Source organism: Micromonospora sp. C28ISP2-4 (assembly GCF_030519385.1).
Taxonomy (GTDB): domain Bacteria; phylum Actinomycetota; class Actinomycetes; order Mycobacteriales; family Micromonosporaceae; genus Micromonospora; species Micromonospora tulbaghiae.
Window position 1 is genome coordinate 229,369 of record NZ_JAUMKG010000006.1, and the last position, 57,671, is coordinate 287,039.

The window sequence follows — 57,671 nt, forward strand, 5'->3', positions numbered from 1 at the left end:
GAGGATGACATGGAGGACGACTACACCCTCACCGACGAGGAGCTGGCCGACTTCCACCGCAACGGGTACTTCGGCCCGTTCCCGGTGTACGAGGTCGAGGAGATGCAGCGTCGGTGGCGGCGGGAACGGCTGCGCCTGCTGGACCGCTCGCACGCGGTCTACCAGGACGAGGCCGCGCTCTCCGGCAACACCAACATCTCCAACTACGACCGGCACCTGGACAACGAGTTCCTGGCCGACCACGTCTGCCACCCGCGCATCGTCGACCGCGTCGTCAGCGTGCTCGGCCCGGACGTGCAGTGCTGGCGGTCGGAGTTCTTCCCCAAGTACCCCGGCGACGAGGGCACCGACTGGCACCAGGCCGACACGTTCGCCAACGCCTCCGGCAAGCCGCAGATCCTCTGGCCCGGCGACGCGAAGGACTTCGGCGGCACGATCACCGTCTGGACGGCCTTCACCGAGGCCAACGAGGAGACCGGGTGCCTCCAGTTCATCCCGGGCACCCACCGGACGATGTTCTACGACGAGACCAAGCGCATGCACTACGACCCGTCCTCCATCAACAGCACCGACAAGGACGGCGTACGCCGCGGCTTCTTCGGCTACGACTACCGCGAGCTGCAGATCGACCCGGACTGGAAGCCCGACGAGTCCAAGGCGGTGTCGATGGTGATGCGGCCCGGCGAGGCGATCATGTTCTGGTCCACGCTGATGCACGCGTCGCTGCCGCACGCCGGGCGGACCGAGGAGATGCGGCTCGGCTTCGCCGGCCGGTACGTGCCGGTGTCGGTGGACGTCTACCCGGACACCGATGTCATCGAGGAGTACGGCGGCGCCGTGTCGCTGGACCGCTGGGGCTCGGTGCTCGTCGCGGGAGACAACGGCAACCCGCACAACCGGATGGCGACCGAGACCACTCGGGGTCACCGGTTCACCCGGCGGGACCGCTCCGGGGCGCGGGTGTCACCGGCATGACCGTCTTCGAGGTCGTGAAGGCGAGCCTCGTCGAGGTCGTCCCGGACGTCGACCCGGCGAGTGTCACCGCCGGGCGCACGCTGAGCGACCTCGGCTGCACGAGCATCGACCGGGCCGAGGTCGTGACGCTGGCCATGGAGCGGCTCGGCATCGTGGTGCCGATTTCCGAGTTCCGCGACGTCAACGACCTCGACCGGATCGTCGAGCTGCTGCGGACACACATGTGAGCACGGTCGCGGTGACCGGCACCGGGATCGTCTGCGCGATCGGGGCGGACGTCCCGTCGTTCACCACGGCGCTGCGGGCGGGCCGCAGCGGTGTCGTCGGCACCGCTGACGGCCTGGCCGCGCCGATCACCGGGTGGTCGTTCGAGGACGCGGTGGCCGGCGCACCCGAGCCGCTGCGCCGCCGGGCGGTCCGGGCCGCGGCCCGGGCGCCGCGGCCGGTGCGGGCCGCCGTCGCGGCGGCGCTCCAGGCGTGGACCGGGGCCGGCCTGCCCGGTGCCCGGATCCCCGGCGACCGGGTCGGCATCGTGGTGGCCGGGCACAACCTGACCGCGCGCTACACGCACGATCTGTACCGGACGTGGCAGGAACGGCCGGCGTACCTGCCGGCCCGGTTCGCCCTGCACGTCCAGGACACCGACCACGTCGGCACGCTCAGCGAGGTGCTGTCCGCGACCGGCGAGGGGTTCACCGTCGGCGGGGCGTCGGCCAGCGGCAACGTCGGCATCGTGCACGCCGCCCGGCTGGTCGCCGCCGGCGCGGTGGACTGCTGCGTCCTGGTCGGCGCGGTCACCGAGCTGACACCGATGCACCACCGGGGCTTCGCCGTGCTCGGCGCGCTCGCCGAGCCGGGCGGCGACCCGGCCGCCGCCTGCCGGCCGTTCGACCGGGACCGGCACGGTTTCGTACCCGGCGAGGCCGCCGCGGCGCTGGTGCTGGAACGCCCGGCTGCCGCGGCCCGGCGCGGTGCGGAGGTCCTGGCGACGGTGCCCGGGTACGCGCTCGGCCTGGACGCCAACCGGCTCGCCGACCCCGACGCGGCCGGGCAGGCCCGCGTGATCCGGGCCGCCCTGGCCGCCGCGGGGCTGGCCCCGCACGAGGTGGACTACGTCAACGCCCACGCCACCGGTTCCCGGCTGGGCGACGAGACGGAACTCGCGTCGCTGCACGACGTGCTCGGCGCCGCCGCCGGCCGGCCGTGGGTGAACGCCACCAAGGCGCTGACCGGTCACTGCCTCGGCTCGGCCGGGGTGGTCGAGGCTGTCGCCACGGTCGCGCAGCTCACCGGCGGCTTCGTGCACCCCAACCCGAACCTGGCCCGACCGATCGACGCCCGGATCCGGTTCGCCGGCGCCGGGCCCGAGCCCGCCCGGCTGCGGTACGCGCTGTCCACCGGCTTCGGCTTCGGGGGCGTCAACACAGCCGTGGTCCTCGCCCGTACCGCCGATGGAGGTTGAACGATCATGTACGACGTCGTCGTCGTCGGGGCCCGCTGTGCGGGCGCGCCGACCGCCATGCTCCTGGCCCGCCAGGGCCACCGGGTGCTGCTGCTGGACCGCAGCGGCTTCCCGGCCGACAAGCTCTCCACGCTCTACATCCAGCAGCCGGGCGTCGCACGGCTGGCCCGCTGGGGCCTGCTGGACGCGCTGCGGGCCACCGGTTGCCCGCCGCTGGACCACGTCGTCTACGAGCTGGGTGACGTACGCGTCGAGGGCTGCTGCAGCGGCATCGACGGCATCCGCGCGGCGTACGCGCCCCGCCGCTCGATCCTGGACCCGCTGCTGGCCGGTGCCGCGGTCGACGCGGGCGCCGAGTTCCGCGACGACTGCCGGGTCACCGGCCTGCTGTGGGAGGACGACCGGGTCGTCGGGGTGCGCACCGACCGCGGGGACGAGCGGGCCGCGCTGGTCGTCGGCGCCGACGGGATGCGCTCCACGGTCGCCGGGCTCGTCAACGCGCCGACGACGACCGCCCACCCGCCGCTGACCTGCGCGTACTACGCGTTCTGGGACGGGCCGAAGACGCACTTCGAGATGTACGAGGGCGACACCGGCTGGGTGTCGGCGGTGCCGACGAACGACGGCGCGGTGCTCATCGCCGCCTACTACCCGCAGCAGCGCTTCGACGAGGTCCGGCACGACGCGCGCGCGGCCTACCTCGACAACGTGCGGACCAACGCGCCGCGGCTGTACGAGCAGATGGAGCGCGGCCGGCAGATCGGGGCCGTGCACGGCACCGGCGACCAGCAGAACTTCTTCCGCCGTGCGCACGGCCCCGGCTGGGCGCTCGCCGGCGACGCCGGCCACCACAAGGACTCGCTGACCGCGCGCGGCATCTCCGACGCGTTCATGCAGGCCGACCTGCTCGCCGAGACGGTGGGCGAGTACCTGGGGGACCGGACACGGCTCGACGCCGCGCTGGCCGACTACGACCGGGAACGCGAGCAGCGGCTGATGGAGAACTACCAGGCGACCCTGCTGGTGGCCCAGGCCGAGGCGCGGGACAAGCGCCGGGCGCTGCTGCGCGCCGTCGGCAGCAGTCCCGAGCTGACCACCCGCTACTTCGACGCGGTGGCCGGGATCGTCTCGCTGCGGGAGCTGTACACCCCGGAACTGATGGCGCTGATGTCCGCCCCGACGGCCACCTGACACCGCGCCCTATTGAGCAGACACCCGTGCCGATGATCGGCGACCGTCAGATCCGCAGACGTCTTGCGATCCGATTTCACCGGCACGACTTTTTGTGGAGGAACCATGTCGCCCACCCCGTACGACTCGCCGTTCAATCGCCGCGCGCTGCTCCGGATGGGCCTCGTCGCGGGCGCCGCGGTGGCCGGCGTGCCGCTGCTGTCGGCCTGCGGCGACGACGAGGAGCCGTCGCCGGCGGCGGCCGGCGGGGGGTCGCTGGCGGTGCTGAAGGTGGGCGCGCCGAACGCGGTCACCGACGCCGAGGCCGGCAACCCGCTGCTGACCAGCATCGGCGCGACGCTCATCGTCATGCGGCACGTGTACGACTCGCTGATGGTGCTCGACAACGGCGAGTACAAGTACCAGCTCGCCGAGTCGGTGCAGCCCAACGCCGACGGCAGCGTGTGGACGATCAACCTGCGTTCCGGGGTGACGTTCCACGACGGCAAGCCGGTCACCGCCGCCGACGTGGTGCACAGCATCCGTACGCTCGGCGCCAAGCCCAGCAACCGGGCCTCCGTCTACGCCAACGTCGACCTCGCCAAGGTGACGGCCGTCGACGACCGCACGGTCACCGTGCCGCTGCTCACCGCGCGCGGTGACTTCAAGGAAGCCGTCCTCGTCGTCTTCTCGCCGGTCTTCCCGGCCGGTATGACCGAGTTCAGCAAGCCGATCGGGTCGGGCCCGTACCGGCTGGCCGAGCGTAACGGCACCACGACCCGGCTGGTCGCCAACGAGCAGTACTGGGGTGGCAAGCCGAGCGTCGCCGAACTCCAGGTGGTCGGCATCCTCGACGCCGGCGCCCGGCTGTCGGCGCTGAAGGCGGGGCAGGTCGACTACGCCGTCAGCATCAGCTCCACCGGCGCGAAGACCGAGGCGGCGAACAGCGAGCTGACAGTCGTCCGCGGCGGCCCGGCGAACGCCAACGCGCTGTCGTTCGCGATGAACCAGAAGCTCGCGCCGTTCGACGACGCCCGGGTCCGCCAGGCGGTCCGGCTCGCGGTGGACCGGCAGGCGCTGGTCGACAACGCGCTGCTCGGGCTCGGCTCGACCGCCGACGACGTGGTCGGCAAGAGCCTGCCCGGCTACGCCGACCTGCCGGCGCGCGCCCGCGACGTGGAGCAGGCGAAGCGGCTGTTCGCCGAGGCCGGGATCACGAAGCTGACGCTGCGGACCGGCGAGCTCGTCCCCGGCATGCTCAACGCCAGCCGGCTGCTGGCCCAGCAGCTCAAGGAGGCGGGCGTCGAGCTGACCCTCCAGGAGATCTCGCCCGACGCCTACTACGCCGACCTCACCACGCTGGCCACGCACCCGTTCCAGGCGTTCTACTACGTCAACCGGCCGGCCGCCGTGCACCTGTCGGCGGTCACCCACGGCAAGGCGCCGTTCAACGTCACCGGCACGTCGGCCGCCTACCAGGAGCGGCTGGCGAAGGCCCAGGCGACAGTCGACGACAACGCCCGCGCGGAGGCGTTCAAGGCGTTGCAGGAGGAGTTCTACAAGGAGGGCGGCGACCTGCTGTGGGGCTTCCAGGAGCAGCTCGACGCCGCCCGTAAGGGGATCAGCGGGGTCCGCACGATGCAGTCGATCCAGCTGTTCGACCGGGCGACCGGGCCGGCGTGACCGCGCTCGGGTTCCTGGCCCGACGGCTGCTGGCGACGGTGGCCACGCTGTTCGCGGTGGCGGTGGTGCTCTTCGCCGGCTCGGAGGTGCTCCCGGGTGACGCCGCGTCGGCGTCACTCGGGCCCGACGCCACCATCGAGGAGGTCGCGCAGCGCCGTGCCGAACTCGGCGTCGACCGGCCCTGGCCGGTGCGGTTCGTCGAGTGGGGGACCGCGGCGCTGCGCCTCGACCTGGGCACCAGCACCTCGATGCACCGGCCGGTGGTGGACGTCGTGGCCGAGCCGCTGGCCGCCACCGGCCTCCTGGTCGGCCTCACCGCGGCGGTGACGGTGCCGCTGGCGATGGGACTGGGGCTGCTCACCGGGCTGCGGCCGGGCGGCCGGGTGGACCGGGCGGTGTCGGCGGTCGCGGTGGTGGCGGTGTCGATCCCGCAGTTCGTCACCGCCGGCCTGCTCGTGCTGGTCTTCGCCGACCTGTGGCCGCTGCTGCCGGCGATCTCGCTCCCGCCGCTGGGCGGCGGACCGCTGGACCGGCCGGAGATCCTGGTGCTGCCGGTGGCCGCGCTGACGCTGTTCGGCGCGGCGTGGGCGAGCCGGATCGTGCGGGCCACGGTCATCGACGCGGACGCGATGCCCCACGTCGAGGCGGCCCGGCTGGCCGGGCTGCCCGAGCGGGTGGTCGTGGCGCGGCACCTGCTGCCCGCGGCGGCGCCGCCGTGCGCGCAGACGTTCGCGTGGCTCCTGTCCGGGCTGTTCGGCGGCACCACAGTGGTCGAGGTGGTCTTCAACTACCCGGGCCTGTCGCAGACGCTGGTGGCGGCGGTCCGCAACCACGACACCGCCGTCCTGGAGGGGGTCGGGCTGCTCCTCGCCGCGATCATCCTCGTCTCGTTCGTCGTGGCCGACCTGCTCGTCCTCGCGGTCGACCCCCGGCTGCGGGTGGCCGCCCGATGAGGGCCGCGCGGTGGCTGCTCGCCGGAACGGCCGCAGCCGTGGTGCTGCTCGTGCTGGGCGTCGCGTTGTTCGGCCCGCTGTTCGCCGGCGAGCCGGAGCGGATCGTCGGGCTGCCCTACAGCGCGCCGACGGCGGGCAGCCCGCTGGGCACCGACAGCGCCGGACGGGACGTGCTGGACCGGGTGCTGGCCGGCGGCCGGCCGCTGGTGGCCGTGCCGGTGGTGGCGACGATCCTGGCAACCGTGCTCGGCCTGGTGCTGGGCCTGCTCGGCGGCTACTTCGCCGGGATCACCGACGCCGTGGTGTCCCGGCTGGACTACCTGCTGCTGGGCCTGCCGCCGGTGCTGATCCTGCTGGTGCTGCTGCACGGCTGGGGGTACAGCGCCACGACGATGACCATCGTGGTGGTGCTGACCGGCACGCCGTTCGTCTCCCGCGTGACCCGGGCCGAGACGCTCCGCGCGGTCGAGGACGGCTACGTGGTGGCCGCCTACGCCGGCGGCGACTCGCACCTGTCGGTGATCGTCCGGGAGATCCTGCCGAACATCGTCCGGCCGGTGCTCGCCGACTTCGGCACCCGCCTCGCCATCGCGGTCACGCTGACAGCGGCGGCGGCGTTCCTCGGCTTCGGCTCCAGCGGCCCGAACTGGGGGGCCATGATCAGCCAGAACGTCGAGGGCATCCAGCTCACCCCGTGGGGCGTGGCGGTGCCGGCGGTCCTGCTCGGTGTGCTCACCGTCGCCGCGAACCTCGGCATCGACCGGATCGTCGGGCGGGTGCTGCGATGATCGAGATCAGTGGGCTGCGGGTCGAGGACACCGCCGGGCGGGCCGTCCTGGAGAACCTGTCGTTGCGCGTCGCCGAGGGCGAGCGGGTCGCCGTCGTCGGCGAGTCCGGGGCGGGCAAGACGACGCTGGCGATGGCCCTCGTCGGGGCGGTACGGCGCGGGCTGCGGGTGGCCGCAGGCACGGTCGTGGTCGACGGGCACGACGTGCTGACGGCCTCCGGCGCCGAGGTGCGCCGGGTCCGGCGGCGGGTGCTGGCGTACCTCCCGCAGGATCCGCCGTCGGCGCTGAGCCCGACGTTGCGGGTGCGGGCGCAGATCCGCGAGCTGGCCGCGGACCGGTCCGACGCGGCCGTGAGCCGTGGGCTGGTCGAGGTGGGCCTGCCCGGCGACCGGGCCTTCCTGCGCCGGTACCCGCACCAGCTCTCGGGCGGTCAGCAGCAACGCCTGGCGCTGGCCCGGCTGCTGGCCGGCGACCCGCGCGGCCTGGTGCTCGACGAGCCGACCACGGGCCTGGACGGGCTGGTGCGCAAACAGGTGCTCGACCAGTTGGACCGGCTCTCCGCCGACCGCGGGCTGGCGGTCGTGTTCGTCACCCACGACCTCGCGGCGGCGGCCCGGATGACCGATCGCCTGATCGTGCTGCGGGGCGGTGTCGTGGTGGAGCAGGGACCGACCGCGCAGGTGCTCACCCGACCGGCCGCCGCGTACACCCGGGACCTGCTCGCCGCGGTGCCGGACCTGCCGGCGGAGATGCGCCGTCGCGCCGCCACTCCGGAGCGGGGCGCGGAGGTCCTGACCGTGTCCGGGCTGACGGTGCCGCGGGGTGGCCGGGTCGTCCTGGACGACGTGTCCCTGCGGTTGCGTGCCGGCGAGGCGCTGGCCCTGCTGGGCACGTCGGGCTGCGGCAAGACGACGCTCGCCCGGGCCGTCGTCGGAACGCTGCGCCCCAGCTCGGGCCGGGTGACGCTGTCCGGCGAGGTCCTGGAGCCGACGCTCGGGCGCCGGCCGGTGCAGCAGCGACGCCGCTTGCAGCTCATCCCGCAGGACTCCGGCGGGTCGCTGAACCCGCGGCGGCCGGTGGGCGCGGCGATCGGCCGGGTGGTCCGCCTGGCCGGTGGGCTGACGGCCGAGGCGGCCGCGGCGGAGACCCGCCGGCTGATGGGGCTCGTCGGCCTGCCGGGGGAGCTGGCGTCGCGGCTGCCGCGGGAGCTGTCCGGCGGGCAGCGGCAACGCGTCGCGATCGCCCGCGCGCTCGCCGCCGGGGCCGACGTGCTCGTCTGCGACGAGATCACGTCGAACCTCGACGCCCAGGTGGCGGCCTCGGTCCTGGCGCTGCTCGACTCGCTGCGGCGGACCCTGGGCCTGGCGGTGCTCATCGTGACGCACGACCTCGGTGTGATCGCCCGCAACGCGGACCGGGTCGCCGTGCTCAGCGGGGGGCGGATCGTCGAGGAGGGGACTGTCGAGCAGGTGTTCGGCAACCCGCGCCACGAGGCGAGCAGGATGCTGCTGGACGCCGCGCGGCCTGTCACGGCGGCGGCGGCGGACGTGCCGTGAGCGCCCGAGACGAAGGGCCGCTACCGGGGAAACCGGGAGCGGCCCTCCGTCTCGGTCTCAGGACGTCAGACGAGTTCGTCGAGGAGCTCGTAGTTCAGCGTGAAGGTGTGGCTGCCGTCCTCCAGCTTGCGCATGGTGGCGGTGCCCTGAATGCCGGCGAGCCCTTCGGTGCCGGTCCCCGGCACGATGTGCCACTCGGCGCCGCCCTCCTCGTCGCTCATCAATCCGACGGCCTGGTGCTGGAGCATGAAACTGCCCTTGGAACCGCCGATCGACACTTCGATCACCTCGTGACCGACGTATCCGGCGCCGCCCTTGCCATAGGCGAACAGGAACTGCGCGCGGCTGGTGCCCTCGAGTTCACCGGAATACGTCTTGGTGACCGAGGCCCGCGAGAATTTCATGCCGTCGGGGGTCTCCTGCCACTCGTCTTCGTCCCAGGAGTCGAGCGTAAATGAAGCGGTCGCGGTGCTCACCTTGTCTCATTCCTTCCGTGGTTCTTTTTCAGTCCCAAACCGAGGCGCAGAACGGGTGACCGGCCGGGTCGAGGAAGACCCGCCACTTCGCGTCGCCGGGCTGGTCGGCGGGTTTCGTCGCACCCAGGCGCAGTAACTCGGTCTCGGCCGTCTCGATGTCGTCGACGGCCAGGTCGAGGTGCAGTTGCTGGGGAACCGTCTGCCCGGGCCACTCCGGAGGCCGGTAGTTCTCCACCCGCTGCAACGCCACGGCGACGCCGTCACCGTTGCGGAGGAACGCGCCCGACTCCGACTCGTGCACCGGCTCCAGGCCGGCCGCTTCCCGGTAGAAGGCCACCAGCGGGGCTATTTCGGAACAATCCAGTGTTACCGCCGCCAAGCGACCGACAGCCATTCACGTCTCCTGGAGATTGTCGTCCGATCGAAAGCGTGGCCCGAGCCTAGCAATCCGCCGTCGTCCACGCCACGGTTACCGGGTGTGTCGCGGCCGCCCTGCTCATTAGACGGTTGCGAATGGACGGCGCACGCCGAAGGTTCCGCAGCATACCGGCCGAACCGTCGGCGGCGCCACCGTCACGCCAATCGAGTTGCTCTCACTTCGTGCTCAGAACAGCGCAGCGTCAAGCGCACTCGTCCGCCACGATTCGCCGGTACCCCAATGACCGGCGTGGAGGAGAACACGGTGGAAGGCTTCGAGATCTTCACCTACGGGGACGCCGTCGCCGACGTCTTCGACGGGACGGGATGGGCCGGCGACCCGGGTGACACCGAGGAGACGATCGAGTGGCTCGCCGAGAACTCCGGCGGCGGGCCCGTTCTCGAACTCGGTGTCGGCACCGGCCGGGTCGCCGTTCCGCTGGCCCGCAGGGGCATCGAGGTACACGGCATCGACGCGTCGGAGGGGATGCTGGCGCAGTTGCGCGACAAACCCGGCGGCGAGCTGGTGCACGTGCACGTCCAGGACTTCACCGACTTCACGCTGCCGTACAAGTTCTCCCTGGCGTACGCGGTCTTCGACACGCTGCCGTTCATCACCGACCAGGAGGAGCAGATCCGCTGCTTCCAGAAGGTCGCCGACGTCCTGGAGCCGGGTGGGCGGTTCGTGATCCAGACGTCCATCCCCGACCCGGCGCGGTACGACCGCAACCAGCGCACCCAGACCGTACGGGTGGAGAAGGACCACGTCGTGATGACGTTCACCCGGCGGGAGCGGATCTCCCAGTGCTCGTCGATCCAGTTCGCGGTCCTGCGGCCCGACGGCATCCGGTTCTTCCCGATGCGCATCCGCACCGTCATGCCGTCCGAGATGGACCTGATGGCCCGCCTCGGCGGACTCACCATGGAGTCGCGCTGGGGCCACTGGGACGGACGACCACTGCGCGACTCCGACGAGCGGCACATCACCGTCTACCGCAAGTAGGGCGGCGGATCGGTGGAGCACAGCCAGACGAGCGCCGGCGGTGCGGACCGGCGCCTTCGGGTGGTCCTGGTGCAGCAGGGCGTCTGGGACATGCCGCTGGAGTCGCTGCCGCTCGCCTCGGCGTACCTCAAGGCGATGGTGTCCGGCGACGCCGAGCTGGACGCCCGGGTGTCGGTGGAGATCTGCAACTTCCGAGGGCGGGTGACGCACGGGGAGATGGCCGCCCGGCTGTTCGCCGGCCCGCTGCCCGACGTGATCGGGTTCTCCGTCTTCGGCTGGAACCAGCGCGCCTTCGGCGCGCTCGCCGCCACCTACAAGCAGCTCAACCCGCAGGGGTGGGTCCTCTTCGGCGGCACCCACGTCAGCGCGCAGGCCGATCGCGTGTTCCGGCTCTACCCGGAGATCGACGTCGTGGTCAACGGCGAGGGTGAGCTGACCTTCCTCGACCTGCTCCGCGCCCGGCTGGCCGGCGTGCCCGCGGACGACCTCGGCGAGGTGCTGGGCATCTCCTGGCACCGCGCCGACGGCAGCGTGGTCACCAACCCGGACCGGCCCCGGATCGAGGACCTCGACGTCATCCCGTCGCCGTTCCTCACCGGAGCCGTCGAACTGCTCGACGCCGACGGCCGGTTCCGCTACGACGTCGCACTGTTCGAGACCAACCGCGGCTGCCCGTACAAGTGCTCGTTCTGCTACTGGGGCGGCGCGGTCGGCCAGCGGGTACGCGCGTTCTCCCGGGAACGGCTGCGCGCCGAGCTGGAACTGTTCGCCCGGTGCGGCGTACACACGGTGGTCGCCTGCGACGCCAACTTCGGCATGCTGCCGATCGACCTGGAACTCGTCGACGACCTCATCGACATCAAACGGCGTCACGGCTTCCCGCTGGCCTTCGAGAGCTCGTGGGCCAAGAACAAGTCGAAGGTGTTCTACGAGATCGTGCGGCGGATGAAGGAGGCCGGGCTGCGCAGCTCCTTCACCCTGGCCCTCCAGTCGCTCAACCCGGACGCCCTGACGCTGATGCGCCGGCGGAACATGAAGGTCAACGACTGGCGTGACCTGGTGCGGTGGCTCAACCGGGAAGGGCTGGACTGCTACGCCGAGCTGATCTGGGGCGCGCCGGGCGACACCGTCGAGTCGTTCCTGGCCGGGTACGACGAACTCGCCCAGCACGTGTCCCGCATCGCCGTCTACCCGATCATGCTGTTGCCGAACACCGAGTACGCGGAGAACAAGGAGTTGTACGGCATCGTCGCGCTGCGCGGCGACAACGACGACTTCGAGTACGTGCTCGCCCACCGCACCATGACGTTCGAGGACAACGCGGTGATGCAGCGGTTCCTGTTCTGGGCCCGCGTGATGGCCGAGAACGCCGTCCTGCGTCACTGCTGGCTGCCGCTGCGGCGGCTGGCCGGATGGGAGCAGTCCCGGGTCCTCAACAGCCTCGCCGACTGGGCGGACACCACCTCGGCGCGGGAGGCGATCCCGTTGCGGGAGGCCGCGATGCGGGGGCACGGCGGCGGCGCGCCGGCGTACGCGGCCGCCATCGGCTACCTCTTCACCGAGGCGGACGGGCGGCGGGCGCTGGAGCTGTGGTGGCAGGAGGTGGTCTCGCGGCAGCTCGCGGCCGACGTCCGCCCGTTCCTCGACGAGGTGTACCGCTACGACCTGCTGACCCAGCCGGTCTGCGAGCCGGACGGGCTCCCTGTCGTCGAGATCGGCGGTGTCGAGTACTTCCACCGCCCGGACGTGACCCTGGCGTACGACGTGCCGGACGTACTCGCGCGGATGCGCGCCGACGAGCCGGTCTCGCTGGAGCCGAAACCGGTGCGGGTCGACATCTACTACCGCACCGGCGCCATGACCGCTGTCATGTCGACGAACCACGAGGAGATCCTGCACTTCATGGGGGAGGTGCGGAGGGCGGGCACCCCGCTGACCGTGCCCTGACCGATCGTCGGTGTCCGGAGTGGATCGGGCGCTGCCATACTCGGCACGATGGGGTCGTCGTCGACGTGACTGTGCAGTTCCGTGTGCTGGGTCCGCCGGAGGTCGTCCGGAACGGGCGGGTGGTGCCCCTCGGCGGGCCGAAGCAGCAGGCGCTGCTGGCCCTGTTCCTGCTGCGGCCGAACCGCTTCGTCGCCGCCGACTGGCTGGTCGACGCGCTCTGGGACTCCCGGCCGCCGGCCAGCGCCCAGACGACGCTGCGCACGTACGTCGCCGGGCTGCGCCGGGCCGTGGAGCCGCAACGGTCCCACCGCGAGCCGGCGCGCGTCCTGCGCAGCCACCCCCGGGGGTACGAGCTGCGGGTCGACGCCGACGCCGTGGACGCGATCCGGTTCGCCGGCCTGGTGGACCGGGCGGCGGACGCGCTCGCGGCCGGGCGGGCGGCGGACGCCGAGCGGACGTACACCGAGGCGCTGGCGTTGTGGCGCGGCGAGCCGCTGGCGGGCGTGGCCGACCTGGCCGCGGTGCGTCCGGAGGCGGCCCGGCTGGCCGAGCTGCGGTTGAGCGCCGAGGAGGGGCGGTTGTCCGCGGCGGTCGCCGCGGGCCGGCACGCGACGCTGCTGCCGGAGCTGCGCCGGTTCGTGTCGGCGCACCCGCTGCGCGAGGGCGCCCGGGCGCAGTTGATGCTGGCGCTGTACCGCTCGGGGCGGCAGACCGAGGCGCTCGCCGTCTTCGACGAGGGGCGCCGGATCCTGGCCGGCGAGTACGGGCTCGACCCGGGGGAGCAGATCCGGGCGGCGCACCGGCTGATCCTGGAGCAGGCCGTACCGCCGGACCGGAGCAGCCCGGCGGAGCCCGGCGGCCCGGCGGCCGGCCGTCCGGCCCCGCCGGAGTGCGACGGCGGACCGCTCGTGGGCCGGGACGCGGAACTGGAGCGGCTGCGGGAGACGCTGGACGCGGCGACCCGGCACGGCGGACGGGTGCTGACCCTGGTGGGGGAGGCCGGCATCGGCAAGACCAGCCTCGCCGCGGCGCTCGGCGCGCGGGCCGCCGCGACCGGCGTGCCGGTGGTCTGGGGTCGGTGCCCGGACGTCGGGCAGGCGCCGCCGTTCTGGCTGTGGAGCCAGGTGGTACGCGCGCTGGTGGCGATGCCGCAGCCGGGCGCCACCGGCCCGGCGAGCCGGCTGGACGGGTTCGCCGCCGGTGCGCCGAGCGGGCCGGCGGACGGTCGCAACCTCGACCCCACGGCGCGGTTCCAGGTGTACGAGGCGGTGTCGGAGCTGGTGCACGCGGCGGCTCGGGATCGTGGCCTGCTAGTGGTCCTCGACGACCTGCACGCCGCCGACCCGGACTCGCTGCTGTTGCTGCGGTTCCTCGCCGCCGCACTGCCGACGTCCCGGGCGCTGGTGGTCGCCACGCTGCGGCCGTACGGCGACGATCCGGCCCTGGTGGCGACCGTCGCCGAGCTGGCGCGCGGACGTGGCTCCGGCCAGGTCCGGCTCGCCGGGCTGGACGCCTCGGCGGTCGCCGACCTGGTCCGGGACCGCACCGGCGAGGCGGCGCCGGAGCCGGTGGTGACCCGGCTGGTCACCCGGACCGGCGGGAACCCGTTCTTCCTCACCGAGCTGCTGCGGTCCCGGGCCGACCCGGGCGCAGACGAGGTGCTGCCGCCGAGCATCCGGGACACCGTGCGGCTGCGGCTCGCCGGACTGCCCGGCCCGACCCGGCGCTGCCTCGACCTGCTCAGCGTGGCCGGACACGACCTGGACCTGGCGGTGCTGGCGGCGGCACTGGACAGCACGGCCGAGGTGATCGCCGAGGACCTCGCCCCGGCCTATCCGGCCGCGCTGGTGGTCGAGACCGGGCCGGGCGCGCTCGCGTTCCGCCATCCGCTGATCGCCGAGGTCACCTACGCCGAGCTGGCCCCGCCGCGCCGGGCCGCGCTGCACGCCCGGCTGGCCGCCGCGTACGAGCAGTCGGCCGGCACCTCCCCGGCGGAGCTGGCCCACCACTACGGCCAGGCGGTCGGGCTGGGCCACGGCGAGGATCACCTGCGGTGGTCGCTGCGCGCCGCCGACGACGCCACCCGCCGGGTCGCCTACGAGGACGCCCTCGGTCACCTGGAACGCGCCGCGCTGCGGCTGGCCCCGGCCGCGCGGACCACGCCCGAGGCGGCGGTCACCGAGCTGACCGTCCAGTTGCACCGCGCGTCCCTGCTCCAGATGACCGTGGGCGTCGGCAGCGACGCGGTCGACCGGGTCTGCGCCCGGGCCCGCGAGCTGCTGACGCTGGTGGGGCCGGACGCCGACGTCCGCCACGCGCTCTGGGCGCTCGGCGAACTCGCCGCCAACCGGGCCGAGTTCGCCATCTGCGCCGACCTCGCCGGGCAGCTCGTACGGGCGCCCGACGACGGCAGCGGGCTGATCGCCGTGGCCGGCGAGTACCTGCTCGGCGCGATCGGCTACTTCACCGGACGGCAGGCCGAGGGCGAGCGGCGGCTCACCGCGGGGATCGAACGGCTGCGTACCGTCGACCGGGCGCTGCTGCGCCGCGAGGTCGGGCGGCGTCCGGTGCTGGCCTGCCACAACTTCCGGGCGCTCGTGCGCTCGATGCGCGGCGACCCGGCCGGCGCGTGGGCGGACATCGCCGCCGCCGAGGCCCTCGCCGAGGAACTCGACGACCCGTACGGCCGGGCCAACGCGGCGCTCTACGCCGCCTGGCTGGCGATGCAGGAACACGACGTCGCCGCGGCCGACGCGGCGGGGCGGCGGTGCCGGGACGTCGGCCGGGCCACCGACCTGCCGCACATGACCGCGGCCGGCGTGTACTTCCTGGAGTGGGCCGCCGCGCGCGGCGGCGACCACGGCCGGCTCGACGCGATGCGCGCCGCCGCCGAGGAGTTCTACCGCCCCGGACTGCGGTCCACCCGGACCATCACGCTCTGCGCGATGGCCGAGGCGTACCTCACCGGCGGCCGTCCGGACACCGCGGCGACGCTGGCCGGGGAGGCGCTGGAGCTGGCGGACCGGGTGGGCGAGCGCGTCTTCGTGGCGGAGCTGCACCGGATCCGCGGCGCGGCCCGGCGCGACCGCGCGGAGTGGGACCTCGGCGCGCGGATCGCCGCCGACCAGGGAGCGGCGCTGCTGCTGCCCCGGTTCGCCGCTTTCTGACCGCTGTGGAGGCCCGCCTCCACGCCGTCTCCACACCCCTTCCACGCCCGGCTGGTGCCCTGGGCGGTGTCGGGTAGGACGGCCGGAGCCGTCCGGGACCACGTTCCGAAGGGGCACCACCATGGAATCAGTTCAGCCGCCGGCTCACCAGGAGGTCGAGGTCGCCGTGATCGGCTGCGGGCCGGTGGGCGCGCTCACCGCCAACCTGCTCGGCGCCCGCGGCGTCAGCACGCTCGTCGTGGAGCGCAGCGCCACGCCGCACGGTCAGCCGCGGGCCTTCTCCTGCGACGACGAGGCGTTGCGCGTCTACCAGCAGGCCGGCCTTCTCGACGAGGTACGCGACTCCACGATCGCGCCGCCGCTGGTGGAGTACGTGAACGGCGCGGGCCGGGTGTTCGCCCGGATGAAGCTGTCCGAGACGGACTTCGGGTACGGGCACGCGCCGCTGCGCTTCTTCGACCAGCCGCGGCTGGAAGGCACGCTGCGCGCCGGGCTGGACCGCTTCCCGCACGTCCGGCTCGCGCTCGGCACCGAGCTGGTCGGGCTGACCCAGGACGAGGACGGCGTGACGGTGCTGCTGTCCGACCCGGCCACCGGGCAGCGGCGCGCGGTCCGCGCCCGGTACGTGCTCGGCTGCGACGGCGCCCGCAGCGCCACCCGCGCCGCCGTCCGGATCCCGCTGTCCGGGGCGAGCTACGCCGAACCGTGGCTGGCCGTCTCCGGCGACGTGCCGTCCGGCGCGGTACGGGTGCCCGACACCACGTTCGTCTGCGACTGGCGGCGCCCGGCGTTCGTCTCTCCCGGTGCGGCCGGCAGCTACCGGATGGAGTTCATGCTGCGCCCGGGCGAGACCGAGGACGAGATGCAGCGGCCGGAGACCATCGCCGCGCTCGTCTCGCCGTACGTCGACCCGGACCGGTTCGCCGTCACCCGGGCGGTGGTCTACACCTTCCACCACCTCGTCGCGCAGCGGTGGCGGGAGGGACGGGTCTTCCTGCTCGGCGACGCGGCCCACCAGATGCCGCCGTTCATGGGCCAGGGACTGTGCAGCGGCCTGCGTGACGCGGCGAACCTGTCGTGGAAGCTGTCGCTCGTGCTGTCCGGCGCCGCCGACCCCGCCGTGCTCGACACGTACGAGACCGAGCGGCGCCCGCACACGGTGGAGATGGCGCGGACGAGCGTTCGGCTGGGGCACGTCTTCCTGGCCCGCAACCGGGTCACCGCCGCGCTGCGCGACACCGCGCTGCGGGCGGTCCAGACGATTCCCCGGGTACGGCGGTTCGTGGAGCGTTTCGAGTTCAAGCCGGTCCCGGCGTACCGGCGGGGCCTGATGGCCGGGGGACGGCGCGACGGCGTGGTCGGCACGATGTTCCCGCAGCCGCGGGTCCTCGTCCCGGGTGCGCCCGGCGAACGCCTGCTCGACGAGGTGCTCGGCGACGGTTTCGTCGTGCTCGGCGCCGTCGGCGTGGACGGTCCGTCCCTACCGTCGCGGCAGGGGCTGCCGGTGCGGTTCGTCGCGGTCCACCCGTCCGGTACGCCGCTCACCGCGCTGCCGGACGAGTCGGGGGACGGCGGGTACGACCGGGTCGACGTCGTCGACGCCGAGGGGGTGCTCGGCGGGTGGCTGCGGCGGCACGGCGCCGAGCTGGTGGTGCTGCGGCCGGACCGGTTCGTGTTCTCGCTGGTCAGGGCCGGTGGCGCCGAGCGGGCCGCGCGGGACCTGTCGGCCGCCCTCGGTGCACTGTCCGATGCGCCGGGCGAGCCGAAGAGCCCAGAGGCGGCGGCACCGGCCCGGTGAGCGGCTCACCGTCCGGACACGGGCGGCACGACCAGCGACGGCGCAATCGGCTTCCCGACCCGTACGCCCGATCTGGACGCACGGGCAGGGGGTTGCCTCGCGTCCGGGCAGAAAGCTCGGGCACGGCGTCGCGCTGTCGTGGACCGCCGACCCTGCCTCAGGACGTGCCGGGCGGACGAGACTCGTACCGGGCGGCCGGTGCGCGCGGCGCCCGGTCCGGGTCGCTGCCGGCCCCGTGGACCTCATCGAGACCCCTCATCTCCTCCAACGACTGTGCGCAGCCGTGCCCTGCGGCCGGTGCGCACGGAAAGGTGACAGTGATGCGATCAGGAAGATTCGGCCCGTGGGCCGGCGCGACCGCGGCCGCTCTGGCCGTGGCGTTGCTCGGTCCCGGGACGGGCATGCCCGGCGCGGCCGCGGCGGGCCGGGCCCAGGGCCCGCCGGGAGCGGGCCTCGCCGCCGGCTGCGAGACGTTCGGGTTCACGGCGATGCCGGCGGTCGCCGGGATCGCCGCTCCTCGTGACGTCGAGGCGGTCGACACCGACCAGAACGGCTTCGACGACCTGCTCGTCGCGTCGGCGAGCGGTGACGGCGACGTGCACCAGCTCATCGCCGTCGGCAACGGGACGTTCCGTACGTCGACGACGCCCGGTGGTCCGCCCGAGGTCTATCCCACCTCGGGCACGCCACGCGCCATCACGGTGGGCTACTTCAACCGGGACGCCAAACCGGACTACGCCGTCGCCACCACCGACGGGGTGGGCGTCTGGTTCGGGGCCGCCGGTGGCGACCCGAGGTTCGGTCCCGGAGGGCGGGTGCTGGCCGGGCGCAGTGTGGCGGACGTGGCGGTGGCCGACTTCGACCGCGACCTGCTGCCCGACCTCGCCGCCGTCGACCCCGCCGTGCAGAGCGATCCGGACGACGACCGGGTACAGGTGTTCCGCAACCTCAACGGCGGCGCCTTCGACGCGAGGTTCCTCCTCGGCGACCAGGCGGCGTACGTCCGGCCCGACTTCCTCGCCGCCGGCGACCTGACCGGCAACGGCGTGCCCGATGTGCTGTTCAGCAGCCGCGTGCAGAGCACCGTGTCGGTGATCCGCGACGGCAGCAACAGCCCCGCGCCCCGGGTCGAAGAGCTGGGCGAGGCGTGGAAGCCCGTGATCGCCGACTTCGACCTCGACGGGCGGCTCGACGCGGCCGTCGCGATCCTCGGCGAGGACCGGATCCGGTTGTGGAGCGACTTCCGCGACCCGCCGGCCGGCGGCTTCCCGCCGGCGCCCCGGGAGCTGCCGTCGCTGGACCTGGGGCCGCTGACCCCGGGACGCGAGGGCCCGCACGACGTGGACGTCGCCGACGTCAACCGGGACGGCCGTCCGGATCTGGTGGTGGTCGGCTACGCCAGCCGCGCCGTCTACGTCTTCCCCGGCAACGGTGACGGCACGTTCGGCAGCCCGGCGGTGCTCGCGGCGGGCAGCCGGCCGGTGCAGGCGGCGGTGGGCCGGTTCGACAACAACCAGTCCCTCGACGTGGCGGTCCTGGACGAGGTCGACAACACCCTGCGCGTCTACCTGAACACCTGCACCGCACCCGGTCCGAACCTCAGGGTGAGCGGGGTGGAGGCCACCCAGGTGATCCAGGACCTGGGCAACTCCGTGGACCTGGTCGCCGACCGCCGCACCGTCGTGCGGGCGTACGTGGGCACCGACGCACAGACGCCCGCGGTGACGGCCGCTCTGCACGGGTTCCGGCCCGACGGCACGTCGCTGGGCCTGCCGGTCGCCCCGGCCAACCCGGGCCGCCTGCTGGTGCCGGACCGGACGGTACGGCGCGGACAGCTGGGCGGCGGGTTCCTGTTCGAGCTGCCCACCCAGTGGACGAGCGAGGGAGAGGTCAGACTGCGGGTCGAGATCAACCCGGACCGCCGCGTCACCGAGCCCGACTACCTGGACAACGTCGTCGAACGCACGGTGCGCTTCCAGGCGTCCAAGCCGGTGCGCGTCAAGCTGATCCGGTTCGGCTACCAGCGCGACGGACAGACCGTGCTGCCTCCCGAGTCCGACCTGGACCGGGCCGAGTCTCTGCTGCGGCGCACGCTGCCGACGAGCCGGCTGGAGGTCACCCGGGCCGACTACCGCGACGACACCCCGTTCTTCTGGATCGGCGACGACAGCTTCTATCTCGACGCGCAGGACGCGCGTTCGGTGCTCGACAGCTACCGGCGGGCGACGGCAGGGACGCGGGAACCCGGCGTCTACCACCTGGTCATGGTGAACCGGGACCGGATGGGCGGCGTCGCCGAGAACATCCCCGGGTGGGTGGCGGTCGGCGGCTCGCACAACCCCACGACCATCCAGCACGAGCTGGGGCACCTGCTCGGCGCGCAGCACGTGGAGTGCACGGACAATCCCGGCGACGAGACCGGGCCCCGGTCCTACCCGTACCCGCGCGGCACCATCGGCGGGCCCGACCCGGCGAACCCCAGCTTCGCCGGCTACGACATCGGCGACTACTCGGTCGGCGCTCCGCGCCGGGTCGTCTGGGCGCCGGACACCAGCCCGCCGGTCGCCGACCTGATGAGCTACTGCCCGCGCACGTGGGTCTCCGACGACCTGTGGCGGCTGTGGCGCAACCGCGTCCAGAACCCGCCCGCCCAGCAGGGCGCGACCGGTGACCTGCTGGCGCTGTCCGGCGCCGTCGGCGACGGCGCCGCCACCCTCACCGGGCAGCGCCTGACCCGCACCACCCAGCGCCCCGCCACGACGCCCGGCCCGTACGCGCTGCGGCTGCTCGACGCCGCCGGGGCGACACTCGCCGAGCACCCGTTCACCCCGGCGGCGGCCACCGAGCACGCCGCGACCCGCCCGTTCCACGAGGTCGTCGACTTCGCCCCCGGCACCCGCCGGGTGACGCTCGTGGACACCCGCGCCGGGCGGAACCTCGCCACGCTCCCGGTGTCGGCGAACCCGCCAGTCGTGGCGCTGGCGGGCGAGGCGCCGCCCGCGTCCGTGCCGGCGACCGGGCCCGTCACGGTGGGCTGGACGGCCGGCGACGCCGACGGCGGTCCGGTCACCGCGAGCGTCCTGTACAGCCCGGACGGCGCCGACGACTGGCGGGTGCTGGCCGCCGGGCTCACCGGGACGTCGTACACACTGGACGCCGCGCAGCTCGCGGGCACCGGCGGCGCGGCGACCGGCCGGTTGCGGGTGCGGGTGACCGACGGGGTGAACACCGCCGACGCGACGAGCGGCCCGCTCACCGTCGCCGGCAAGAACCCTTCGGTACGGATCACCGCCCCGATCGGTGGCACGTTCTTCGCCACCGGGCAGACCGTCACGCTCGCCGCGACCGTCACCGACCCGGAGCAGGGCGACCTGGACGGATCGGCCGTGCGTTGGACCTCCGACCGCGACGGTGACCTCGGCACCGGCGCCACCCGTACCCCGGGGCAGCTCAGCGAGGGACGGCACGTCGTCACGGTCACCGCCACCGACGCCGACGGCCTCCGGGCCACCGCGCGTACCGAGGTGACGGTGGGCCGGGTCCTGCCGGCCGGCGGACCGCCGACCGCGGACGCCGGGCCGGACCGGACCGCCGTCGAGGGCGACACCGTCACCCTCGACGCGACCGGCACCACCGACCCGGACGGCGACCCGGTGACCCTGTCCTGGACCGTGCTCGCCCAGCCCGACGGTGGCGGGCTCGGCGGCGGCCCGCAGCTGGAGGGCCCGGCCCGCACGCCGTCGTTCCGAGCCGACCGGGCCGGCACGTACCGGCTGGAACTCACCGCCACCGACGCCCGACACGGCACCACCACCGACACGGTGACCGTCACCGTGGCGAACCGGCCGATCGAGGTGAGCCCGATCGCGCTCGACGAGGAGCTGCGGGTGGCCGGACCGGTCACGGTGCGGGCCACGTTCACCGACCCGGGCGTGCCGGACACGCACCGGTGCGCGGTCGACTGGGACGGCGACGGTCCGGCCCCGGCCACGCCCGGTGTGGTCACCGGGGAGCGCAACGAGGGCGGCTGCGTCGCCACCGGCGATCTCCGGCCCGGTGTGCACGTCGCGCGGCTCACCGTGACCGGCGACGACGGCGGAACCGGGCAGCAGCAGGTACGGATCGTGGTCTACGACCCGTCGGACGTCACCGTGGCCGGCTCGGGCGCGATCGTCTCACCGGCGGGTGCGCTCAGCGCGGACGTGGCCGCCACCGGGCCGGGGGAGTTCGCCTTCGTCGCGGGCCTGGTGAAGGGCTCGCCCACGCCGTTCGGCGCGACCACCTTCCGGCTGCCGGGAAGCGAGTTCACCTTCGCCGGTACGACACACGAGCGCCTGACCGTCGCCGGGCCGGTCGGCCGGTACCAGGGCGAGGGCACGGTGAACGGCCGGCCGGGGTACGCGTACCAGCTCACGGTCGCCGACGCCCCGGACGGACGTGACGTGGACCGGTTCCGGATCAGGATCTGGGAGAGCGACGGAGGGCGTGTCGTCTACGACAGCGGCCGGGGCGCACCGGACGATCTCGACCCGGCGCACCTGCAACCGCTGAACCAGGGCCGCGTCGTGGTCGTCGGCTAGCCGGCCCTCCCGCCGTCCGCCCCTCCTCGGTGGCGGACGGCGGGAGGCGGCGCCGCTCACACCACGTCGGACACCCGGGTCAGGTTGGTGCGCTGCCAGTCGTGGTCGCCCAGCGAACGGGACAGCAGCTGGATGTTGCCGTTCGCCGCCGTGTACGTGATCTGGAGCCGGCCGCCGCCCAGCCACACCGACAGCAGGGTGTTCCCCACCGGCGGCATCCCGTCGATCTGCACCCGCTCGGCCTGCCACGTGTCACCGTCGCCGGTCAGCTCCCACAGCCCGCCGTCGAAGTCGGCGAAGACCAGCAGCCAGCCGTCGGGTGCGCCGTCCGTGCCGGGCAGCCGCTGCACCGCCGACGCGCTGCACTCCGGCAGGCCGAGTTCGGCGGTCAGCGAACGCGTGTGCCAGGCGCCGTCGTCGCCGACGGCGTACATCCGGATGTCCTGCCGGTGGTCGAGGCCGAACACCCGGTGCCGTTCGCCGGCCCGGTGTTCGCCCCAGACCGGCATCATGGTCAGCGGTAGCGGGTTCTCCGCCTGGGTGGCCCAGGTCAGCGAGATCTGCCCCCAGCCCTCCGGGCCCTCCCACAGCATCCGCAGGTGCTCCTCGGCGTCCCGGTAGACGATCACGTCCAGGCCGGTGACGCCGTCGACGTACCCGTAGGGCGTGCCGTCGGCGGCGACCGCGCCCTCCACCGACACGTCCTGCCAGACCCAGCCCTCGCCGGGCGCCTGGGACAGCCGGATCGTCCGGCCGTCCGTGGCGCTGTACACGACCCGCTGGGTGTCGCCGTTGCGGTAGGCGTGCGGGCCGTACCGCACGGCGGGCGGGTCGCCGCTGTCCTGCGTCAGGTCACCCCACCACCACTGGCCCTGGTCGTACCAGATCTGGTAGACGTGGCCGCCGTCCCCGGCGTAGACGTACGACGGCACGCCGTCGTGGGCGAAGAACGGCGACGGGGAACTGCCGCGGGCCATCCGGGGCGCGCCCACGTCCGCGGTGAGCCTCGTCCACGTCCACCCGTCGCCTTCGGGGTAGTGCACCACCAGGTGCCGCTCGCAGTCGGAGTAGGCGACGTGGTCGACGTCCGGCAGCACCCGGATGCCGACGCCGTCGGTGAACGGCAGCCGCCCGTACATGGCGAAGAAGCCGTTGCGGTCGTCGGACTTCGGCACCCGGTACCAGCTCGCGTTGCGGTGCATCACGTTGCCGCTCTTGCCGTGGTTGAGCCCGAACGCGTGGCCGATCTCGTGCGTGGCGACGTGCCGGAAGTCGGGGCCGTGGAGGTCGACGTCGAAGTACCCGTGCGCGTCCCAGTTGATCTTCCGGTTGAAGATGACCGGAAGCTGGCCGCCGGCATCCGGCCAGCCGGGGGCGGCGGACCACTTGGTCACCGCGTAGACGGTCCGGAACCAGCCGGTGTCGTGGAAGACCGGGTCGTCGCCGACGGAGAGGACGATGTCCGCCTGCGCGGGGTCGAAGACGCGGGTGAACTCGAACGGCCCGTGCCAGTTCTCGCCCAGCACCTCGCGCCACACGTCGAACGACACCTGGATCAGCTCGTGCTTCAGTGCGTCGGTGAACTCGTCCCGCGCGTACGGCATCGTCATGTCACCGAGGTGGTAGGTCAGGTTCGTGTGCCGGAAGTGCCCGCCCTGGAGGACGAAACCGGTGGTGGTCGTCCGGTCCGGGGTGCCGCACCCCGGTGCGGTCAGGTGGGCGGCGGTGACGGCGTCGGGCCGCCCGGTCACCGGCAGCTCGTGGAACGTCTGGTACGCCCGGATCGCCGCGCCGAGCCCGGTGGCGGGGGCGAAGCCCGCCTCGGTGAGCAGTGTGGCGACCGCGTCCAGGGGCAGGTCGGCCACGTCCGGCCGGATCAGCGACACGGTGCCGTCCACCACGTCGCCCACGTACGCCGTGCCGTCTGCGGTGACCGCCACCGCGTACGGAGCGTGGCCGGTGGTGATCGGATCGAGCGTGCGCGGCGCGTACGGGTTGGTGGTGTCGACGAGCTGGACCCCCTTGTCGGTGGCCAGCCAGGCCCGGGACAGTCCCGGTACGGCCGCGAGGTCGCGGACGCCGGCCGCGCACGGCACCGCGCCGAGCCGCTGGCCGGTGTCCGGGTCGTGCACGCCGAACAGCGGGTGCACGGTCCCGCCGCCGAGCGAGCCGACGTAGATCATCCCGTCGTGCGCGACAGCCACCCCGCCCGGCTGGAGGTGGGCGGGCTCGATCGGCGCCACGGTGAGCGTCCCGTCCGGACGCAGCACGGCGAGCGCGTCGTCGGCCGGCACGAGGCCCTTGACGTACAGCGACGCGTAGACGGTGCCGTCCGGGGCCACCGCGAGCCGGATCGGCGCCGACGGCAGCGGCACTGTGCTCCGCTGCGTGGTGTCGGCCAGCTCGATGACGTGCAGCCGCTTGTGTGCCCAGTCGGCGGTGTAGAGCAGGTCGGCCACCGGATCCACGGCGATCGCGATCAGCCCGAAGCCGATCGGGATGTCGGTGACGGTGCCGGTGGCCAGGTCGCACCGGGAGACGCTGTAGCTCTGCACCCCCCGGTTCATCACGTACGCCTGCCCGCGGCCGGGGTGCCAGGCCACCGCGCGGGGCTCGTGACCGACCGGCAGGGACGGGCGGACCGGGGTGAGGGTACGCGGGTCGAGCACGTGCAGCCGGCCGGCGCCGGACGCGGGGTAGTGGGTGACGAGCAGCGCCGTGCCGGTGCCCGTGATGGCGTGCACGGAACCGGGATCGGCGGCGGTGCCGAGGGCGACCTGGAGCTGAGGCGGTGGGGTGGGAGCGGGAGTGGTCATGACGTCCTCCACTGGACGTGAATGCTTCGCGACCCACCGTAGGGCCATGCGCCTGACCTGCGGATTCTTCGTCGTTGATCCGGCAGTGTCGATGTGCGGGGCCTTGCCGAGATCCGTTCACGAGCGTAGGAAGAACACCACCGTCCGATGTCGAAGGAGACACGCGTGCCCACCACCAGACGGCTCCGTCTCGCCGTGTCCGCGTTGGTGACCGCATCGGTCGTGCTGCTCGGCTCCGGCGCCACCGCGGCGCCGTCCGCGCCGCCCGCGCCGGCCGGGCAGCGGTCCTGCGACCCGATCGACCCGGCGGCCTGCCTGCTGCCGTTCCCCAACGACTACTTCACCGTCCCGGACCGCAGCACCCCGACCGGCAAGCGGGTCCGGTTCGCGGCCTCCGCGATGCCCGCCAACGTGCTCGGCGTACCGATCGACCCGGCCGAGTGGAACCGGCAGGACGGATTCAGCCCCGGCTCGCCGATCCTGGCCCGCGTACCCGGCCTCGACGCCGCGCGGACGCGGATCGCGCCGGTCACCGACGTCGGCCGCTCGCTGGCGCCGGACGCGCCGATCGTGCTGCTCGACGCCCGCACCGGCCGGCGTACGCCGTACTGGGCGGAACTGGACGCGCACGCGACCGGCAGCCCGGACCGGCAGGCGCTGATCATCCGGCCGGCGGTGGCGCTGACCGAGGGCGCCCGGTACGTCGTCGGCCTGCGCGGCATGCGCGACGGCGACGGCGCGCTGATCCCGGCGCCGAAGGCGTTCCGCGCGTACGTCACCGGCGCCGGCCTGGACCGGCGGGACCCGCGCGCGCCGCAGATGAAGCGGATCCTCGCCGACCTGAGCCGGGCCGGGGTCAAGCGGCACAGCCTCTACCTCGCGTGGGACTTCACGGTCGCCAGCCGGCAGGGCCTGACCGGGCGGATGCTGGCGGTCCGGGACGGCGCGTTCGCCGCGCTCGGCCGCCGCGCGCCCTCGTTCACCGTCAGCCAGGTCACCGACTACACGCCGGAGCAGGATCCGCTGATCGCCCGGCAGGTGACCGGTACCGTCGCCGTACCGTCCTACCTGACCGGTGACGGCGGACCGGGTTCCCGCCTGCACTACGGGCCGCCCGGCGGCGACGGCACCCCGCCGACGCCGAGCGCCCTGCCCACACCCTCCGGCACGACCGTGGCGGCCGACTTCGTCTGCAACATCCCGCGCAGCGCGTCCGCCGCGCGACCGGCCCACCTCTCGCTCTACGGCCACGGCCTGCTCGGCCGGCCGACCGAGATCAACGCCGGCAACGTCAAGACCATGTCGCAGACGTACGACTTCACGTTCTGCGCGACGAGCTGGATCGGCATGGCCGCGGCCGACGTGCCGTACGTGGCGGGCGCCTTCACCGACCTCAGCGCCTTCCCGGCGGTGGCCGACCGGCTCCAGCAGAGCTTCCTGAACTTCCTGTTCCTGGGCCGGACGATGATCCACCGCAACGGCTTCGCCGCCCACCCGGCGTTCCGCGACGCCGCCGGGCGGCCGCTGATCGACGTGGCCGGCGGGCTGCACTACGACGGCAACAGCCAGGGCGGCATCAACGGCGGCGCGCTCACCGCCATCGCCCAGGACTGGACCCGGTCGGTGCTCGGGGTGCCCGGGATGAACTACTCCACGCTGCTGCAACGCAGTGTCGACTTCGCCCCGTTCCAGACCGTCATGGACGGCTACTACCCGGACAAGATCGACCAGCAGATCGTCTTCGGTCTGCTCCAGATGCTGTGGGACCGTTCCGAGGCCAACGGGTACGCCCAGCACATGACCGACCGGCCGCTACCGCGTACCCCGGCGCACCGGGTGCTGATGCACGTGGCGTTCGCCGACCAGCAGGTCTCGACCGCCGCGGCGGAGGTCCAGGCGCGCACCATCGGCGCCCGCCTGCACACCCCGGCGCTCGCCCCCGGGTGGTCGCCGGACGTGCGGCCGTTCTGGGGCATCGCGCCGATCCGCAGGTACCCGTACGCCGGCTCGGCCATCGTGGTGTGGAACAGCGGTGCGGCGTACGCGCCGCCGCCGACGAACCTCGCACCGGCCGGACCGGAGTACGGCGAGGACTCGCACGAGTTCCCGCGTGCCCAGCCCGGCGCCCAGCGGCAGAAGGCGGTGTTCCTGCTCACCGGCAAGGTGATCGACGTCTGCGCGGGCGGTCCCTGCCCGTGACGTAGCCGCCGTTCGCCTGCGCGGCACCAGGCCCGGCCGGCTGCTGTTCGCCACCAGAGGTAGAACGATCGGTCTTGACGTTGGGGCGGCGCACCGTCATGCTGGTGGAAGACAGAACGTTCGTTCTACTTGCGGCCCCGACGGCCGCCGGGCGTTCGCGCGCTCAGGAACCACCGAGAGGACGTCCATGACCACCTCCGTCACCACCCCTCACGTCCCGGCCACCGCGGCCGGACTGCGGCGGCTGTACTTCGTCCGCTTCGTCTTCGCCGCCGTGTGGGCCGCCGTGACGCTCCCGCTCGCCGGGCACCTCGACCCGGTGACCGTGACGCTGCTCGTGATCTACCCGCTGTTCGACGTGGCCGCCGCCGTGGCCGACATCCGCGCCTCGCGGACCACCGGAACGCCGGCCCTGCTCTACGTGAACGTCGCGGTGAGCCTGCTGGCCGCCGTCGGCCTGGCCGTCGCCGGTACGTCCGGCGTCCCGGCCGTGCTGCGGGTGTGGGGCGCCTGGGCGATCGTGGCCGGACTCGTCCAGCTGGTCGTGGCCGTGCCCCGCCGCCGGCTGGGCGGTCAGTGGCCGATGATCCTCAGTGGCGGCATCTCCGTCCTCGCCGGAGCGTCGTTCGTCGCGGCCGCGTCGGCTGACGATCCGGCGCTGACCGGCGCGATCGGCTACGCCGTTCCCGGCGCCGTGTTCTTCCTCGTCTCGGCCGTCCGGCTCGGCCGCGCGGCGCGCGTGGGCGCCTCGCCCGAGGTGGCCTGAGCACCGGATCAGCCGGTGGATCCGGCCGTCCCGCGCTCGCTGTTGACCCGCAGAAGCCCTTCGGCCCCGTGCAGGAACGTCTCCGCCACCAGCGCGGGGTCGAAGAGGCAGCCGGCCGCCATGGCACCGTCGCGGAGCATGACGAAGTGGCGGGCGGCGGCGTCGGCCGTCGGCTCGTGGACCTGCGCCATCTGGGCGGTGAGCGTGTCCAGGAACCATTGGCGGTGGGCGATGATCTCCCGGTGCACCGGATGCTCGTCGTCCGGATATTCCGCCGCCGCGTTCAGGAATGCGCAGCCGCGGAATCCGGGGGACCGGATGCCCTGGGCGACGGAGTCGGCGACGGCCAGCAGGCGATCGACCGGAGAAGGGTTGTCCGCGATCGCCGCCTCCACGAGGGCGCGGTCCATTTCGTGCACCCGACGCAAATAGGCGAGAATGAGGTCGTCCTTGCCGGGGAAGTGCCGGTAAAAGGTGGCGCGGGTGACTTTCGCCTCCGCGATGATCCGGTCGACCCCGACGGAATGGATGCCTTCGGCGTAGAAGACTCTGGTCGCCGTGTCGAGGAGCCGGAGCCGTGCCTCCGAGGGCCGGGTGCCAGAGCTGTCACGCGCCATGGGCTCCATGGTAACGAACAGAACGTTCGGTCCGGGCCGGGCCGCCGGCCCCCGCGGGGCGGGCCGGTTCTCAGCATTCTCTCAGCCGGGCGTCCGTGGGAATCGGTTGCGGGATTCGGGCTCCTCGGATAGCGACGGGAGGGTCTGTGTGACCATTCGCTGGCGTTTCCGCATTCCGCTGACAGCGATTCCGTGCGTGCCCGATATTGGAGTCTCTACCGGGCCTGTCGAAAGGGATGTCAGATGAACGCACCCATGCCGGAGACCGGAATGCCGACTGTCGTGCTCGTTCACGGGGCATTCGTGGACGGGTCGAGCTGGAACGGGGTGATCGCCGACCTCCAGCGCCGGGGCTATCCGGCCATCGCCGTCGCGAACCCGCTGCGCAGCGTGGCGGGAGACGCCGCCTACCTGCGTGCCCTCGTGGACAGCCTGTCCGGACCGGTCGTGCTGGCCGCCCACTCGTACGGGGGAGCGATCATCACCGAGGCCGCGGACGGCGCCGCCAACGTCCGGGCCCTGGTGTACGTCGCCAGCTTCAGCCCGGATGCCGGCGAGTCGGTTGCCGACCTGAACGCGAGGTTCCCCGGCAGCCGGCTCGCCGACAACATCCAGGCGGTGCCGATCCCCGTGCAGGACGGCAGCGCGGACATGGACCAGTACGTCAAGCAGGAGACCTATCCGGACTTCTTCGCCCCCGACGTCCCCCGGGAGACCGCCGCGGTGATGGCGGCCACGCAGCGGCCGGCCGCGGCGAACACGCTGACCGACAGCGTGACGCGGGCCGCCTGGAAGAGCATCCCGTCCTGGACGCTCGTCACCACCCAGGACCTGGCGATCCCGCCGGATCTGCAGCGCTTCCTGGCGCAGCGGGCCGGGTCGACGACGGTCGAGGTCGACGCGTCCCACGCGGTGACCGTCTCGCAGCCGGCCGCCGTCGCGGACCTCATCGTCACGGCGGCGCAGGCAACGTCGAAGTGACGTCCCGCGGCCGGACCGGACTGATGTCCTAGGACGGTCGAGAGGGTGTGCCGGCGGCGACGGCCGGCACACCCCTGCGGCGGTGTCGATCGTGGAGGTCTGCGTCTCACGGCGGATGCGGGCGGCGGTGACGCCGCGTCCGAACCGTCCGGCGGCCCTTCGTGCATCGGGGATCCGCGATGCTAGCCTGCCCGTCTGGTATGGACAGCTTCCTCGACCGGGTTCAAGAGTGGATCGATGACGGATGGTTCGGACGCCGGGCGTTCGCGGCACCACGCAACGTCCGGGGCCACGCCCGTGACCGGCACCCGAGGTGGTCGCGGGTGACCCGGACCGCACCTGCGGTCGTCCGGGCCGTGCTCGCCGCAGTCGTCGCGTCCGCGCTGCTCGCGCTGACGCCGCCCGCGTGGGCCGCCGGCGGCGTCAGCGCGGTCGCGCCCGCCGCCCGCGCCGAGGGCGACCACGTCAAGTACTACACGGTCGAGGTGACCCACCAGGGCGAGCCGGAGAACCTCACCGAGATCGCGGAGCGGTTCCTGGGCGACGGCTCGCGCGCTGCCGAGCTGTTCGCCCTCAACACCGGGCGGATCCAGCCGGACGGCGCCACACTGACCGACGGCTCCCGGCTCCGGGCCGGCTGGGTGCTGGTGCTGCCGTGGGACGCGCACGGCAGCGAGGTCCGCCAGGGCGTTGCGCCGGCCGGGAAGCCGGCGCCCGGCAGGTCCACGCCGGCCGGGCGGCAACCCGCCGACGATGCGGCCGCCCGCCCGCCGAAGGGGTGCGGCACCGCCGCGACCTCGCGCGCCCGGTCACAGTGGGCCGGTCCGCGCGTCGCCGCCGACCAGGCGTGGCCGCACAGCCGGGGCCGGGACCAGCTCGTGGCCGTCGTCGACTCCGGTGTCGCCGGCGGCGTGCCGTCGCTCGCCGGCCGGGTGACGACGGGCGTCGACCGGGCGACCGGTGGCACTCGCGGTGACGCCGACTGCCTCGGCACGGGCACGGCGATGGCCGGGCTGATCGTGGCGCAGCCGGTGAAGGGGTCGACAGTGGCCGGCGTCGCGCCGGACGCGGCGGTCATGCCGGTCCGGGTGGCGGGCCGGACTCCTGGCGCCTCGACCGCGGCGAGCGTGGCGGGCATCCGGGCGGCGGTCGGCTCCGGCGCCTCCGTCATCGCGGTCGGGCCACAGGTGGACCTCGGTCAGGCGGACGTGGTGTCCGCCGTCAACGAGGCGGTCGACGCCGGCGTGGTGGTAGTGGTGGGCGCCGCGGGCGAGTCGGCGCCGCCGGAACCGGACGTGCCACTGCACGACGCGGTGCTGCGCGTCGGCGGGATCGGGGCCGACGGGGGTACGGCCGACGGCTACCGCACCGGCGGCGTGGACGTGGTCGCACCCGGCGTCGACGTGACAAGCCTCGGCATCAGCGGCGCGCGACCGGTGAGCGGCACCGGCACCCACCTCGCCGTCGCGTACGTGGCGGGGCAGGCGGCGTTGATCCGGTCGGCGTACCCGGACCTCGACCCGGCGCAGGTCCGCAACCGGGTGCTGAAGACCGCGAAGACCACCGGCGGCGTCGCGCCGGAGATCGACCTGACGGCCTCCGTCACCGCCGTGCTGCCCGAGGAGGCGCCCCGAGCACAGGCGGCCGAGCAGGCGTCCGGCGCCACCACCGGGATCGGCCGCCGGGCGGCGTTGCTGGCGCTCGCCGGGCTGGCGGCGCTCGCCGCCCTGCTGCTGGGTCTGCGCGCCCGCAGGTTGGCGCGGAGCGGTGCCGGGCGGCCCGAGACGGCACCCGCCGAGGCCGAGGCGGCATCGCCGTCCGTCCCCACCGTCGCGGCGGACCTCGCCGCGACGCGGACCGATCCGGTCGTGGCCGCACCGACCCCGGCCGTGGCCGCCCCGGCCGTCCGGACGGCCGCCGATCCGGCCCTCGCCGGTCCGGCCGCCGCCGATCCGGTCCTCGCCGGCCCTGCCGTCGTGCCTGCCACCGAGGACGCCGCTGTCGACGACACCGCTCCGGCCGGTACGGGTCCGGCCGACGCCAGGCCGGACGTGACGGCGGCGGTGGCGGAGCTGAGCCGTGACCCCGCGCTGCGGCACCTGGCCGCCGACGAGGCGGGCATGGCATACCTGGCGGAGACCCGGCCGGAGGCGCGGGAGAAGGCGCTCATCGGCCTGGTGCCGGGCATGGACGACGACACGGTGGCCGCGCTGCCGGCGATGGTGACGGCGCTGCCCGGCACCGACGAGCAGGAGCAGTCGCTCACCGGCGTCCTGGTCGACGTCCGGCGTCACCTGCGCGGCGACCCGCTCGCGCTGGACCGGGCGCTGGTGCGGGCCGGGAAGATCCGGTGGCAGTCCCAGCACGAGCTGGCCGAGCACGTCACGTCGTACGCGCAGCAGCATCCGGAGCTGGCACGCCTCGCCACCGCCATCGCCGAGACGCGCTGGTCGAGCGGCGCCCAGGAGCCGGCGCGAGGGAGCTGATCAGAGCAGCACGAGTTCCTGGGCCAGCATGTCGGTCCAGGTGCGGCGGGTGAAGTTGCAGCCCGTGTGCGACACGAACTGCTCCAGCGTGCGTACCGGTCCGATGCCGAGCCGATCGGTCGGCGGGGTGTGCAGCATGTAGAGCACCCGGCGGCGGCTCAGCTCCTCGTAACGGGCCCAGTCGGACTCGACATGGTCGCTCCAGTGCCGCGGCCTGTCCTGGCGGATGTAGTAGTGCCAGGTCAGCACCTCGGTGGGGTGGAACAGGTCGTAGCCCCACGTGAAGGCGCGCAGGGCGAGGGTGATCTCCTCGCCGTGGAAGTAGATGCCCGGGTCGTAGGGCACCTCGTCGACGAACGAGCCGGGCGCGAAGAGGAACCCGGCGGCCAGGAAGAGCGCCGGCTTGGGCGGTACGCCGGGCGCGGCCCCCTCGATCAGACGCTGGCCGAAGACCGGCACGCCGAACGTCGTCCAGTCGCTGACGACGATCTCGGCGGGCGCGCCCGCGCCGGTGAACTCCTGATCGGGCTCGTAGCTCGCCGGGTACGCGGTCAGGACCGGCTTCGCCGCACCCGTCTCCCGCGCCATCCGGATCATCCGTACGTCCCAGTCCGGCGCGAACCGGGTGTGGCTGTCCACCTGCAACAGCCAGTCCTCGCCGCGATACCGCTGGAACGTCTTGTCCCGGGCCCAGCAGGCGCCCCGGCTGTCGCGGGCGTCGTACTCCTGCACGTCCACCTGCGGCAGGTCCCGGATGGCGGAGATGTCCTCGTCGCCGAGGTGCTGCCAGCACACCGCGATCCGGACGTCGTCCGGGTGCGCCGCCTTGGCCAGGCAGTCCAGCACCGTCGGCACCAGTTCCCGGTCCCGGTACGACGCGATCGCCACGAAGATCGTCATGCCTGCGCCTCCGCCGGGACGAGGGCGTACGACTGGAACAGCAGCGCCAGCGCGCGGTGCTCGTCGGCGGGGTCGGTGGCCGGGAGCCGGTCGCCGCGCGACCGGATGTGGGCCAGGATGTGGGCCAGGAGGTCCGGTTCCGGCGCCAGCCCGTACGCCTGGAGGTAGTAGGCGACGGACTCGGGCCAGAGCCAGCGCCCGTCGGTGCGGTAGGTCATCGGCACGACCTGCCCGCGTCCGGGCTCCACCACGTCGAGCCCGCGCGCGGAGGTGGCGAGCACCGGCGTGCCCGCGTCGAGGTACGCCGCCGCCCGCGCGAGGCCGGTGCCGGACAGCCGTTCGCGGTCCGGCGCGAAGCGCGCCCCGTCGTCGTCCACCTCGTCGAAGACACGGGCGATCCGCAGCGGCCCGGTGTCCCGGTCGGCCCAGAGCAGCGCGCCGGACCGGCGGGCCGCGGCCGAGTACGGCGGCAGCTTCTCGCCGGGGCGGTACACCTCGACCAGCGGGGCCGAGATCCCGGCCGCGGCGAGCGCCCGCATCACTGTCGCCGCCGTCTCCGCCTGCGGCCCGTCCGTCTCCAGCACGTAGACCGGCGCCGGCGGGATCACCGCGGCGGCCCACTCCGGGGCGATCCGCCATCCGCGCCACAGCGCCACCGCGCCGGGCTGCTGCCGGGCGGCGGCGACGGCGACCCGGTCGGTGTCGTCCATCAGGCCCTCGCGGCCGGTGAGGTCGGCCAGCGGCGGCACCCGCCCGCCGAAGACACGCGGATTGGGTACGGCCGACGCGAACGTGAACTCCAGGTCGACCGGTCCGGGCGGCTCGGGAAGGGACACCGTGCCGGTGTCGGCGAGCCGTAGCCGCGCACCGGCGAGCATCGCGTCCGGCACCCGGCCACCGAGGTGCAGCAGCGCGCTGTGCAGCTCGTCCTGCTCCGTCATCCCCGGCCTCCTCGCGTCCTCGACGGCGGGCGTCGGCGCATTCGACCACGGCGGCCCACGGAAGCACCGCCCAGCGCCGAGGCTCGTGCCCGAAGGACACCGCGACCCGAGGCGTTCGTGCACCCGGTCAGAGCGGCGCCCCCGTGCGTACCAGCGCGGCGAGCGCCCGGTGGACGGCGACCGCGTCGGCCGCCGGGGGCGGGTCGGCCCGGCACCGCCGCAGGTGCCGCAGCAGACCCTCGTCGGCCAGCGCCCCCTCGTCGAGCAGCCGGTCGGCCAGGGCGACCGGCCACACCCAGGCGCCGTCGGTGCGCAGGTGCGCGGTCAGGGCGGGCGCGGACCGCAGGTGGGTGACGAACGGCCCGACCTCGTCGTCGTCGACCGGCAGCCACGCGGCCCCGTCGGCGGCCAGGCGCACCTCGCCGGGCGGCTGCGGCGCCCAGATCAGCGCGGACCGGCAGCGGGCGGCCCACTGGTACGCGGGCAGCGGCAGGTCGGGCCGGTACACCTCGACCGGCGCGGTGTGCCCGGCGTCGGCGAGCGCCCGCTGCCCCCGGTCGGCGATCTCGGGCAGCTCGTCGTCGGGCACCGTCGCCTCGACGAGGTAGACGCGCACCGCGTCCACCGTGTCGTCCGGTTCCCGCGTGATCCGCCAGCAGCGCCACACCCCGGTGGTGCGCGCCGGGTCCAGCACGTCGAGCAGCACCCGGTCGAGGTCGTCCACGGTGCCGCCCGCTGTCTCGTCCACCACGGGCGGCGCGGTCGTCGCGTACAGCGGCAGGTCGGCCGGCGGGAACGGGACGAACAGGGCTGCCGGGTCGGCGTCCACGTCCTCGTCGGCCGCCGGTTCGGGCAGCAGCGGAGTCTCCGGGGGCAGCAGCGCGGTCAGGGCCGCGATCTCCGCCGCGGACTGCGGGAACGCGCCGAGCAGCCGGGCCGCGCAGGCGCCGTGGTCGCCGCGGGCGAGCAGCGTACGCAGACCGGCGAGGTCGTCGTCCGGGATCCGGCCGGCGGCGCGCAGGCAGAGCAGGTGCAGCAGGCCCGTGCTCATGGCGTCGCCGCCGTGTCGCGCAGGAAGGCTGCGGCCAGGCGGGCTGGCGTGGCGCCGCCGGGGTTGACGAGCGCGTCGCGGTCACCGGCCACGTCGGCCAGTTCCGCCAGGTCGAGCAGCCGCCAGCCGGGGGCCGGCACCGGCTCCCGGTGCGGTTCGCCGGTCGCGACCACCACGCACCGCTCGTCGTCGGAGGCGTGGACGACGAGTGGCCGCCCGTCGCCGTTCACGGCCAGGTGGAGGGTGGACGCGCGGAGCACCGACCGCAGGTGCGCCGGCTGTGCCGCACCGGCCGCGATCAGGCGCAGCAGCGCGTCGAGCGGGTCGGTGGGGGAGTCCGGGAAGTGCCGGCGGTAGTCCGGGTTGTGCCGGAACTCGCCCACCTCGCCGTCCTCGCCGGCCTGCCACACCCCGAGGACCGCCTCGAACGGGGGCTCGTCGTCCTCGTCGTCCGCCGGCCATTCCGGGTCGAGCAGGAACAGGAACTCGTCGTCGCTCATCCGCCCGCGTCCTCGTCCGCGTCCTGGAGGGCGTGCCAGAGGATCGCGGCGGCCAGCCGTACCGGCTCGGGGCCGCCCGGGTCGACCAGGACGTCGATGCCGTCGGGAAGCAGTTCGGCCAGCTCGGCCGCCTCGACCCGGCGCCACTGCGGCGCGAACGTGCGTGCGCGCTCGTCGGCCGAGGTGGCCACGACCACGCACCGCGAGTCGTCGAAGGAGCGGACGACGAGGGGACGGCCGTCGCCGTTCATCGCGAGGTCCAGCCGGGAGCCGCGCAGCGCGGACTGCACCTGCTCGATCGTGGCGTCGCCGCGCATCATCCGGCGCAGCAGCACGTCGAGCGGCTCGGCGCTGTGGGTCATGGTTCCTCCAGGTGGCGGCGGCCCGCCGCGACGGTACGGTCACAGCGGGCCGCCCGTGCGGGCTCAGGCGAACGGGTCCGGCGCGGCCGGTACCGGCACCGCCGGCAGCCCTTCCCGCTCGGCGTACTCGTTGAGCCAGCGCTCAAGCGGCGGGCCGGACGGCGCCACCCAGGGCTCGGCTCCGTTCTTCGGCACGACCAGCGGGCCCACCGCGAGCGTGTCCATGATGTTGCCGGTCTCGGTGGCCCGGACCGTGTTGAACGGGTACACCCAGCACCACTCGTACTCGGCCGGTGCGTCCGGGGCGAGCAGCGTCAGCGGCTGCGCCGGGTTCTCCAGCCGGCGCAGCGCGTCCTGCGCCCGGATGCGGGCGTCGTCGGCGTTCATCAGATAGTCCTTCTCTGTCGATGGTGGTCGGACGGGTGCCCGCCCCGGCCGCCGTGACGGCCGGGGCGGGCGGCGGGTCACCGCCGGGGTGCCGGCGCGGTGCGCGGTTCCGGCAGGAGAGCGCCGGACGAGGTGGACACCGTGGCGCCGTTCACCGGCTCGGTGACGATCCGGCCGGCGGCGTCGCGCTCCGGCCGGATCGGCGAGTCGTCACCCTCGGCGGGGACGACCCGCCCCGCCGCGTCGTACGCGAAGCGCGTCACCGACTCGCCGGCGCGCCGCTCCACGACGCGACCGAGCAGGTCGTACGTGTAGCGCGTGACCTCGCCGGCCGCGTCGGTGCGCTCGACGAGCTGCCCGGCGGCGTCGTAGACGTACCGCTGGGTGCGGCCGTCGAAGTCGGTCTCGGACACCATCCGGCCGTTCGGGTCGTACGTGTAGCTCCACGTCGCACCCGCCGGGTTGGTGACGCGGACCAGCCGCAGTTCGGTGTCGTACGCGTACTCGGTGCGGTTGCCCTCGTCGTCGACCTCGGCCGTGACCAGGTCGAACGCGCCGTACTCGCGGAACGTCCGGCGGCCGGCGGCGTCGACCCACTCGACCAGGTTGCCCTCGCCGTCGTAGAGGAACTCCTCGACCGAGCCGTCCGGGTTCTCCCGCCAGGCCAGGTCACCCTCCAGCGTCCAGCCGAACTCGGTGAGACCGTTGTCGTCCTGCATGCTGAACAGGCGGCCGAGCGCGTCGTAGACGTACTCCGTCTCGCCCTGACCGGTGCTCACCGAGGTGATCTGCCCGGCCGGGCCGCGTACGACAGCGGTCGGGCCGACGTGGGTGGTCGTGCCCCGGCCGTCGGCGGCCGGCTGCTCGTACCGGACCACCTCGCCGGAGGCGTCCACCTCGGCGATCATCAGCCCGTCCGGGCCGAACTGGCGGTTGCGGGTGCTGCCGTCGAAGTCGGTCCAGGACACCGCGCGACCGAGTTCGTCGTACGTGGTGGTGGACCGGCTGCCGTCCGGCCGGGTGACCGCGACGAGCCGCCCGAGCGCGTCGTACTCGCTGGACGTGGTGCGGCCCAGCGGGTCGGTGGTGGACCGCAGGCGGTACGCCTCGTCCCAGACGTTGCGCGTGGTGGCGCCGAGCGCGTCGGTCTCCGCGACCACCTGGAAGCGGTCGTTGAGCTCGTACGTGCGCACCGCGCCGAGCGAGTCGGTCACCACTGTGCGGCCCGGCTGGTAGTCGAACCGGTAGCGCAGGTAGCCGCCCCTGCCGTCGGTGGCGACGCACCGGCCGGCCCCGTCGTATGTGTACGTGTACCACTCGCCGTTGCGGTCCTCCCAGCGCACCAGCCGCCCGTCGGCGTACGTGAAGCGCTCGGGGTCGCCCGAGGAGTTCGTCACCTCGATCAGGTTGAGGTCGCCGTCGTAGCCGAACTGCGACGCCGCCATCAGGTCACCCGCCGCGTTCGGCAGCGAGACCATCGTGATCAGCCCGGCGGACGAGGTGAACGCGATCGCGGCGCCGGTCGACGACAGCAGCTGCGTCGGCGTACCTCGGCGGTCGCGGTGGACCGTCCAGCGGACGCCCGCCTCCGTGACGTCGGTGAGCAGCGACTCGGTGCGCGACGCCGCGGCGAACAGCAGGCTGCGGCCCGACGTCGGGTCGGTCAGCAGCCATCCGCCGCCCACCAGCCGGCGCAGCGGCAGCGTCCGGCCGGTCTCCGGCTGCGCCACCTCGCCCTCGGCGGGCAGCGGGTACGTGAGCAGCGAACCGTCGGCGGCCAGGTAGCGGACCTGCTCGCCGTCGACGACGATCCGCTGGTCGAGCGTCGAGGCCCAGGCGCGCCCGAAGGACCGGCCCCACCGGTAGTCGGAGCGGTAGGTCCGCTCCAGCGTGAGCCCCGGCATGACCGCGTCGGTGTGGGTGAGGATCATCCGGCCGGTGGTGACGTCGATCGGGTCACCCACAGTCGGCGTCTGCGCGGTGGTCTTCGCCACCGCCTCCGGCGCCACACCGGCGAACGTCTCGGTGGTCGGCGAGAAGTCCGCCATGTCGACGTCGCTGTCACCGTCGCGGACAGAGGCCATGTCGACGTCGGAGTCGGCGTCGCGGACGGAGGCCATGTCGACGTCGGAGTCGACGTCGCGGACGGAGGCCATGTCCGTGTCGGAGTCGCTGTCGCGGACCGAGGCCATGTCGACGTCGCTGCCCGGTGCCGGGTCGCTGGTCCGGATGACGACGACCGAGCCGTCCGGGGAGATCGCCGGGAGCGTGGCGAGCCCGGGGACCTGGGCGTCCTCGAAGGTGACCCGGCCCTGCCCGTCCTTCGACACGTTGATGACGTGTCCGACGGTCCCCGGACCACCGGGCCGCAGGCCGACGATCGCGGTGGTGCCGTTCGGCATGGCGCCGAGGGCCTCCATCAGGCCGCGGATGCTGCCGACCTCGTCCACACTGCGGCCCGGGTACCGCTTCATGACCTCGCCGATCTCCATCGGCTGGGTCTGCGCCGGCACCTGGGTGACCGCGCCGGTCTGCCGGAACGCGTCGACGGCCAGGGTGAGCGGCACACAGTCGACGTTGGCGGCGACGCTGCCGGCGTCCCGGTTGTCGTTGATGCGGCGCAGGTGGTCGCGGTCGACGGCGTTGAGCGTGCCGAGGTCCGCGTCCGTGTCGGCGGTGGCGCCGTGCAGGTTGGCGGCCAGCACCCGCAGCGTCGACCCGTCGTTCAACGTGTACTCGTAGGACAGTTGGTCCCGGAACGAGTCGAGGATCCGGGCCTGCGCGTTCGGGTCGCCCTGCGCCGCCGTCAACTGGTCGGCGAGCGGGGTACGGAACGGGTCGGTGACCGGCGCGGCGGCGCCGCGTACGTCGGTGGTGCCGGTCTGCGGGCCCTGGAAGCCGTACCGGGGGTCGCCGTGGCGTCCGCGGCGGCTGCTGCCGCCCCGGCGCTCCGGGCTGCGTGACCTGTCGCTGCGCGGCGCGACTGTCACGATCCGGGCGTTCGACGAGCTCGCTGCCGGCGCGGGCGCGCCGGTGAACTCGGTCTCGGTGTAGTACGGGGCGGTGTCGGTGATCGCGTTGGGTCGCTGCCGCGGCATGATGCTCGCCACCGGGGGCCGGCTCTCGCGGGGCACGAACTCGTCGCCGGCGTATCCCGGCGCGGCCGGGGGGAACCACGACGGGATGTCGCGCCACTTGTCGGCGGCGTCCCGCCCGCGCTCGGCGTGCGCGATGTAGTCAAGCGCGATCGGCAGCGAGTTGACTTCCGACTCGTAGCCGCGGGCGTTCTCCGCGAAGCTCACGATCCGGGCGAAGTCCCGCCCGGCCTCGGACTCGATCTGGTCGAGCCTGATCTGGCCGCGCAGATACCTGGCGATCTGGCTCGCGGTCCGCCGGCCGCCGCCGCGCTCCTCGGCGATCCGGTTGCCGAGGCCGATGTGCGTCCGCGTCACACCCCGGCGCGTGGTCGTGGTGGTGTTGTAGTAGTTGAGCGCGCCGACCAGCGGCTCGTTCTGGTGACCGATCTCGTCCGACCGGACACCGGTGTAGGGCCGCGTGCCGATGTGCGGGAACACCGCTTCGCGGATCTCCTGGTAGCTCCGGAACGCGGCGGAGTTCGGATCCTGGAGTTCGGTCCGCGACGCCGGCGCGACGTCGTCGAACCACTGGCGGGCGTGGTATCCGACGGTGCCGGCCGGGGTGGAGACCGGCGGCGGCGACGGCGTGTCGCGCATCCGGGTCTCGTACCGCAGCACCCGTCCGTGCTCGTCCCGGATGGCGACCTGCACCTGGAACGGCATGCCGTAGAGCGCGCTCGGCGGCGGCGGTGCCGGGTTCGTGGGCAGGCTGCTGGGCGTCTGGTCGGACGGCGCGGCGAGTTCCGGTTCCACAGCGGCCAGCGGGTGCGGCGTGGTCGGGGCGGGCGTGCAACTGGTCAGGCCCAGCGGGTCGGCGACGGTGAGCGGGTCGCTGACGTACGCGGTCGGGTTCGGGCCGCCGGACAGGCCGAGCGGGTCCGGGCTGACGTACCGGGCGGTGGCCGGGTCGTAGTAGCGGAACCGGTTGTAGTGCAGGCCGGTCTCGGCGTCGACGTACTGGCCGGGGAAGGCCAGCGGCGTCGCGCTGGAGTCCCCGCCGCGTCCCCACAGGTCGCCCCGCGACCACCAGCGCAGCCCGCCGCCCGGCTCGACCAGGTGGGTCGGGGTGCCGATGGTGTCGGTGACCACCGCGCGGAGGGTGCCGTCGTCGGTCTGCGCGACCGGCACCGGGGCGTCCGGGCGGTAGTCCCACGTGGTCGTGGTGGTGGCGCCGGTGGCGTCGCGGTGCGTCTGCTCCAGCATCAGGTCGCCGGACCAGGCGAAGGACACCTCCTCCAGCACCCGGTCGCCCTCGCCGAGGCGCTGCTTGGCGATACGCCGGCCGAAACCGTCGTAGCGGTAGCGCCAGCGGTCGCCGCCGGGGGTGACGGCCAGGACCAGCCGGTCCTCGGCGTCCCACTCGAAGCGCCACGCGCCGGCGTCGTCGACCCGGCCGGTGAGGCGGCCCTTCGCGTCGTAGGAGAACGTCGCGTCGTCGGAGCGCACGAGCATGGTGCCGGTGAACTCCCAGCGCCCGCCGCCCGCGCCGACCAGGTTGCCGGCCTCGTCATAGTCGTACCGCTGCGGGACGTCCCCGTCGACGGCCCGGATGCGGCCGGTGTCGTCGGCGGTGAACGCCAGGTCGCCGGTGAGCGAGTCGGCGATCGCTGTGACGCGGTCGGCGGCGTCGTAGGTGTAGCGGCGCTCGGCGCCCTCGGCGATGTGCTGACCGGTCAGGCGACCGGCCGCGTCGAACGTCTGCCGCAGCGCGACCAGGCCGCCGATGGTCCGGCCGATCTCGCGGCCGGCGTCGTCGTGGGTGAAGCCGAGCAGGTGCTCCCCGGCGGCCAGGCTCTCCGGGCGTCCGGCGGCGTCGAACGTCCAGCGGCTCGACCGGCCCGACGGCGTGGTGCGCGTCTCGACCGCGCCGGAGGCGGTGTACGAGGTGCGCACCGTCCGCCCGTTGATCGTCTCGGACACCACCCGGCCCTCGGCGTCGCGGGTGAACCGCACCTGCGCGTCCGGGCTGAGCACGGCGGCCACCCGGCCGTCGGCGTCGTACTCGACGCGGGTGACGGCGTCGCCGACCCGGCGTTCGACGACCCGGCCCAGCGCGTCCCAGCGGTAGTACGTGACGGTGCCGGCGGCGTCCGTGTGCGCGACCAGCCGGCCCGCGTCGTCGTGCTCGTAGCGCTGGGTACGGCCGTCGAAGTCGGTCTGCGCGCACAGCCGGCCGGCCGCGTCGTACTCGTAGCGCCACGTCCGGCCCGCCGGATTCGTCACAGCGGTCAGCCGCAGTTCCGTGTCGTACGTGAACTCGGTGCGGTTCCCCGCCTGATCCACCCGTGCCGTGGGCAGATCGAAGGGGCCGTACTCGAAGCTCACCGCCCTTCCTGATGCGTCGATGACGTCCACCAGATTCCCTTCACCGTCGTAGAACCACCGTTGTGTGGAGCCGTCCGGGCGGACCCGCCACGCGAGATCCCCCTCGGCGGTCCAGCCGTACGTCGTGACCGCGCCGTCCGGGGCCCGGGTGGCCCGGACCCGTCCGAGCGCGTCGAACTCGATGTCGTCCGTGGGCGCGGGCCGGCGCGGCGCGACGGCGCGGGTCGAGCCGTCCGGGAGCGTGAGCGTGCGGGCGTCGTGGTCGAACCGGGTGACGCGACCGAGCGGGTCGGTGCGCGACAGCAGCCGGTGCGCCGCGTCCCACTCCTGCCGGACCGTTGCGCCCAGCGGGTCGACGATCGCGGTGACCCGGCGCTGCTCGTCGAACTCGTACCGGGTCACCTGGCCCAGCGAGTTCGTCACGTGCGTGACGCCGTCGTCGTACCGCAGGGAGTAGCGCAGCCAGTCACCGCCGCCGCCGGCCCGCACGCAGCGGCCCGCCTCGTCGTAGTCGTATCCGAACCACTCGCCGTTGCGGTCCTGCCAGCGCACGAGCCGGCCGGCGTCGTCGTAGCGCAGCCGCGTCTCGTGACCGGAGGAGTTGCCGACCGCGACGAGGCGCCGCCGGTCGTCGTATCCGAAGGTGGGGAGGTGGACCGTGTGGTCGCCGGCGCGGACGTGCGCGCCGACGACCAGGCCGCCGGCCAGGTGCGGCACCACGACGAGGCCGGACGCGGAGACCAGCAGCTCCGGCGTGCCGTCGCCGGAGCGTTCGATCCGCCACCCGGTGCGGTCGCTGACCACGTCGGTGAGCCAGGCGTCGCCGTGCACGTCGGCCGGCGCGAACAGCAGCGACCGGCCCGGCTCGGTGAGCAGCCAGCCGCCGCCGGCCAGCCGGCGCAGCGGCAGGCCCGGGCCGACGACCGGCAGCGCCTCGTCGCCCTCGGCCGGCATCGGGTACGTGTGGATCGAGCCGTCGGCGGCCAGGAACCGCGCGTACGTGTCGTCGGTGACGACGCGCTGGTCCAGCGTGGAGGCCCACGCCGGGCCGAAGCAGCGGCCCCACCGGTAGTCGGAGCGGTGGGTCCGCTCCAGCGTGAGCCCGGGCAGCCGGGCGTCCACCTCGGTGTAGACGACCCGGCCGGTGGTGACGTCGACCGGGTCGCCGACCAGAGGGGCCTGAGCGGTCGGCGTCGCCACCTCGGCGGCGGGGACCTCCACCGGCGGCGCCGGGGCCGGCGGCCGGGCCACCTCGGCCTCGTGCGCGTGGTAGGCGTCCCACCAGGCGTTCTCGGCCTCCGTCACTGCCCGCTCGGCCTCGGCGACGGCGTCGGCGTCCGCGTCCGTCCGGGAGGTCAGCCCGTCCAGGCGGGCCGCCGCTGCCGACAACGTCTTCGCCGCGTCGGCGACGGCGAGCGCCGACGCGCGCAGATCCGAGGGGAGGTCCCGGCCGGTGACGTCCCGGGCCGCCGCCTCGTCCAGCCGCACGACGAAGCCGCCCGGCACCCGGACCTCGGTGCCGCCCCGGTGCCTGCCGGCGGCGTCGCGGGAACGGGCGACGAAGCGGAACTCGACGTCGTACTCGACCGCGGCGGTGAGCTTGTCGTCCGGGTCGGTGCGCCGGGCCGGCTTGCCGGTCGTGCTGACCGCGACCTTGCCCTCGTCCTTCACCTGGGCGCGCGGGTCGGTCCGGTAGAGCTGCTGCTCGACCAGCGTGGCCGCGTTGACGGCGGCGAAGTCCTGCCGCTCGCCCACCCGGCTCGCGCCGCCCGGATGGCCGACACCGCCGACGACGAGCGGCCCGGCCGTCTTCAGCGCGAACGAACGGCCGGCGGTCTGCTCGTACTCGGTGTCCGCGGCGCGCTTCGCCGAGCCGCCGATCTTCACTGTGGCGTCCGCGCGCAGGAGCTTCGGGCGGGCCACCAAGCGGGCGTCGAGGAACAGGTCGCGGCCCAGCCCGGCCGGCATCGGCAGCGGGAACGCGCCGTCGAGCATCGCCGGCAGCGCCTTGATCCGGCTCACGGTCAGGGTGTCCCGCAGCGCCGCGTCGACGTCCCTGCCGGGTGTGGCGCCGGAGGCGACGAGCGCCTGCCGGGCCGCGTCGTGCAGGTCGGACAGGTCCACCAGGACGTCCTCGACGGCGAACCGGCCCGGCTCGGGCAGCCGGTCGAACCCGGCCTCGTCGCGCCATCGCCGCCGACCCTCGTCGGTGGTCTGCCCGGCGGCAACCGGTGCGACCGGGCCGGAGGCGGCCGGTTCCCTGCCCTCGGTCGCCGAGTACGTGGTGACGTCGTGGACCGCGTGGACCGACACGCCGCCCTCGGGCAGCCCTCTGCCGGTGACGGTGACGGTCAGGCGCACCGGCCCGCGGTACGTGGGCACCGGGCCGGAGACGGTCAGCGACTGCTCGTACGTGCGGCCGGTGCGCTCGGTCGACTTGGTGGCCTGGTTGCCGAGGGCGGCGGTGCCGGTCAGGCCGGCGGCCACGGTGCCGGAGGCCGGGCCGTGCCCGGTGGTGCGGGTGGCGTCGTCCTGGACCCGGTCCGTCTCGGTGCCCTGCGCCCGCCCGGTCAGCGTGACCTGAGCCGCCGTCCGCGACGTGGTACGGGTGTGCGCCTCGCCGACGACCGCGCGGTCGGTGACCGACAGCTCGTCGACCAGGTCGATGCCGGTGAAGCTCGGCTCGCCCACCGGCTCGGCGGTGAGCGTGACGTGGTACGTGGAGCCCCGGAAACGCTTTTCCAGCCGTACCGTCTCGCCCCGGCCGCCGTTGAGCGCGTCGGCCAGGTGCAGGTGGGCGGCGCCGAGGAAGCCGGTGCTGCCGAGCCCCCGGATCGGATCGTCCGGGCTGCCGTCCCGGTTGGACGGCAGGATCGCCTGGGCGAGTTCCTCGCTCGACTCCCGGGCCAGGGCACGTCGCAGGTGCGGGATGCGGTCGGTGAGGTCGATGTGGGTGGTGACGCCGCCGACGCCGAGCGATCGTCGCGGTCCGGGCCGGAACTCCGGTTGTGCCGCGTGGGCCGGTGTGCCGGGGCCGGTCGCGTCCTCGTCCTGCCGCTGCTGTGCCTCGCGTACCAGGTCGCGTTCGCGCTGCTGGTGCTCGGCCTGCGTGGCCCGCTCCTGCTCCTGGGCCGCCAGCAGCGCCTGCGTGGCCGCGTCGTGCGCGGCGGTCAGCTCGCCGAGTTCGCGCCGGTGGCGGTCCTGAAGCGCGGCGAAGGAGCCGTCGACGAGCTGCCGGGCCACCGCGTCGACGGCGCGGTCCCGGTGGACCCGGTCGACGTACGCGCGGGCGTCGCGCTGCTCGGCGTGCTGCCGCCGCAGCAGGTTCCCGTGTTCCGCGGCCTGTTCGCGAGCCATCCGGGCGCGCTGCTCGCCCTGGTCGGCGCGGAGCGTCCCGGCCCGCTCGGCGTGTTCCAGTTGCAGCCGCACGTCGGCGGTGCCGTGCCGGCGGGCCCGGTCGCGGTCCTGGAGCCGCTTCAGCTCCGCCGGGGTCATCCGCATGACGACCGCGCCGGGCAGGGTGAGCCGCCGGCCGGCACGCCGGGCCGGCGTGCCGGGCCAGCGGCCCAGCGGACGCAGGTTGCTGTCGTGCCGGGCCTCGGCGACCACCTCGGCCTCGACGTCCACCCGGACCAGCAGCTCGCGTTCGGCCCGGCCGCCGCCGAGGCGCAGCTTGGAGACGCCCGAGACGCTGCGCTCGCTGATCCGGCCCCACGCCCGCCGCCACGGCGTGACGTTCAGGACGACAGCGCCCCCGGGCCGGCCGATGCTGCCGCCGTGGTCGGCGACCGGCCCGCTGACCGAGGCGACGCCGGTGCCGGAGACGCTCAGCTCGATCGCGCGCGCGTCGGTGGTCTTGCGGGCGGTGCCGCTGGCGAAGGTCCGCTTGACCCGGGCGAACTCGGCGCCGTCGAGCACCGTCGGATTTGTGGGCCGCAGCCGTACCCGCACGTCGGCGCGGGCGTCGGCGGCCCGGCGGCCGTGCCACAGGTTGCTCAGCGCCAGCGGGCGGCTGAACAGCTCGGCGTCACCGGTGAGACGTTCGGGCGACAGTTCGTCGGCGACCGCCGTGGAGATCAGGCCGTCCTCGACGGCGTAGACGTCGTCCCGGCCCGCCTCGCGCAGCGTGTCGACTACCGCTTCCTGCAGCCGGTCGGCGCCGACGAACGACTCCACCCGGCGTCCGTCGAGATCGTGCGGCCCGCCGGTCATCCGGCTCAGCGGAGGCGGGTACGCCATGGTCTCCACGTCGCGGGGGACCGGGCTGGGCTCCGCGTCGGGGCGTTGCCGGGACACGAGCGTCTCCGGGACGAGCATGCGCACGTCGAGACGGTGCGTGCGGGGGCGCTGCTCGGACGAGGCGACGACTGTGGGCACGTCCCGGCCGTACGTACCCAGGGACAGCTGCCGCCCCGCCTGGTTGACCCGCACGGTGGACCGGGTGCTGACGGTGAGGTCGAGGGTGGCGGCGAACTCGCGCAGCCGTACCCCGGTGGGCTTGCCCTCGTCGTCGAGCTCAGGCCCGTGGTCGCTCTCGGTCGACTGCCCGCCGGTGCCGGCGCTCTCGTCGGTGGTGCCCCAGGTGAGCGCGGCGCGCGGCCCGCCGAGCAGCGTCGAGGCGGCCTGGCCGAGCGGGCCCAGGATGCGGGGCTCCAGGCTCAGCTCGGCCGACCGGCTGTCGTCGCGGGCGCTGGTCACGGTGGACCTGGCGGTCCGCTTGGCGGCGGTGCCGATCTTGTCGTGGTCGAGCAGGTCGCCGTCGGACACGTCGCCGAGGCTGCCCCGGATGGTCACCACAGTGACGTGGTCGTGGAACGTGCCGGTGCGGATCAGCGGGATCTTCAGCCCGGGGCCGACGATCCGGTCCGCCAGGTGGCGCAGCTGGTCGGGGGAGAGCTGCGTCCGCAGATCGGTGGACCGGCTCAGCGCCGCCTGAAGCTCGGGGGTCAGCCCGTCGGCGAGCTGCTCGTCGCCGAAGTGCCGCAGCATCTCGTCGCGGGTGGCCAGCCGGAACCGGTCGTGACCGGGCACCGACCGCACCGCGTCGGCGACCGTCTCGTACAGGCTCCGGTCGCCGACCCGGGTCAGGTACGCGCCTCCGAACGACTCGCCCCGCTCGACGCGTGCCGGTGCGAAGTGGGTCCGGTCGGCGCCGCGCCGTCCGCGCCACTCCCGGGCGTCCGGGTCGAGGGCGGTGCCGGGCAGCCGGTCCGGGGTGGTCCACTGGAGCGCGTCGACGGAACCGGACAGCATCCGCGGCGCGCGGCCCAGGACGCGCACCTGGACGCCGTACTCGACGCGGTAGCGGACGCCGGGCGCGGTGCCCGTCACCGTCTGCTTGCCGCCGGTCCGCTCGGCGATCGTCTGGGTGGCGCCACGCTCCCGGCCGCCGCCCACGCGCGGCCCGACGACCAGGCTCAGCGGCGCGGCGTCCACCCCGGCGCCGGCGAGGCCCCACAGACCCCACGGCCGCTTGGTGGCGGCGGCGCTCGTGCCCTCGGCGCCGAGCGCGGACGTGTCGACATGCGTGAGCCCGTCGACCCGCTCCACCTCCTCGACGTGCCGGGCGACCAGGCGGACCTCGACCTGCCGGGCACGGCCCGGGAAGAAGCGCCGCCAGCCGCTGCGCGCGGAGCGCGGCAGCGAACCCGAACGGACCCAGCCGTCGTGTACGTTCGCCGGGTCGGTGACCACCATCGCCGGCAGGCTGCCGGAGAACGTCGCGTCGCTGAGCAGCTTCTGCATCACCGGGCGGCCGGGCGCGCCGATCCGGACCAGGTCGGCCATGCCGTCCTCGGCGAGGATGGCCTCCACCTGCTCGAAGAACGTGGCGCCCGGATCGGCGGGCCGGCTCCGGACACTCTCCACCCCGAACCGGGCCGGCACCGGCGCGTCGAGCGTGCGCTCCGCGGCGGCCGGCGCGGTCGCATCTGCCGTCCGCAACTCCGTGTGTACGGCGAGAGCGACGCGGCCGGCGGCCTCGACCGGCTCGGCGGCGGGACGGCCGGGCCGCACGAGCCGGGCGGCGAACCGGATCGGCACCGTCACCTCGGTCAGTCCGGTGACCTTGACGGTGGTGGTGGACGTGTACGTGTCCTTGTGGGCGGCGGTGTGCTCGGTGGTGGGGGCGGTCGGCACCGAACCGCCGATCCCGACGACGACACCGGGCATCGCGGTGACGGTCACCTTCGGCTCGACGTGCCGGTCCCGGTTGTGGCGCAGCGTGTGGGTGACGTTCTCCCGGGTCTTGGCGGTGACCTTGCGCGGGTCGTCGTGGGCCCGGTCCACAGTGAGCGCGTCCCAGTCGAGGACGGCGGTGACCCGCAGCTCGGCGGGGCGCCCGCCGATCGTGACCGGGTACGGGCGGCCCTCGCCGAGGAACTGGTCCACGTCGTCGCGGGTGTCCGCCTCAACGGCGACGACCACGTCGTCGGAGAGGCCGGGGTCGAGGGTCCGCAGCGCCGTGCCGAGCGACGGGTTCTCGGTGGCCCGCAACTGTTCGGCGAGGCCCAGGGTGCGGCTCTCCCGCAGGTACGACGGCAGGCTCCGGCGTACCGCGTCGGGCGACGGAAGCGCCGGCGTGGTCCCGGTGGCCGACGACGTGCCGGTCCCGCCCGCGGTGTCCTCCCGGGCGGCGGTCTCTTCCTCGGCGGTCTCTTCTGCGGTGGTGTCGTCGCCGTCGCCGAACAGGTCGAAGCCGCCGGAATCGCTGTCGCTGTCGGTGTCGCTCGCCGGGGTCGACGGCTGCGGCACATGGCGTGCGTAGGTGACGTGGCCCGTCGGGTCGATCGTGCGGAGCAGCTCCAGCCGGGTACGCGCCCTGGCGCCGGCCACCGGGTAGTCCCGCGGCGGCCCGCCCTGGTCGTCGTACACGATCAGGTGCACCTGGGTGCCGCGGGCGGCGGCGAACTCGACCACGTCGTGGGCGTTGGCGATGCGCTGCCGCTCGGCGTCGCCGATCGGGGTGTCGCGGCGCTGCGGCCCGGAGTCGGGGGCGAGCACGGCGCGGACGAAGTGACCGTTGTCGTACGGGTTGCGCTGCCGCATCGCCGCGGCCTCGTCGAGACTCATCGCGTCCCGGCCGGCGCGCAGCGTGCGCATCCGCAGGTCTTCCGCGTCGTCGCCGGGCAGCTCGGCGGCGATCGTGTCGTAGAGCGAACCCGGTTGCCGGCTGAGCCCGCCGCGGTCGGCGACGGCGGTGGCGGCGGCGAACTCCTGCTGGACGGTCCCGGCGTCGTCGGACGTCGCCAGCAGGTGCGCGGCGACGAGGCGCTGGCTGTTCGGCAGGCCCACGGTCCGGGCCGGCCGCGCCGGGTCCAGGTCGGGGTCGACGGCGGGTGGGACGGCCGGTGCCGGGGCGGCGCCCGGCGCCGGCAGCGAGACGGCGGTGAGGTACCGGTTGTGCGGTTGCGCGCCGAGCTGCCGGAGCTGCTTCGGCGTGAGCGTCTGCTGCCACGTCTGCGAGCCGGGTCCGACCTCGGTGGGCGCGGCGAACGGTTTCGGGGCGGCGACGGCCGGCTTGCGCAGTTCGGCCCGGTACTCCTTGAAGCCGGTGCCCTCGGTGTAGAACAGCTGCCGGTTGACGTTCGTCGGCACGGCGTGCGACTGCGGCAGGAAGTTGCCGACGGCGAAGTCGGCCGCGAGCCGGGACAGGTCGGTGGGCGTGGCGGCGCCCACGAAGTCCGTCATGAAGGCCAGGTCGCGGTCGGGATGCCTGTTGTTCTGCGACTCGACCTGGACGTCGACGGTGAGGGCGTCCGCGGGCAGGCCGGCCGGCGTCGCCGCGCCGTGGGCGACGGCCAGCTCCTCGCCGTACGCCCGGTGCAGGCTCTCGGCCAGCAGGAGGAACTCGGCGCCCGCCTCGCCGAACCGGACGTCGGGCCGGCCGAGGGTGAGCAGGCCGTCGACGAACAGGTTCGGCTCCGGCGAGTACGGGAGCATCGGGTGCACGGCGGCCTGCCGGTCCCGGGACCGCATGTCCTCGTCCACGGCGGTGGTGAAGTCCCGGACGAAGGCGTCCCGGCCCGCCTGCGTGTCGAGCTTGGCGAGGCCCTTGCGCACGGCGGCCAGCTTCTGTTCCTCGGTGGTGCGGCCGTCGCCCGGGGCGAGGCCGGCGATCGTCGCCCGGTGGTCGCGCGCGCGTCGTTCCAGCCGCTCCCGGGTACGCCGGATCAGCTCCTCGGGGTCACCCACGCGGTAACCGCCGGAGATCATCAAGGGCCGGGCCGGTGGCTCGTCCCGCGGGCCGGTCGCGTCCGGGTCGAAGCGCGTCCGGCTGTCGATGTGGTCGAAGACGTGGGTGCCGTCGGCTGTCGTACGGGCGCCCCTGTCGAAGTCCTGGATCGACACGTACGGGTAGCGCCGGTCCCGGCCGTCCGGGCCGCCCTGTGCGAGTCCCTGGATCGCGGCGACCGTGTCGGGGTCGCGGAGCACCTGGTTGCGGGTGCGGCCGTACGGGAACTTGTCGTTCTTCGTGCCGACCGCGTAGCCGTTCACCGCCACCGGCACGTCGAGGCTCTCCGCGAGCCGGGCCGCCCGGGCGACCGCGTCCCGGAAGGCGAGGTCGGGCACCTCGGCGGTGGTGTTGACGCCGAAGACGAACACGACAGTGGTGCCCGGGGCGAGGCCCTCGGTGACGGCGCGGACCACCTCGGGGATCTGGTCGACGTCGTCGGCGGGCAGCATCGAGTTGACGACGAACCCGATCGGCGCCCCGTCGTCCTTGAGGTCGGCCGTCTCCTGCCGGTAGTTGCCGGGCCCGACCTCGCGGGTGTGCCGGGTCAGCTCGTCGAACCGCGCGTTGCGGCCGCCGGCCACCCGTACCGGCTCGAACCGGACCGGCGCGGTGCGCGGCGGCAGCGCACCGCGGTCGGGCGAGAGCACGCCGGCCCGCTGACCGGCGATCCGGTCGACGTTGCGCCCCAGCAGCCGCGGATCCTGGCCCGGCGTGGTGGTTGCCATCAGTGAGTTGTCGCCCTTGACGAACGTGCCGTCCAGGGCGCGGCCCGCCACCGCGTACTCGTCGCGCAGGCCGAGGAAGTGCCCGATCTCGTGCGCGAGATCCAGGTCGGAGGAGTGCGTCGACCAGCTGGTCTGGGTGGTCGGCGACCGGGTGCCGTGCAGTGCGACGGTGGCGTGCGCGTCGCTCGGCCGGGTCACGAACTCCACTGTGACGTTCAGCTGGTCGGCGCCGATCCGGAAGCCCTGGTTGTAGATCCGGTCGACCGCGTCGCGTACCCGGGTCTCGACGTCGGGCCGGGCAGCCGCCGCCGTGTCGTCCCGGGCGTCGAGGAAGACCTTGACCGTGAAGTCCTGCACCGTGCGGCCGTCGACGTCCAGCACCCGATGGTCGTACGCGATCCGGTTGTCGACCGCGTCGAGGCGCAGGCGTGGCCGGTCGCCCGCCGGAAGGGGCAGGCCCGCCTGCTCGTACGAGCGCGCGACCACGTCGGGCACGCGGGTGTCGGGATGGAGCCCCCGGTCGATGACGTCGTACGCGCTGGTGTTCGCGACCCGCCGCGGCGCGGTGTCGTGCTGCGCGGCGCGTGCCCGGTCGATCTCGTCGCGGGTCCTGGGCGCGGCGAGCCGGGGCGGCGGGGCTCCCGGGACGCGCAACGTGTTGTCGACCGGGGGAGCGCCCGGCGCGGTGTCGGTGCGGGGGCGGGCGTCCGGGTCCAGCGGCAGCCCGGTGACCGTGGCGAGGGCCTGGTCGACCTGGTCGGAGCCGGTCCGGCCGAGCGCGTCCCGCCACCCGTCGAAGTACGTGCGGACACCGCCGTCGTCGTCCTGGACGAAGTCCCGCAGCGCGGCCGGATCACCGCCGTGCCGCAGGTACTCCGACGCGACCACGAGCCGGTCGTGGCCGCTCCGGGTGGAGTCGTCGTCCCGGACCGACGCCGGCTCGTGGCGCCACGGCTTGGTGTCACCGTCGGAGCCGGTCACGGAGAGCGTGGGCCTGCCCTCCGCGAGGGACTCCTGCCAGGTGTTGGCGCCCTCGGTGACCACGAGGGTGGCGCGGTCGCGGAGCCCGGCCATCTGCTCCGGTGTGACACGGGGCAGCGCGGCGACGTGGACGTCGGCGTTGCTCGTGGTGACGCCGCGCCCGCTGTCGCCGAGCACCAGCACGACTGTCTTCCGGTCGGGCCGGGCGCCGGCCGCCAGCCGGTCGACGACCTCCTGGTGCGGGGGAGTGTCGGGCGTGTCCCCGTAGTAGACGAGCACCACGTCGGTGGCGTCGTCGTCGACAAGGGTCGCGAGGTCGCCGGCCCCGGGAATGCCCGTGGCGGTGACGACGTCCCGGGCGGCCGGACGGGTGGCGGGTGGCGGGCTGCGGTAGGCCGGCACTCCGGTCGAGGTCTCGTCGAGTTCCGCCCGGACCGTCCCGGTGGTGCTGCGGACCTGCCGGGGGAACTGGTCCCACAGGAACGGCTGGAGCGTGACGACGTCGTGGTCCCGGCCACCGGCGGCGTCGCGCAGCGGACCGGCCCACGCCTGCTGGAACCACTCCTGCTTCTGCTCCGCGCTCCACTCCGAGCCGTCGTCGTTCTTCGGTACGTCGACGGCCGGCAGCACCGTCAGCACGTCGCCCTCGGGGAGCGGGCGGGTGGCGAGCTCGTCCATGCGCAGGCTCTGGGTGTTGCCCTGCTCGCGGATCCTCTGCTCCCGGACACCCTTCTGCCGGTCCACCTGCCACGCCCTGGTCGTTGGCGCGCCGGGCCAGTCCTTTGTCTTCCAGGCCTCCTCATTGGTGCCGGACGGCCCCTGCGGTCGCATGACGACGTCCATCCCACCGCGGTGGCCGGTCCACTCCCGGTGGAACAGGTCGTACGAGCCCGCCGGTGTCTCGAACTCCTCCTGCCGGCCGAGCTGCTCGGCGTAGTAGGGCGTCTTGTTGCCGGGATAGGTCAGCACGACAGTGCCCCGGTAGCCGGTGGCGGCCAGCCCGTCGAGCATCGCGACCGTCGCGGCCTGGTGTCCCAGGCCGGGCGACCCCTGGTCCACGACGTGCACGACGTCGTACTTCTCGGTCAGCTTCTGGCCCACGGGGGTGGGCACGGGCCGCGGCGCTCGGCTGTGCAGCGTGGCGGCTGAGAGGTCCGTCGGGGTCAGGTCGACGGCCTGGGTCGTGGTACCGGCCGACGGCGGTGGCGGCATGCCGGGCGGTGGTGGCGGCGGGAGCATGCCCGTCATGCCGGGCGGTGGTGGCGGCGGTGGTGGCATGCCCGTCATGCCGGGCGGCGGTGGCGGCGGTGGCGGCGGGGCCGGGGCGCGGGACGGGACCTGCGGGTTCGGACGCGGGTCCGGCGTCTGGTCGTGCGGCGTCCGCGGGACCGGAAGCTCGCGCACCGGTCCCGCCGTCAGCGCGGCGTCGTGGATCGTCGCCAGATCCACAGCGGTCAGATAGCCGGTCGGCCCGGTCGAGGTCGCGGCCCGCTCCGACGACGCCGGTAGGGTGTCGACGTCGAGGCCCATCACCCCCGGGCGGTCGACTGTGGTGAACAGGTGCTCGGGGGCCCGGTGACCCTCCTTGGCCCCCAGGTAGTGCATCACCTCGTGCACCATCACGGGCAGGCGGTCGCCGGTGTTCCACAGGTGCTGGTCGGTGCCGACCCCGGTCTCCGAGGTCACCTCGACCGGCGGGTTACGCTGCGGGTCGTCCTGCCAGTCGCGGGTCATGCCGTCGCGCCACGGCGGGGTGTCGACGACCAGGTCGATGTGCAGCAGGCGGCCGTCGGGCAGCGTGTACCGGCCGTTGACCATCTCGTCGACGGTGCGCTGCACCGCGTCGGCGAAGTCCCGTAGCTCCCGGGGGGACATCCGGTCGTCCTTCGAGACCAGATCCAGGTGTACGTCGAACGACCGGTAGTCCCGGCCGTCGGCGGTGAACTCCCGGGTGGTGAAGTCGATCGTGGTGATCTCGCCGCGCAGCAGGTGCGTGCCGGGGACGACGGTGTCCTTCCAAGGCACGTACCGTTCGGTGCGCAGCCGCTTCGGTTCCGCGCTCGCCTTGGCCTGCCGGAACTGCGGGCTCGGCCCGGCTGGGGTCGCGAGCCCCGCTGTGGCGAGCGGCGCGGAGATGCTCTGCGGTCCGTCCGGCGCCGGTTCGGCGGTGCCGTGCTGCCCTGCCGTGGGTCCGTCCGGCGTCGGTGTGGTGTCGACGGCACCCGTCGGTGTGGCGGCGGTCCGGTCCGTCGCCGTGCCGTGGCCGTCGGGGCCCGCCGGGGTGTCCGATCGGGCGTCGCTCGGCGTGGTGTCGACGGCGGGGGCGGTGATCGGGCTGGGCACCGCGACCGCCTGCTCCCCTGTGGACGTCGTGCCGACGCCCGGATCTGTGGCCGGGGAGGCGATCACGGCCGGGCCGTCGACCGAGATGCCGTCGACGGGCGCCATCGGTGGTGGGGGCGCGGCGCCGACCACGTCGCGCGGGGGAGTGGTCGGCTGGCCGCTGGGAGCCGGACTCGACGACGGCGTACCGGTGGTCGCTGCGCCCGTGCTCGACGTGCCGGTGCTCGGCGTGCCGGTCGGCGTGTTCGTGGACGGTGTGCCGGTGCCGGTGCCGGTGCCGGTGCCGGTGCCGGTGCCGGTGCTCGGCGTGACGGTGGTCGGAGGTGCGGTGGTGCTGGCTGTGCCGGTGCTCGGCGCGACTGTGCCGGGCGTGGTGGTTGTCGGCGTGCCTGCTTGCGGCGTGCCTGCGTTCGGCGTGCCCGCGCTCGGCGTGGCGGTGGACGGTGCGGGGCCGGCCGGGACGTCAGCCGGGCCGGCGGTGGTGGCGGGCGAGGTCACGGGCGCTGGGGTGTCGACACCGGCCGGCCCGCCGCTCGACGTCGGAGTGTCGAAGCCGGGAAGTCCGCCGCCGTAGGGCGCGGCGACGTCGGCGCCCGCTGCCGGGATGCCTGTCGCGGGCGTACCGGTGCCGGTGCTCGCCGGGTTGCCGCCCGGCGTACCCGTCGAGTCGGCGCGCGGGGTCGTGACCTCGCCGCCGACGGCCGGGCCCGGTCCCGCGGCGACACCCCCGACCCCGCGCGGATCGGTGCCGACGCTCGGACCGGCCGTGCCGGGCCCGCTCGGGCTCTGACTTCCGGCACCGTTCGGGCTCGTGCTCCCGTTCTGTACGCCGCCCTGCGACCCGTCGCGGACCTGACCTCCGGCCGTCTGCCCATCCGAGGTCTGACCGCCCGAGGTCTGCCCGCCCGAGGTCTGCCCGCCCGAGGTCTGACCCCCGGGCGCTTGGACACCGGAGGCCTGGCCGCCCGAGGTCTGTCCGCCAACGGCTTGGCCGTCGGCGGTCTGACTGCCCGGAGTCTGCCCGCCCGCGGTCTGGTCACTGGAGGGCGGACCGCCAGATGCCTGACTGCCCGGTGCCTGACCGCCCGGCGTCTGGCCGCCCGGCGCCTGACCGCCTGCGGCTTGACCGCCGGAGGTCTGACCGCCCGCCGTCTGGCCCCCGGGAGGCTGGCTGCCCGGCGCGGTGCTGCCCTGACCGGAACCTTGGCCGCCCGAGCCCTGACCGGAGCCCTGGCCGCCCGTGCCCTGGTCCCCGGAGCCCTGATGCGCCGGCCCCTGACCCCCGGCGTCGCCCTGGCCGGCACCGCCACCCCCGGCGACCGGGCCGCCCGAGGGCTGCGGCCCCGGGGCGCCGCTCTGACTGCCCGGGCCGGCGGAGGAGCCGACGGGTGGGGGAACGGGTGGCCCGTCCACGGCCGTGGGCGGAGGGGTGGGTCCCGTCGTCGTGAGGTTGTTCGTCTCGATCGTCGGCGGCGGCGCCCCGGCGGCGGCGCCCGGGCCGTAGCTCTGGCCGGCCACCGTGGCGTAGTGGTGGGCCATCCCGCCGATCATCGACGAGGTCATGGTGGCCCACGGGTTGAAGCCGCCGCCGCCGACCATCATGGTGAACAGGCCCTCGAACAGCGTCTCGGCGAGCGCCGACAGCCCTTCCCGCGACAGGACGTTGTTGTTGATCTTCGGGAAGAACTTGCCGCCGATCATCTGCACGCCGCTGACGCCCGCGCCGATGAACGCGCCACCGGCGAACGCGATCGCCAGGTCCTTGTAGTCCAGGGATTTGCGGTTGCCCTCGATGATCTGGGTCACCTGGGCGGCGGCGCTCTGCCAGAGTTCCTCCAGACCCTCCTGGAACGCCTCCCAGGCCAGCCGCATCAGCATGTTCTGCAGGCGCTGGCGGAACAGGCTGATCAGCGCCCCGACGATCTCTTGACCGATCTTGATCAGTGCGGGCACCGCTGCCGCGCCGAAGCCGGAGGCCAGCGCGATGGCGATCTCCACGACCTGGGTGAAGGCCGCGATGACGATGTTGTACTGGGTGTTCTCCGAGTCCAGCGCGAAGTTGTAGGCCGAGCCGCCCAGCGCCAGCGCGATGTTGCCGCCCGCCGGCACGTTCTTGGTGATCCCCACCTGGTACTGCTGGAACGCGTCCATCGCCGGGCCGGACAGGCTCCCGGCCAGACCGTAGCCGAGGTTGGCGGTGGCGCCCATCCCGTTGAGGATGGTGCTGCTGAGCGCGTACAGCTCGTCGCCCATGGCCCGCAGCGCGGTGGGGTCGGCCTTCGGGTACTCCTCGCCGACAGCGACGAGGATCAGGTCGTACGCCCACTGCCACTGCGGGTCGTTGGGGATGTGGAAGTCGGGCATGTCCTACCGGGGCGCGGCTGGGTGGCTCAGGCGCCGGGGATGATCGGGGTGGGCGTGCCGTCCGGCGCGTAGCTCAGGTACAGCGGCTGGTAGTCGGGCGCGGTGGGGTCGACTGTCGGGTTCTCCTTGACGACGAAGAACCGGCCCTGTCCGGGATCGATCGTCCTGCCGTCCGGAGTGGTGACGGGCGTGCCGGTCAGCGGGGTGATCGAGTCGTAGAGGTTCGCGTCCACCCGGGCGCTGCCGTCCTCGAACGGGTTGAGCGCGATCAGCCGGTACTCCTCGGGCAGCGGCCGGCCGCCGACGTGCGCGGTCGCGTACTCCGGCTGCACGAAGTAGGACGAGATGGCCGGCAGGGCGGCGGTGAACGGGATCAGCGGCTCGGCGGGCTGCATCGGCAGCAGCGGAGTGCCCTGCTGCTGCGGGAGGAGCCGGGCCTGTTCGGTGACCGGCTCACCGGCCGGCTCGCTGAGCGCGAGGCGGCGGGACCGCAGATGGGGCCGGCGTGGCTCACCCTCCGCGGCGGGCTCCAGCACCGGGCCCGCGAGGGCCGCCCGCGTCGCGTACGTGGGGCCGTCCAGGCCGTCGAAGTCCTTTGCCATCTTCCGGCTGACGTCCAGGGCCGCCTCGTCGGCCTCCCGGTACGCCCGGCCGCTCTCCGTGAGGCCCTGGGCGGTGTAGCGCAGGGTGCCCTTGACACCGCCGATGATCGCTTCGAGGTTGTCCAGGCCCTCGAGGAACTTGGTCGAGAACTGCTCGCCCATGTCGTCGTCGCCCCAGGCGTTGGCGTACCGGGCCCGCAGGGCGGTCAGCTGGGACAGGTAGGACTCGTAGAGCTGCACGTGCGACTCGTACGCCTTGCCGAGCCCTTCGACGCCGTCCGGGTCGACCCACAGCCGGCCGCCGGGGTTGTTGCTGATCATTCGGGCCCCCGGGTCAGGAGTTCCCGCACGCTCGTCACCATGCGGGGTTCCTTGGGCAGGAACGCGTCCGCCCCGGCCTGGCCCCGGACCAGCTTGTGGGCGTCGAGACCGTCCGGCAGCATCGGCGCCAGCACGTCGGCCGCCTGGTTCATGACCTGTTCCTTGGCATCGGCGTAGGTCTCCAGGATGAGCCGGGTCAGGTCGGCGGTGGTGAGCCGCTTGTGGGCGCCGGAGGGGAACTGGATGTCGGTCAGCACGCCGTTCTGGCCGACGGTGACGCTCACCTCGCGCCGCGGTGACGTCGCGGTGGCCGAGAGCGCGCTCATCCGGGCCTGCATCTCGGCGAGGCTGTTGCGCTGCCGTTCGTACTCCTGGAACAGGCCTTCGATGCGCTCGCTGTAGTTCACGACGGACCACTCCCTCGACGTCGCGGTCCAGTGAAGACGCCGCCGCGGTCGCGCCGGAACTCCGGCCGGGGATCAGTGCATGAAAGTGCAACCACTCTTCCCGGGCTGTCGGCCGTCGCCGCCCGTTCCGGGGGCGCTGCCGGGCAATGTTGGGTGACGTTCGGACATGGTGGCGCGACCGGGTTTCCGCGGGACACGACCGCGCATCAACACTCTTCCCTGCCACCTTTCCCTGACTTGAGGAGTCCG

The 57,671-nt window shown here is 74.1% G+C and carries 31 protein-coding genes (1 of these 31 running past the window's edge); 18 read left to right on the top strand and 13 right to left on the bottom strand.

The genetic code is table 11. The annotated features are described in order from the left end of the window. From Q3W68_RS22290 to Q3W68_RS22330, 9 genes are all read left to right on the top strand, one after another. Window positions 1–8, top strand: partial view of a non-ribosomal peptide synthetase gene (locus tag Q3W68_RS22290; protein ID WP_302907291.1) — the 3' end only. The gene continues 1,876 nt to the left of window position 1, outside the view; 8 of the gene's 1,884 nt are visible here — the last part of the coding sequence; its start codon lies beyond the left edge, outside the window; the stop codon is at window positions 6–8. 1 nt (window position 9) lies between these two features. Beyond that, a complete protein-coding gene (locus Q3W68_RS22295; protein WP_302907292.1) occupies window positions 10–975 on the top strand; it encodes a chlorinating enzyme in 966 nt (321 codons plus the stop codon). After that, on the top strand, window positions 972–1,202 hold the full coding sequence (locus Q3W68_RS22300) for a phosphopantetheine-binding protein (protein ID WP_013287026.1): 231 nt from the start codon (window positions 972–974) through the stop codon (window positions 1,200–1,202). The genes Q3W68_RS22295 and Q3W68_RS22300 overlap by 4 nt, the downstream gene beginning before the upstream one ends. Next, window positions 1,199–2,437: a beta-ketoacyl synthase N-terminal-like domain-containing protein gene (locus Q3W68_RS22305; RefSeq protein WP_302907293.1), complete on the top strand. Its 1,239-nt coding sequence runs from the start codon at window positions 1,199–1,201 to the stop codon at window positions 2,435–2,437. Before Q3W68_RS22300 ends, Q3W68_RS22305 begins: the two co-directional genes overlap by 4 nt. Before the next feature lie 6 nt (window positions 2,438–2,443). Further along, window positions 2,444–3,628, top strand: coding sequence for an NAD(P)/FAD-dependent oxidoreductase (locus Q3W68_RS22310; RefSeq protein WP_302907294.1), 1,185 nt, complete (start codon window positions 2,444–2,446; stop codon window positions 3,626–3,628). Between the two features lie 105 nt (window positions 3,629–3,733). Further along, the gene (locus Q3W68_RS22315) at window positions 3,734–5,290 is read left to right on the top strand and encodes an ABC transporter substrate-binding protein (protein WP_302907295.1); all 1,557 of its coding nucleotides are present in this window, start codon (window positions 3,734–3,736) and stop codon (window positions 5,288–5,290) included. Beyond that, entirely contained in the window at window positions 5,287–6,243 is a 957-nt protein-coding gene (locus tag Q3W68_RS22320; protein WP_302907296.1) for an ABC transporter permease, read from the top strand. Before Q3W68_RS22315 ends, Q3W68_RS22320 begins: the two co-directional genes overlap by 4 nt. After that, complete coding sequence (locus Q3W68_RS22325; protein ID WP_302907297.1) at window positions 6,240–7,031, top strand: ABC transporter permease; 792 nt, start codon at window positions 6,240–6,242, stop codon at window positions 7,029–7,031. The genes Q3W68_RS22320 and Q3W68_RS22325 overlap by 4 nt, the downstream gene beginning before the upstream one ends. Continuing rightward, window positions 7,028–8,587 (top strand): ABC transporter ATP-binding protein, encoded by a 1,560-nt coding sequence (locus Q3W68_RS22330; protein WP_302907298.1) that lies wholly within the window; start codon window positions 7,028–7,030, stop codon window positions 8,585–8,587. The genes Q3W68_RS22325 and Q3W68_RS22330 overlap by 4 nt, the downstream gene beginning before the upstream one ends. Window positions 8,588–8,652: 65 nt before the next feature. Here Q3W68_RS22330 and Q3W68_RS22335 read toward each other — a convergent pair whose 3' ends face one another. Together Q3W68_RS22335 and Q3W68_RS22340 are read right to left on the bottom strand one after the other, a co-directional pair. Beyond that, a complete protein-coding gene (locus Q3W68_RS22335) occupies window positions 8,653–9,063 on the bottom strand; it encodes a DUF3224 domain-containing protein (protein ID WP_013287019.1) in 411 nt (136 codons plus the stop codon). A 28-nt stretch (window positions 9,064–9,091) separates the two neighbouring features. Beyond that, entirely contained in the window at window positions 9,092–9,457 is a 366-nt protein-coding gene (locus Q3W68_RS22340) for a VOC family protein (RefSeq protein WP_302907299.1), read from the bottom strand. A gap of 264 nt (window positions 9,458–9,721) precedes the next feature. Here Q3W68_RS22340 and Q3W68_RS22345 point away from each other — a divergent pair, with 264 nt between their 5' ends. The 5 genes from Q3W68_RS22345 to Q3W68_RS22365 all read left to right on the top strand — a co-directional run bounded on the left by Q3W68_RS22345 (window position 9,722) and on the right by Q3W68_RS22365 (window position 21,975). After that, window positions 9,722–10,483, top strand: a complete 762-nt coding sequence (locus tag Q3W68_RS22345) for a class I SAM-dependent methyltransferase (RefSeq protein WP_302907300.1) — start codon at window positions 9,722–9,724, stop codon at window positions 10,481–10,483. A 12-nt stretch (window positions 10,484–10,495) separates the two neighbouring features. Continuing rightward, a complete protein-coding gene (locus Q3W68_RS22350) occupies window positions 10,496–12,430 on the top strand; it encodes a KedN5 family methylcobalamin-dependent radical SAM C-methyltransferase (RefSeq protein ID WP_302907301.1) in 1,935 nt (644 codons plus the stop codon). A 65-nt stretch (window positions 12,431–12,495) separates the two neighbouring features. Next, window positions 12,496–15,597, top strand: coding sequence for a BTAD domain-containing putative transcriptional regulator (locus Q3W68_RS22355; protein ID WP_302907302.1), 3,102 nt, complete (start codon window positions 12,496–12,498; stop codon window positions 15,595–15,597). 121 nt (window positions 15,598–15,718) lie between these two features. Further along, entirely contained in the window at window positions 15,719–17,395 is a 1,677-nt protein-coding gene (locus Q3W68_RS22360) for a bifunctional 3-(3-hydroxy-phenyl)propionate/3-hydroxycinnamic acid hydroxylase (RefSeq protein WP_302907303.1), read from the top strand. 320 nt (window positions 17,396–17,715) lie between these two features. Further along, window positions 17,716–21,975 carry an FG-GAP-like repeat-containing protein gene (locus tag Q3W68_RS22365; protein ID WP_302907304.1) on the top strand — a complete coding sequence of 1,420 codons (4,260 nt, stop codon included), beginning with the start codon at window positions 17,716–17,718 and terminating at the stop codon, window positions 21,973–21,975. Between the two features lie 56 nt (window positions 21,976–22,031). On the opposite strand, the gene Q3W68_RS22370 is transcribed toward Q3W68_RS22365, so the two are convergent. Further along, on the bottom strand, window positions 22,032–24,791 hold the full coding sequence (locus Q3W68_RS22370; protein ID WP_302907305.1) for a matrixin family metalloprotease: 2,760 nt from the start codon (window positions 24,789–24,791) through the stop codon (window positions 22,032–22,034). 165 nt (window positions 24,792–24,956) lie between these two features. Between Q3W68_RS22370 and Q3W68_RS22375 the strand changes: the two genes are divergently transcribed. Then, window positions 24,957–26,990, top strand: a complete 2,034-nt coding sequence (locus Q3W68_RS22375) for a hypothetical protein (protein WP_302907306.1) — start codon at window positions 24,957–24,959, stop codon at window positions 26,988–26,990. A gap of 187 nt (window positions 26,991–27,177) precedes the next feature. After that, a complete protein-coding gene (locus tag Q3W68_RS22380; protein WP_302907307.1) occupies window positions 27,178–27,756 on the top strand; it encodes a hypothetical protein in 579 nt (192 codons plus the stop codon). 8 nt (window positions 27,757–27,764) lie between these two features. On the opposite strand, the gene Q3W68_RS22385 is transcribed toward Q3W68_RS22380, so the two are convergent. After that, the gene (locus Q3W68_RS22385) at window positions 27,765–28,373 is read right to left on the bottom strand and encodes a TetR/AcrR family transcriptional regulator (RefSeq protein WP_302907308.1); all 609 of its coding nucleotides are present in this window, start codon (window positions 28,371–28,373) and stop codon (window positions 27,765–27,767) included. A gap of 243 nt (window positions 28,374–28,616) precedes the next feature. Here Q3W68_RS22385 and Q3W68_RS22390 point away from each other — a divergent pair, with 243 nt between their 5' ends. Next, window positions 28,617–29,354, top strand: coding sequence for an alpha/beta fold hydrolase (locus tag Q3W68_RS22390; protein ID WP_302907309.1), 738 nt, complete (start codon window positions 28,617–28,619; stop codon window positions 29,352–29,354). A 323-nt stretch (window positions 29,355–29,677) separates the two neighbouring features. Next, window positions 29,678–31,840 carry a S8 family serine peptidase gene (locus tag Q3W68_RS22395; protein WP_302907310.1) on the top strand — a complete coding sequence of 721 codons (2,163 nt, stop codon included), beginning with the start codon at window positions 29,678–29,680 and terminating at the stop codon, window positions 31,838–31,840. Here Q3W68_RS22395 and Q3W68_RS22400 read toward each other — a convergent pair whose 3' ends face one another. The 9 genes from Q3W68_RS22400 to Q3W68_RS22440 form a co-directional block, all read right to left on the bottom strand. Beyond that, window positions 31,841–32,740 carry a GlcNAc-transferase family protein gene (locus Q3W68_RS22400; RefSeq protein WP_302907311.1) on the bottom strand — a complete coding sequence of 300 codons (900 nt, stop codon included), beginning with the start codon at window positions 32,738–32,740 and terminating at the stop codon, window positions 31,841–31,843. After that, window positions 32,737–33,681 (bottom strand): hypothetical protein, encoded by a 945-nt coding sequence (locus Q3W68_RS22405; RefSeq protein ID WP_302907312.1) that lies wholly within the window; start codon window positions 33,679–33,681, stop codon window positions 32,737–32,739. Before Q3W68_RS22405 ends, Q3W68_RS22400 begins: the two co-directional genes overlap by 4 nt. Window positions 33,682–33,808: 127 nt before the next feature. After that, complete coding sequence (locus Q3W68_RS22410; RefSeq protein WP_302907313.1) at window positions 33,809–34,732, bottom strand: hypothetical protein; 924 nt, start codon at window positions 34,730–34,732, stop codon at window positions 33,809–33,811. Further along, window positions 34,729–35,232, bottom strand: coding sequence for a type VII secretion system-associated protein (locus tag Q3W68_RS22415; RefSeq protein WP_302907314.1), 504 nt, complete (start codon window positions 35,230–35,232; stop codon window positions 34,729–34,731). The genes Q3W68_RS22410 and Q3W68_RS22415 overlap by 4 nt, the downstream gene beginning before the upstream one ends. After that, entirely contained in the window at window positions 35,229–35,594 is a 366-nt protein-coding gene (locus tag Q3W68_RS22420; RefSeq protein WP_302907315.1) for a type VII secretion system-associated protein, read from the bottom strand. The genes Q3W68_RS22415 and Q3W68_RS22420 overlap by 4 nt, the downstream gene beginning before the upstream one ends. A gap of 63 nt (window positions 35,595–35,657) precedes the next feature. Continuing rightward, the gene (locus Q3W68_RS22425) at window positions 35,658–35,981 is read right to left on the bottom strand and encodes a YrhB family protein (RefSeq protein ID WP_302907316.1); all 324 of its coding nucleotides are present in this window, start codon (window positions 35,979–35,981) and stop codon (window positions 35,658–35,660) included. Between the two features lie 77 nt (window positions 35,982–36,058). Next, a complete protein-coding gene (locus Q3W68_RS22430) occupies window positions 36,059–56,092 on the bottom strand; it encodes a DUF6531 domain-containing protein (RefSeq protein ID WP_302907317.1) in 20,034 nt (6,677 codons plus the stop codon). A 26-nt stretch (window positions 56,093–56,118) separates the two neighbouring features. Further along, on the bottom strand, window positions 56,119–57,015 hold the full coding sequence (locus tag Q3W68_RS22435) for a WXG100 family type VII secretion target (RefSeq protein ID WP_302907318.1): 897 nt from the start codon (window positions 57,013–57,015) through the stop codon (window positions 56,119–56,121). Further along, a complete protein-coding gene (locus tag Q3W68_RS22440; RefSeq protein WP_302907319.1) occupies window positions 57,012–57,422 on the bottom strand; it encodes a YbaB/EbfC family nucleoid-associated protein in 411 nt (136 codons plus the stop codon). The genes Q3W68_RS22435 and Q3W68_RS22440 overlap by 4 nt, the downstream gene beginning before the upstream one ends. Between the last annotated feature and the right edge of the window lie 249 nt (window positions 57,423–57,671).

Coding starts and splice junctions, on each gene's coding strand:
- Q3W68_RS22385 (WP_302907308.1), bottom strand. CDS start 28,373: ATGGCGCGTGACAGCTCTGGCACCCGGCCCTCGGAGGCACGGCTCCGG.
- Q3W68_RS22390 (WP_302907309.1), top strand. CDS start 28,617: ATGAACGCACCCATGCCGGAGACCGGAATGCCGACTGTCGTGCTCGTT.
- Q3W68_RS22380 (WP_302907307.1), top strand. CDS start 27,178: ATGACCACCTCCGTCACCACCCCTCACGTCCCGGCCACCGCGGCCGGA.
- Q3W68_RS22410 (WP_302907313.1), bottom strand. CDS start 34,732: ATGAGCACGGGCCTGCTGCACCTGCTCTGCCTGCGCGCCGCCGGCCGG.
- Q3W68_RS22310 (WP_302907294.1), top strand. CDS start 2,444: ATGTACGACGTCGTCGTCGTCGGGGCCCGCTGTGCGGGCGCGCCGACC.
- Q3W68_RS22340 (WP_302907299.1), bottom strand. CDS start 9,457: ATGGCTGTCGGTCGCTTGGCGGCGGTAACACTGGATTGTTCCGAAATA.
- Q3W68_RS22295 (WP_302907292.1), top strand. CDS start 10: ATGGAGGACGACTACACCCTCACCGACGAGGAGCTGGCCGACTTCCAC.
- Q3W68_RS22300 (WP_013287026.1), top strand. CDS start 972: ATGACCGTCTTCGAGGTCGTGAAGGCGAGCCTCGTCGAGGTCGTCCCG.
- Q3W68_RS22430 (WP_302907317.1), bottom strand. CDS start 56,092: ATGCCCGACTTCCACATCCCCAACGACCCGCAGTGGCAGTGGGCGTAC.
- Q3W68_RS22315 (WP_302907295.1), top strand. CDS start 3,734: ATGTCGCCCACCCCGTACGACTCGCCGTTCAATCGCCGCGCGCTGCTC.
- Q3W68_RS22425 (WP_302907316.1), bottom strand. CDS start 35,981: ATGAACGCCGACGACGCCCGCATCCGGGCGCAGGACGCGCTGCGCCGG.
- Q3W68_RS22370 (WP_302907305.1), bottom strand. CDS start 24,791: ATGACCACTCCCGCTCCCACCCCACCGCCTCAGCTCCAGGTCGCCCTC.
- Q3W68_RS22420 (WP_302907315.1), bottom strand. CDS start 35,594: ATGACCCACAGCGCCGAGCCGCTCGACGTGCTGCTGCGCCGGATGATG.
- Q3W68_RS22400 (WP_302907311.1), bottom strand. CDS start 32,740: ATGACGATCTTCGTGGCGATCGCGTCGTACCGGGACCGGGAACTGGTG.
- Q3W68_RS22405 (WP_302907312.1), bottom strand. CDS start 33,681: ATGACGGAGCAGGACGAGCTGCACAGCGCGCTGCTGCACCTCGGTGGC.
- Q3W68_RS22360 (WP_302907303.1), top strand. CDS start 15,719: ATGGAATCAGTTCAGCCGCCGGCTCACCAGGAGGTCGAGGTCGCCGTG.
- Q3W68_RS22330 (WP_302907298.1), top strand. CDS start 7,028: ATGATCGAGATCAGTGGGCTGCGGGTCGAGGACACCGCCGGGCGGGCC.
- Q3W68_RS22365 (WP_302907304.1), top strand. CDS start 17,716: ATGCGATCAGGAAGATTCGGCCCGTGGGCCGGCGCGACCGCGGCCGCT.
- Q3W68_RS22435 (WP_302907318.1), bottom strand. CDS start 57,015: ATGATCAGCAACAACCCCGGCGGCCGGCTGTGGGTCGACCCGGACGGC.
- Q3W68_RS22345 (WP_302907300.1), top strand. CDS start 9,722: ATGACCGGCGTGGAGGAGAACACGGTGGAAGGCTTCGAGATCTTCACC.
- Q3W68_RS22415 (WP_302907314.1), bottom strand. CDS start 35,232: ATGAGCGACGACGAGTTCCTGTTCCTGCTCGACCCGGAATGGCCGGCG.
- Q3W68_RS22325 (WP_302907297.1), top strand. CDS start 6,240: ATGAGGGCCGCGCGGTGGCTGCTCGCCGGAACGGCCGCAGCCGTGGTG.